Origin of the sequence: Kitasatospora sp. NPDC059327 (genome assembly GCF_042752535.1) — a bacterium.
Lineage (GTDB): Bacteria > Actinomycetota > Actinomycetes > Streptomycetales > Streptomycetaceae > Kitasatospora.
Genome location: NZ_JBHYYB010000005.1, coordinates 94,253 through 136,060 on the forward strand (window position 1 = coordinate 94,253; position 41,808 = coordinate 136,060).

The 41,808-nt window shown below is 73.7% G+C and carries 39 protein-coding genes and 1 pseudogene; 26 read left to right on the top strand and 14 right to left on the bottom strand.

Annotated elements, in window-relative coordinates; all coding sequences use genetic code 11:
* The first annotated feature begins 221 nt into the window (after positions 1-221).
* From ACFXHB_RS05065 to ACFXHB_RS05100, 8 genes are all read left to right on the top strand, one after another.
* Positions 222-1,019, top strand: a complete 798-nt coding sequence (locus ACFXHB_RS05065) for an ABC transporter ATP-binding protein (RefSeq protein WP_380572187.1) — start codon at positions 222-224, stop codon at positions 1,017-1,019.
* Positions 1,016-3,574 (top strand): ABC transporter permease, encoded by a 2,559-nt coding sequence (locus ACFXHB_RS05070; protein ID WP_380572189.1) that lies wholly within the window; start codon positions 1,016-1,018, stop codon positions 3,572-3,574. Before ACFXHB_RS05065 ends, ACFXHB_RS05070 begins: the two co-directional genes overlap by 4 nt.
* A gap of 449 nt (positions 3,575-4,023) precedes the next feature.
* Positions 4,024-4,506 carry a hypothetical protein gene (locus ACFXHB_RS05075; RefSeq protein ID WP_380572191.1) on the top strand — a complete coding sequence of 161 codons (483 nt, stop codon included), beginning with the start codon at positions 4,024-4,026 and terminating at the stop codon, positions 4,504-4,506.
* Entirely contained in the window at positions 4,503-6,122 is a 1,620-nt protein-coding gene (locus ACFXHB_RS05080) for a multicopper oxidase family protein (protein ID WP_380572193.1), read from the top strand. The genes ACFXHB_RS05075 and ACFXHB_RS05080 overlap by 4 nt, the downstream gene beginning before the upstream one ends.
* A gap of 173 nt (positions 6,123-6,295) precedes the next feature.
* A complete protein-coding gene (locus ACFXHB_RS05085; RefSeq protein WP_380572195.1) occupies positions 6,296-7,657 on the top strand; it encodes a DUF2252 domain-containing protein in 1,362 nt (453 codons plus the stop codon).
* Positions 7,658-7,771: 114 nt separating this feature from the next.
* Positions 7,772-8,146: a hypothetical protein gene (locus ACFXHB_RS05090; RefSeq protein WP_380572196.1), complete on the top strand. Its 375-nt coding sequence runs from the start codon at positions 7,772-7,774 to the stop codon at positions 8,144-8,146.
* A complete protein-coding gene (locus ACFXHB_RS05095; protein WP_380572197.1) occupies positions 8,143-8,418 on the top strand; it encodes a hypothetical protein in 276 nt (91 codons plus the stop codon). Before ACFXHB_RS05090 ends, ACFXHB_RS05095 begins: the two co-directional genes overlap by 4 nt.
* Positions 8,419-8,816: 398 nt before the next feature.
* Positions 8,817-10,409 carry a hypothetical protein gene (locus ACFXHB_RS05100; RefSeq protein WP_380572198.1) on the top strand — a complete coding sequence of 531 codons (1,593 nt, stop codon included), beginning with the start codon at positions 8,817-8,819 and terminating at the stop codon, positions 10,407-10,409.
* A 109-nt stretch (positions 10,410-10,518) separates the two neighbouring features.
* Here ACFXHB_RS05100 and ACFXHB_RS05105 read toward each other — a convergent pair whose 3' ends face one another.
* A complete protein-coding gene (locus ACFXHB_RS05105) occupies positions 10,519-10,728 on the bottom strand; it encodes a hypothetical protein (RefSeq protein ID WP_380572199.1) in 210 nt (69 codons plus the stop codon).
* A 248-nt stretch (positions 10,729-10,976) separates the two neighbouring features.
* On the opposite strand from ACFXHB_RS05105, the gene ACFXHB_RS05110 reads away from it, so the two are divergent.
* Together ACFXHB_RS05110 and ACFXHB_RS05115 are read left to right on the top strand one after the other, a co-directional pair.
* A complete protein-coding gene (locus ACFXHB_RS05110) occupies positions 10,977-11,321 on the top strand; it encodes a hypothetical protein (protein WP_380572200.1) in 345 nt (114 codons plus the stop codon).
* Positions 11,322-11,406: 85 nt separating this feature from the next.
* Entirely contained in the window at positions 11,407-11,730 is a 324-nt protein-coding gene (locus ACFXHB_RS05115) for a hypothetical protein (RefSeq protein WP_380572201.1), read from the top strand.
* Between the two features lie 35 nt (positions 11,731-11,765).
* Here the strand turns inward: ACFXHB_RS05115 and ACFXHB_RS05120 are convergent, their stop codons facing one another.
* The 3 genes from ACFXHB_RS05120 to ACFXHB_RS05130 are packed head-to-tail and all read right to left on the bottom strand — an operon-like array spanning position 11,766 to position 15,004.
* On the bottom strand, positions 11,766-13,310 hold the full coding sequence (locus ACFXHB_RS05120; protein WP_380572202.1) for a Clp protease N-terminal domain-containing protein: 1,545 nt from the start codon (positions 13,308-13,310) through the stop codon (positions 11,766-11,768).
* Positions 13,303-14,619, bottom strand: a complete 1,317-nt coding sequence (locus ACFXHB_RS05125) for a tetratricopeptide repeat protein (protein ID WP_380572203.1) — start codon at positions 14,617-14,619, stop codon at positions 13,303-13,305. The genes ACFXHB_RS05120 and ACFXHB_RS05125 overlap by 8 nt, the downstream gene beginning before the upstream one ends.
* Position 14,620: 1 nt before the next feature.
* Complete coding sequence (locus ACFXHB_RS05130; RefSeq protein ID WP_380572204.1) at positions 14,621-15,004, bottom strand: hypothetical protein; 384 nt, start codon at positions 15,002-15,004, stop codon at positions 14,621-14,623.
* Between the two features lie 104 nt (positions 15,005-15,108).
* Here ACFXHB_RS05130 and ACFXHB_RS05135 point away from each other — a divergent pair, with 104 nt between their 5' ends.
* Positions 15,109-15,747 (top strand): HAD family hydrolase, encoded by a 639-nt coding sequence (locus tag ACFXHB_RS05135; protein WP_380572205.1) that lies wholly within the window; start codon positions 15,109-15,111, stop codon positions 15,745-15,747.
* A gap of 13 nt (positions 15,748-15,760) precedes the next feature.
* On the opposite strand, the gene ACFXHB_RS05140 is transcribed toward ACFXHB_RS05135, so the two are convergent.
* Positions 15,761-16,693, bottom strand: a complete 933-nt coding sequence (locus ACFXHB_RS05140) for a diacylglycerol kinase (protein ID WP_380572206.1) — start codon at positions 16,691-16,693, stop codon at positions 15,761-15,763.
* Positions 16,690-18,312, bottom strand: a complete 1,623-nt coding sequence (locus tag ACFXHB_RS05145) for an FAD-binding oxidoreductase (protein WP_380572207.1) — start codon at positions 18,310-18,312, stop codon at positions 16,690-16,692. The genes ACFXHB_RS05140 and ACFXHB_RS05145 overlap by 4 nt, the downstream gene beginning before the upstream one ends.
* A 20-nt stretch (positions 18,313-18,332) precedes the next feature.
* Between ACFXHB_RS05145 and ACFXHB_RS05150 the strand changes: the two genes are divergently transcribed.
* Both ACFXHB_RS05150 and ACFXHB_RS05155 read left to right on the top strand, forming a co-directional pair.
* The gene (locus tag ACFXHB_RS05150) at positions 18,333-18,941 is read left to right on the top strand and encodes a TetR/AcrR family transcriptional regulator (RefSeq protein ID WP_380572208.1); all 609 of its coding nucleotides are present in this window, start codon (positions 18,333-18,335) and stop codon (positions 18,939-18,941) included.
* Between the two features lie 266 nt (positions 18,942-19,207).
* Positions 19,208-20,764, top strand: coding sequence for a glycerol-3-phosphate dehydrogenase/oxidase (locus ACFXHB_RS05155; RefSeq protein WP_380572209.1), 1,557 nt, complete (start codon positions 19,208-19,210; stop codon positions 20,762-20,764).
* 16 nt (positions 20,765-20,780) lie between these two features.
* Here the strand turns inward: ACFXHB_RS05155 and ACFXHB_RS05160 are convergent, their stop codons facing one another.
* Complete coding sequence (locus ACFXHB_RS05160) at positions 20,781-21,074, bottom strand: hypothetical protein (RefSeq protein WP_380572211.1); 294 nt, start codon at positions 21,072-21,074, stop codon at positions 20,781-20,783.
* Positions 21,075-21,264: 190 nt separating this feature from the next.
* Positions 21,265-22,026: an SDR family oxidoreductase gene (locus ACFXHB_RS05165; RefSeq protein ID WP_380572213.1), complete on the bottom strand. Its 762-nt coding sequence runs from the start codon at positions 22,024-22,026 to the stop codon at positions 21,265-21,267.
* A 103-nt stretch (positions 22,027-22,129) separates the two neighbouring features.
* Here ACFXHB_RS05165 and ACFXHB_RS05170 point away from each other — a divergent pair, with 103 nt between their 5' ends.
* Together ACFXHB_RS05170 and ACFXHB_RS05175 are read left to right on the top strand one after the other, a co-directional pair.
* Complete coding sequence (locus ACFXHB_RS05170) at positions 22,130-23,086, top strand: LysR substrate-binding domain-containing protein (protein ID WP_380572215.1); 957 nt, start codon at positions 22,130-22,132, stop codon at positions 23,084-23,086.
* Between the two features lie 129 nt (positions 23,087-23,215).
* Positions 23,216-23,791 (top strand): TerD family protein, encoded by a 576-nt coding sequence (locus ACFXHB_RS05175; RefSeq protein ID WP_380572216.1) that lies wholly within the window; start codon positions 23,216-23,218, stop codon positions 23,789-23,791.
* 153 nt (positions 23,792-23,944) lie between these two features.
* Here ACFXHB_RS05175 and ACFXHB_RS05180 read toward each other — a convergent pair whose 3' ends face one another.
* A complete protein-coding gene (locus tag ACFXHB_RS05180) occupies positions 23,945-25,195 on the bottom strand; it encodes an FAD-dependent monooxygenase (RefSeq protein WP_380572217.1) in 1,251 nt (416 codons plus the stop codon).
* Positions 25,196-25,496: 301 nt separating this feature from the next.
* On the opposite strand from ACFXHB_RS05180, the gene ACFXHB_RS05185 reads away from it, so the two are divergent.
* Complete coding sequence (locus ACFXHB_RS05185) at positions 25,497-27,545, top strand: FAD-dependent oxidoreductase (RefSeq protein ID WP_380572219.1); 2,049 nt, start codon at positions 25,497-25,499, stop codon at positions 27,543-27,545.
* Between the two features lie 26 nt (positions 27,546-27,571).
* On the opposite strand, the gene ACFXHB_RS05190 is transcribed toward ACFXHB_RS05185, so the two are convergent.
* A complete protein-coding gene (locus ACFXHB_RS05190) occupies positions 27,572-28,030 on the bottom strand; it encodes a PPOX class F420-dependent oxidoreductase (protein ID WP_380572220.1) in 459 nt (152 codons plus the stop codon).
* A 160-nt stretch (positions 28,031-28,190) separates the two neighbouring features.
* Here ACFXHB_RS05190 and ACFXHB_RS05195 point away from each other — a divergent pair, with 160 nt between their 5' ends.
* Positions 28,191-28,748, top strand: coding sequence for a PadR family transcriptional regulator (locus tag ACFXHB_RS05195; RefSeq protein WP_380572222.1), 558 nt, complete (start codon positions 28,191-28,193; stop codon positions 28,746-28,748).
* Between the two features lie 107 nt (positions 28,749-28,855).
* Entirely contained in the window at positions 28,856-29,608 is a 753-nt protein-coding gene (locus ACFXHB_RS05200) for a hypothetical protein (protein WP_380572224.1), read from the top strand.
* Between the two features lie 66 nt (positions 29,609-29,674).
* On the opposite strand, the pseudogene ACFXHB_RS05205 reads toward ACFXHB_RS05200, so the two are convergent.
* A pseudogene (locus ACFXHB_RS05205) lies at positions 29,675-29,788 on the bottom strand (RICIN domain-containing protein); the annotation flags it as partial.
* Between the two features lie 77 nt (positions 29,789-29,865).
* Here ACFXHB_RS05205 and ACFXHB_RS05210 point away from each other — a divergent pair.
* The 3 genes from ACFXHB_RS05210 to ACFXHB_RS05220 all read left to right on the top strand — a co-directional run bounded on the left by ACFXHB_RS05210 (position 29,866) and on the right by ACFXHB_RS05220 (position 31,953).
* Positions 29,866-30,231, top strand: coding sequence for a hypothetical protein (locus ACFXHB_RS05210; RefSeq protein WP_380572225.1), 366 nt, complete (start codon positions 29,866-29,868; stop codon positions 30,229-30,231).
* A 367-nt stretch (positions 30,232-30,598) separates the two neighbouring features.
* The gene (locus tag ACFXHB_RS05215) at positions 30,599-30,958 is read left to right on the top strand and encodes a hypothetical protein (RefSeq protein ID WP_380572228.1); all 360 of its coding nucleotides are present in this window, start codon (positions 30,599-30,601) and stop codon (positions 30,956-30,958) included.
* Between the two features lie 635 nt (positions 30,959-31,593).
* Entirely contained in the window at positions 31,594-31,953 is a 360-nt protein-coding gene (locus ACFXHB_RS05220) for a hypothetical protein (RefSeq protein ID WP_380572230.1), read from the top strand.
* 84 nt (positions 31,954-32,037) lie between these two features.
* On the opposite strand, the gene ACFXHB_RS05225 is transcribed toward ACFXHB_RS05220, so the two are convergent.
* Positions 32,038-32,775, bottom strand: coding sequence for a TetR/AcrR family transcriptional regulator (locus ACFXHB_RS05225; protein WP_380572231.1), 738 nt, complete (start codon positions 32,773-32,775; stop codon positions 32,038-32,040).
* Between the two features lie 136 nt (positions 32,776-32,911).
* Between ACFXHB_RS05225 and ACFXHB_RS05230 the strand changes: the two genes are divergently transcribed.
* From ACFXHB_RS05230 to ACFXHB_RS05245, 4 genes are all read left to right on the top strand, one after another.
* A complete protein-coding gene (locus ACFXHB_RS05230) occupies positions 32,912-34,471 on the top strand; it encodes an APC family permease (protein WP_380572233.1) in 1,560 nt (519 codons plus the stop codon).
* A 135-nt stretch (positions 34,472-34,606) separates the two neighbouring features.
* Positions 34,607-36,259 carry an amidohydrolase gene (locus ACFXHB_RS05235; RefSeq protein ID WP_380572235.1) on the top strand — a complete coding sequence of 551 codons (1,653 nt, stop codon included), beginning with the start codon at positions 34,607-34,609 and terminating at the stop codon, positions 36,257-36,259.
* 103 nt (positions 36,260-36,362) lie between these two features.
* Positions 36,363-37,052, top strand: coding sequence for an SDR family NAD(P)-dependent oxidoreductase (locus ACFXHB_RS05240; protein ID WP_380572236.1), 690 nt, complete (start codon positions 36,363-36,365; stop codon positions 37,050-37,052).
* A gap of 262 nt (positions 37,053-37,314) precedes the next feature.
* A complete protein-coding gene (locus ACFXHB_RS05245; RefSeq protein WP_380572238.1) occupies positions 37,315-38,436 on the top strand; it encodes an NADAR family protein in 1,122 nt (373 codons plus the stop codon).
* A 102-nt stretch (positions 38,437-38,538) separates the two neighbouring features.
* Here ACFXHB_RS05245 and ACFXHB_RS05250 read toward each other — a convergent pair whose 3' ends face one another.
* The gene (locus ACFXHB_RS05250) at positions 38,539-39,420 is read right to left on the bottom strand and encodes a carbon-nitrogen hydrolase family protein (RefSeq protein WP_380572240.1); all 882 of its coding nucleotides are present in this window, start codon (positions 39,418-39,420) and stop codon (positions 38,539-38,541) included.
* A gap of 6 nt (positions 39,421-39,426) precedes the next feature.
* A complete protein-coding gene (locus ACFXHB_RS05255; protein ID WP_380572241.1) occupies positions 39,427-40,998 on the bottom strand; it encodes an APC family permease in 1,572 nt (523 codons plus the stop codon).
* A gap of 122 nt (positions 40,999-41,120) precedes the next feature.
* Here ACFXHB_RS05255 and ACFXHB_RS05260 point away from each other — a divergent pair, with 122 nt between their 5' ends.
* Entirely contained in the window at positions 41,121-41,729 is a 609-nt protein-coding gene (locus ACFXHB_RS05260) for a TetR/AcrR family transcriptional regulator (protein WP_380572243.1), read from the top strand.
* Positions 41,730-41,808 lie beyond the last annotated feature (79 nt).

Genomic DNA, 41,808 nt, shown 5'->3' on the forward strand with positions numbered 1-41,808 from the left:
GTTCGCGGGCGCGCGGGTCTGGGGCGCGGCCCGCCCCCCCGAGCGGCATTGAGGTGTGGGGGGGCCCGCCCCCGGCCCCGGGGGCGGGGGGCAGGCCCCCGCCAGAGGGTGGGGATAACCCCCCGGCCGGTCCGCCAGTGACCTCCATGGTTCCCGCGGCCCGCTCTTCCTAGCCTGGAACACGTCGACGACCAGCGACGATTCCCTAAGGAAGGCCCACCATGGCACGCCGCCAGCACCCCCGGACCGAGCCGTACGGGCGGCCCGCCGCCGCCCACGCAGCGATCGAGCTGCGGGCGGTGCGGCGCACCTACGGCCGCGGCGGCGAGGCGGTGCACGCCCTGCGGGGCATCGACCTGTCGCTCGACCGGGGCAGCTTCACCGCGGTCATGGGTCCGTCCGGCTCCGGCAAGAGCACCTTCCTGCAGTGCGCGGCCGGCCTGGACCGCCCCGACGGTGGCGAGGTGTACCTCGGCGGCGAGGAGATCTCCCGGCTCAGCGAGAACCGGCTCACCAAGCTGCGCCGCAGCCGGATCGGCTTCATCTTCCAGTCCTTCAACCTGCTGCCCTCGCTGACCGTCCAGCAGAACGTGCTGCTCCCGCAGCGCCTCGCGGGTGAGCGCCAGGACCGCTCCCGGGCACGGGAGTTGCTGGCCCAGGTCGGCCTCGGCGAGCACGGCGGCCGGCGGCCCGGCCAACTCTCCGGCGGTCAGCAGCAGCGGGTCGCGATCGCCCGCGCGCTGATCACCGCGCCGGACGTGGTCTTCGCCGACGAGCCGACCGGAGCGCTGGACACCCGCACCGCCCACGAGGTGCTCGGCCTGCTGCGCCGCGCCGTGGACACCATGGGCGCGACCGTGGTCATGGTCACCCACGACCCGGTGGCGGCCTCGTTCGCGGACCGCGCGGTCTTCCTGGCCGACGGCGCGCTCGCCGGCGAGCTGTACCACCCGGACCCGAACGCCGTCGCCGAGCGCATGGTCACGCTGGCGGCGCGCCCGGTCGGAGCGGCGGCATGAGCAACGGACTCGCGCGCGCCTCGGTGCGCTTCAGGCCGGCTTCCTTCGTCGGCACCTTCCTCGCCCTGCTGCTCGGCGCGGCCGTGGTGACGGCCTGCGGCACGCTGCTGCAGACCGGCCTCACCGCGAGCGTGCCGCCGATCCGCTACGCCGCCACCCCGGTGCTGGTCGCGCCCGACGCGACCGTCGAGATCACCGTCAAGACGGGTGGGGAGACCGACACCCAGAGCCTGCCCGTCCCCGAGCGGGCCCGGGTGGACGCGGCGCTGGCCGGGCGGATCGCCGCCCAGCCCGGTGTCGCGGCCGCCCGGCCGGACACCGCCTTCCCGGTCCCGGCCGATTCCGCCGCCGGCCTGCCCGGGCTGACCGGCCGGGGCATCGCCGCCCTCGGCATCGCCGGGCCGGGCGAGAAGCTGGTCGAGGGCCGCGCGCCCGGTGCCGGTGAGGTCGTCCTGGACGTGGACACCGCCCGCGCCGCCCACCTCGCGCCGGGCGCCACCGTCGCGCTGACCGCGCCCGGCGGCGCCGGTGGCTACCGGATCTCCGGCCTCGCCGCCACGCCCGCGGCGGGTCCGCGGCAGCCGACCGGTACGGCCTGGTTCGCCGACCCCGTCGCCGACCGGCTCTCCGGTCACCCCGGCCGGGTCGACGCGATCGCCGTGACCCCCCGCGACGGCGTCGACCCCAGGACCCTCGCCGCCCAGGTCCGCCAGGCCGTCGGCGGCGAGGCCGAGGTACTCACCGGCAGCGCCCGGGGCGGCGTCGAACAGCCCGCGCTCGCCGAGAGCCGGACCATGCTCACCGCCCTCGGCGGCTCCTTCGGCGGCATCGCCACCATGACCGCGGTCTTCGTGGTGATGAGCACCGTCGCCCTGGCCACCGGCCAGCGCGCCCGGGAGTTCGCCCTGCTGCGCGCCATCGGCGCCACCCCGCGCCAGATCCGCCGCACCATCGCCACCGAGGCGATGCTGGTGGCACCCGTCGCCGGCGCCCTCGGCATCCTCCCCGGACTGGCCCTGGCCCGGTGGTGGTTCGGCGAGCTGTCGGACCGCGGCGCCGTCCCGGAGGCCCTGTCGCTGGACGTCGGGCCGATCCCGATGCTCGCCGCCGTGGCCACCTGCACGCTGGCCGCGCTGACCGCCGGCTTCTTCGCCTCCCGCCGCCCCTCCCGGCTGCGGCCCAGCCAGGCCCTCGGCGCGGCCGCCGTCGAGCCCGGCCGACCCGGCGTGGTGCGGACCGTCCTCGGGCTGATCTTCGCCGCCGGGGGTGTCACGCTCGCCGCCGTCGCCGCCGGACTCGACGGCTCCAACGCCGCCAACACCGCGCTCGGCGTGGTGATGTGCTTCCTGATGGCCGTCGCGCTGCTCGGCCCCTGGGTGGCCGGGATCGCCGCCGGGGTGTTCGGGGCCCCGCTGCGGGCCGGCGCCGGCGCGCCCGGCTCGCTGGCGGCCGACAACACCCGGGCCAACGCCCGCCGGCTGGCGTCCGCGATCACGCCGATCGTCATGGTCACCGCCTTCTGCGGCACCCTGCTCTTCATGCAGAGCACCATCGCCCACGTCACCGGCGAGCAGGTGCGCACCGGTATCACCGCGGACCACGTGGTCGGCCCGACCGGCCCCGGTCTGCCCGCCGGCACCGCCGACCGCGCGGCACGGGTGCCCGGGGTGGAGGCCGCCGTCGGCGTGCTGCGCACCAGCACCGTCTACCGCGACGGCAGCGTCCTCGGCACCGCCAACGCGCTGGGTGTCAGCGGCGACCCGGCGAAGCTGCCCCGGGTGCTCGACCTCGGGGTGCGGAGCGGCTCGCTGGCCGAGCTCGCCCGCTCGGCCGACACCGTCGCCCTGGACACCGGGCTCGCCGACGCCCTCGGCGTCAAGGTCGGCGACCGCGCCCCGCTCTGGCTCGGCGACGGCACCCCGGTCAAGCCGACGGTGGTCGCCACCTACGCGCGGGGCCTCGGCTTCGGCCAGGTGCTGTTGCCCCGGGCGGCCGTCGCGGAGCACGTCACCGCCGGCTACGACAGCCAGGTGCTGGTCGCGGACGCCCCCGGCGCCGACCGGTCCGCCGTCGCCGCCGGGCTGAGCGGCCTCGCCGGCGCCGGCGCGACCACCGTCACCGACCGGGCCGGCTTCGTCGCCCAGGCCGACAAGGCCCGGGAGATCGGCGCCTGGGCGAACACCGTGATGGCCGGTGTGCTGGGCGGGTTCGCCGCCGTCACCGCCGCCAACACCCTGGCGATGACGGTGCTGGACCGCCGTCGCGAGGTGGCGCTGCTCCGCCTGGCCGGGACGACCCGCCGCCAGGTGCGCGGCATGATGCGCTGGGAGGCGCTGCTGGTCGCCGCGACCGGGCTGGCGGTCGGCGCGGCGATCGCCTGGATCACCCTGCTGCCGATCACCCGGGGCATCGCCGGCTCCGCGCCGCACATCCCGGTCGGCCTCGCCCTGCCGCTGGCCGCCGGAGCCGTGCTGCTCTGCCTCGGCTCGACCGGCCTGCCGGCCCGTCTCCTGCTCCGGGCCCACCCGGTGGCGGCGGGCGGCGGGCGCCAGTAGCGGACGGGGGCGGACGGGACCGCTCGGCAGGACCTCGCAGCAGGACCGCTCGGCCCCGGGTGTCGGCCGAGCGGTCCTGTTCGGGCGTCGGCCGAGCGGTCCTGTGCGGGTGTCCCGGCAGGTCGGGCGGTGCGCGAGGGTGGCGCACCGCCCGTTCGGGTGAGGGGCCGGGGCCCCGGCCGGCGCAACGGAGTGGTGTACGCGGCCGACCCGGTTCGGTGCCGCTGATCGTGATGTCCGATCAGTTACGCTCTCGGCCGCGCCGTCCGGGGCCGGGCCGTCTCCGGAGGCGCTCGCCGTGCCCCGCCCGCGGGCTCCACCCGCGTTCCCGCACCCGTTCCCGTCTCACGGCACCCGTTCGCGAACGCCCGTTCGGGCACGCGGCGGACCCGTTCCCGCCCCACGGCTCCCGTACCCCGCCTCACGGCCGAGCAGAGAGAAGCCCACCCATGAGCAGTCCTCCCGTGGCCCCCGCGCCCCGCCGGCCGCTGATCCTGCTGCGGGCGAGCGCCGGCGCGCTGGCCGCCCTGGCCCTCCTGCAGACGGTGCTGGCCGCCAGCTACCTCAACGGCCACTACGACTCGCTCGCGCCGCACGCGGCCACCGCGACGGCGCTGGCCGCCGCGGCGCTGGGCCAGCTCGCGGCCGGGGCGCTGGTCCGACTGGGCGGCCGTGACCGGCGCGGCCCGCGCGGCCCGCTGCGGCTCGCGGCGCTCGTCACGGCGGCGGTCATCCTGCAGACCGCCCTCGGCTACCAGCACGCGATCGGGCTGCACGTGGTGCTCGGCGTGCTGCTGGTCAGCGCCGTCCTGTTCGGCCTGGTCGACGCCTGGCGGCTGCCGCTGCCGGCCCGCACGGCCGCTGCCGTGCCCGACCCCGACGGCGCCGGCCGGCTTCCCCGGCCGGGCGGACCGGTGGAGGTCGCCCAGTGAACCGCCGCCGGTTCCTGGGCATCGGCGCGGCCGTGGTCGGCACCGGTGCGATCGGGGCCTTCGCCGCCCCCTCGGCCTCCCGGTTGCTGGCCGAGGGCCGTCCGGGCCGGCTGCTGAGCAGCGCGGTGCCGCTGCCCGCGGCGTTCCAGGTGCCGCTCCCGCTGCCGCCCGTCCTGCGGCCGGTCCGCAGCGACGGCACCACCGACTACTACGAGATCACCCAGCGGACCGCGCGGCTGGAGATCCTGCCCGGTCTGCGGACCGAGGCCTGGACCTACGGCGGCAGCTTCCCGGGGCCGACGCTGGCCGTCCGCGCCGGCCGGCAGAGCGCGGTGCGCCACCGCAACGAGCTGCCGGTGCCCTCGGTGGTCCACCTGCACGGCGGCCACACCCCGGCGGACAGCGACGGCTACCCGGTCGACCTGCTGCTGCCGGTCGGGGGCGGTGGTGCCCGGGCCGCCCAGGGGACGGGCGGCACGGCCGGGATGCCGGGGATGCCGGGGATGCCCGGGACGGCCCACCCCGCCGACCCGTCGGCCGTCCTCGTCGGCCGGACCGCCGACGGCGAGCGCACGTACACCTATCCCGGCCGGCAGCGCGCGGCCACGCTCTGGTACCACGACCACCGGATGGGCTTCACCGGCCCCGGCGTGTGGCGGGGCCTGGCCGGCTTCCACCTGGTCCACGACGACGAGGAGGACGCGCTGCCGCTGCCGCGCGGCGAACGCGACGTCCCGCTGATGCTCGCCGACCGCGCTTTCGCCGAGGACGGTTCCTTCAGCTACCCGGCCCTCGATGCCACGCTGGCCGTCCCGGGCGTCACCGACGACTACATGACCGGTGTCCTCGGTGACGTCATCCTGGTCAACGGCGCCCCCTGGCCCCGGCTCACGGTGGACCGCGCCCGCTACCGGCTGCGCCTGCTGAACGCCTCCAACGCCCGCCTCTACCGGCTCGAACTCGACCCGCAGCCCTCCGGCGGCGACGCGCTGGTGCAGATCGGCGGCGACGGCGGCCTGCTGGAGACCCCGCTGGCCCACGACGCGGTGGAGATCGCCCCGGCCGAGCGCTTCGACGTGGTGGTCGACTTCTCCCGCTACGCCCCGGGGACGACCGTCCGCCTGATGAACCGGTTCGGCAGCGACCGGACCGCCGAGGTGATGCTGTTCGAGGTGTCGTCCCGTACCGTCACCGACGACTCGGCCGTCCCGGAGCGGCTCTGCACCCTCGAACGGCTCGACCCGGCCGCCGCCGTCACCACCCGGACCTTCGGCTTCCGCCGCAGCCGGGACAACGTCTGGACGATCAACAACCAGCCCTACGAACCCGGCCGTTCGCTGGCCCGGCCGGCCCTCGGCAGCACCGAGATCTGGCGCTTCTTCACCGATGTCCACCACCCCGTCCACCTGCACCTGAACTCCTTCCAGGTGCTCTCGCGCAACCGCGGTGAACCCGGCCGCTACGACGCCGGCTGGAAGGACACCGTCGACCTGCGGCCGGCCGAGACGATGGAGGTCCTGGTCCGCTTCACGGACTACCCCGGGACGTACATGATGCACTGCCACAACCTGGAGCACGAGGACATGGCGATGATGGCGGACTTCGTCGTGGAGTAGGGCGCGGGCCCGCCCCCGGAGGCTCGGCCCCCCCCCCCACGCCCCCCCCGTCGCGCCCGGCGGGGGGGGGCGCGCCCCCGCCCCCCCCCCGCTTCGACGTGCCGGGCCCCCGCGGTTGACCTAGCGTCGCGAGCAGACACACCAGCCCCGTCGTCCGACCGAGGAGCGAGCGCATGACCAGTCCCGCCGAACGCCGCCGGCGCGGCCGGGCCGCCCGCGAGCGGGTCTCGCGCTCCGCCCACGGCCGCTGGATCCCCGCCGCCGACCGGCCCGACCCGATCGCCGTCCTGGAGCGGCAGGCGGCGGACCGGGTCGTCGAGCTGCTGCCGATCCGCTACGGCCGGATGGCCGACTCCGCCTTCGCCTTCCTGCGCGGCGCGGCCGCCGTGATGGCCGCCGACCTCGCGGCCGTCCCCGACACCGGCCTCACCGTCCAACTCTGCGGTGACGCGCACCTGGTGAACTTCGGCATGTACGCCTCGCCCGAGCGCGCCCTGCTCTTCGGCCTCAACGACTTCGACGAGACCTACCCCGGCCCGTTCGAGTGGGACGTCAAACGGCTCGCCGCCAGCGTCGCCGTGGCGGCGCGGGACAACGGCAACGACGAGGACCAGGCGCACCGGGCCGCGCTCACCGCGACCCAGGGCTACGCCGCCGCGATGCGCCGGCTGGCGGCGATGAGCGAACTCGACGTCTGGTACGCCCGGATCGACACCGAGGACCTCCTCCCGCTGATCGGCAAGGCCAAGCGCCGCAAGCGGGTCGAGGCCGGGATGGCCCACGCCCGGCGCCGCACCAGCCTGCAGGCGTTCGGGAAACTCACCGAGGAGCGGGACGGCACGCGGCGCATCATCAACGAGCCGCCGCTGATCCAGCCGCTGGCGAAGAACGAACTCCGCAGCGTCGGCCAGATCTTCAGCGACTACCGGGCCACCCTCAGCGAGGACCGCCGGGTCCTCCTCGACCGCTTCCAGTTCGTCGACGCGGCGCGCAAGGTGGTCGGCGTCGGCAGCGTCGGTACCCGCTGCTTCATCCTCCTGCTGGAGGGGCGTGACGCCCGCGACCCGCTCTTCCTGCAACTCAAGGAGGCCACCGCCTCCGTCCTGGAGGAGTACCTGCCGGCCGGTGGCCGGGCCGACGCCGAGGTGACCGCCTCCCACGGCGGCCGCCGGGTCGTCGTCGGCCAGCACCTGATGCAGGCCGCCAGCGACATCTTCCTCGGCTGGACCACCGGACCGGCCGGCCGCCACTACTACGGTCGCCAACTGCGCGACATGAAGGGCTCGGTGGAGGTCGCCGACATGACGACCTCCGGCCTGCGCGCCTACGCGGACCTCTGCGGCCGCGCCCTGGCCCGCGCCCACGCCCGCTCCGGCGACCGGCTCGCCATCGCCGGCTACCTGGGCGCGTCCGACTCCTTCGCGGAGGGGATCGCCGACTTCGCGCTCCGCTACACCGAACAGACCGCGGCCGACCACGCCGCCCTGCTGGCCGCCATCGACGACGGGGTGGTCACGGCGGAGCGGGGCATCTGAGCGCGGGCACGCTGCGCGGGGTCCCGGCCCGGCCCGGTCGGGCCCGGTCTGGTCGGGTCGGGTCGGGTCAGGCGCGGTCAGGTCGGGTCGGGTCACGCCGAACTCGCCTCCTACGTGACCGAGGTGGCCCCCGTCGGCACCGACCACCTGGGCTTCGCCGTCCCGCTGCACCTGCGCACCTCGCGCGGCGACCTGCGGTTGATGACCACGGTGACCAGCTTCGCGACCGCCGTCGACGTCACGCTCGCCGAGCTCAAGCTGGGAGCCTTCCTGCCGGCCGACGAGGCCACGGCGGCCGCGCTGCGGGCGGAGGCGCGGGCGGAGGCGCGGAGCCGAGGCGCCGGGGGAGGAGCGGGTGGAGGGGCGGGCTCGGGCCCCGGGGAACATGTAGTCGGTCGTCACCCGGTCCTCCTCGTCGAGCGGCAGCACCTCCAGCCCGCCCCCTCCCGACCGGCTCGCCGCCGCCGACCGGCACCATCTCCCAGGTGAACCTGACGCAGTCGCGGAGCCGGACGGCGGTGTCCCGGGCCCGGAAGGTGAACGCGCCCGGGGCGACGAACTCCCGGTGGCTGCGGGTGACCCGGGTGTCGATCGCCTCGTACCCCGCCGTCTCCACCACGGTGTCGTCGAAGCCCGACGCGGTGGCCCGGTCGCGGATCTGCGCGGGCGGCCGGAGGAGGTGGACGCCACCCGCCGCCCAGACCCGCTCGATCGCCGGGCGGCGCCGCGCCGGGTCGGACTCCGTCCACAGGGCGATGTAGCGGTAGGCGGTCTCCTGTGCGGTGGCGGTGGTCATGGTGTGCTCCTCGCGGTGTGTCGACGGCGTGCCCGGTCGGCGGCCATCCTGCGGGGGACGGGTGAGGGCGACAATTCCCGGCAGGGTACGGCCCGGCCGACCGGCGGGGGTACGGACCCGCCGGTCGGTGGATTGCTGTGACCCGGACACCCGCCGAAGGTCCGGAGCGGTGGTCCGTGCCGCGCACAACTCGGCTCTGAGTGGCCGACGTTGATGGACCCTTACGATTCGTTCACGGTTTGCATGTCTTCGACAAGCTAATTTCCCGTCAGTAACATGGCACGGGAGCGGCCGTTCTGGCCGTCGCTGAAGCCACTGGTCCCGGGCGCCCGCGTGCGCGTCCGCCGCTTCGAAAGAGCTTCGTTGAAGAGTCCCCTCGGCACGGCGATCCGCCCTGCCCTCGTTTCGCTGGTCCTGCTCGGCGTCGCGGCGTGCGGCCCGACCTCGGGCAGCCGGCAGGCCTCCCAGGCCGTTCCCCTCGAAGCCGTCGGCGCGGTCGCTCCGGCGACCGCGTCCCCCACGGCGGGCCCGGCGGCGGTGCGGCCGTCCGGCCCGCCGCAGGCCCGGGCCGCCGGTCCGGCCACCGCCGCGCCGCAGTCCCCCGCCGCCACCGGCGGCGCCGCTGCCACGGCCCCCGCCCAGCGCCCGGCGACCCCCTCGCTGCCGGTCGCGGCCGCCCAGCCGGGCGTCCAGCAGGCGGCCATCGGCGCGCCCGGCAAGGACGGCGCCGCCGTCGCGCCGGAGGCGAAGAATCTCCAGGTCAGCGCCTACGACCCGGCCGCCGGTACGGCCGTGCTGTCGGCGGTGCAGGCCGGTCCGGCGGCCGCCGCGCCCTCGACCGCGGTCGCCGCGACGCCCACCACCGCCCCGACCGGCCCCGCCGAGGCCGTCAAGCCCGGGCAGCTGCTCGCGAGCCCGCCGACCTCGGCCGCTCCGCAGGGCGCGCTGCTCGCGGTGACGGCCGTGAAGTCGGCGGGCGGCGGCAGCGTCACCGTGGCGACCCGCCCGGCGAACCTGTCCGAACTGCTCGGCAGCAGCGAGGCGGACGGCCAGGTCCCGGTGGACCCGAGCGCGATCAAGGTCACGCCGCTGGTCAAGGACGTCAAGGCGACCGTCTCCCGGGAGAACGGCACCACGAAGGCCGACGCCTCCGGCACGCTGGAGGTCGACGTCAACGCGCCGATCCCGCTGCCCGAAGGCCTGAGCGCCGCGGCCTCCGCCTCGCTCCGGCTGCACCCGGCCCTGCGCTTCGCGTACCACGGCGCCGGTGTCGGCAGCCCGCGCACCGCCTCGATCGGCTTCGACCTGGGTGCCCACGCCCGGTGGAAGGTCACCGGCGACCTCGCCCGCGGCACCGGCGCCGCGCCCGTCCGGCTGCCGTTCGCCAAGCTCCAGGCCAGCCCGGTCATCACGGTGGCGGGCCTGCCGGTCGTGGTGAACCTCGGTCTCACCTGCTACCTGGAGATCGGCGCCGACGGCCAGGTCCACCTGGAGGCCGAACAGGAGGTCACCGGTACCTGGGCGGTGCACGCCGACTACACCGGCGGCCGCGGCTGGACGTCGTCCACCGACGCCGCCGACACCAAGGTCTCCCCGGTGCACGTGCGGCTGACCGGCAAGGCCGCCGCCCGCGCCGCCCTGGGTGCCGAGGTGAGCGTCGGCCTGTACGACACGGTCGGCGTCGAGGCCACCGTCGCCCCGTACCTGCGCGCCCAGGTGGACGGCTCGCTCACCGTGGACGTCCCGGGCGGCACCCCCCAACTCCAGGGCAGCTGGGCACTCCTGGGCGGCGTCGACCTGGGCGGCGCGCTCACCGCCCACCTGAAGGTCTTCGGGACCCCGATCATCGAGGGCAAGCTCCCGCTGCCGCCGTTCCACCGTGAGTGGCCGCTGCTGTCGGGCGGACTGCCGTCGGCTGCGGCCTCGGCTGCGGCCCCTGCCTCGCCGAAGAGCTGACCCGGTCCCTGACCACGGTGAACCCCGGGCCGACCTCGTCGGCCCGGGGTTCAGCGCTGTGCGGACCCGGCCCGGCGAGTCGTCCGAGGGATGCGGCCGGGTCCTTGGTTCACGTTCCCGTGCCGGACCCTCCCACCTCCTCCTCGGCGACCGCCGGCGCGACGCCACTGGGGGTGTTCGCCGCCAGCAGGTAGTCGAAGCTGCCCGCGCTGGTGTGCGCGCCGCCGGCGGGACAGGACCCGTTGGTCGGGTTCCCGTTGAACCAGAGGCCGAAGCATTTGTTGCAGTACCGCCAGTTGGACTGGCCGACGATGGCCATGGTGCTTCCTTTCCGGGCGGCTTCCCGGTCCTCGGGAGGGCGCCCTGGGGGGATGCGTTCATGGTTCTGCGCCCGGAGTCCCGGGCACATGAGGCAACGGTCCCAACTGCGGTGCGGCAGAAGCCGTGACGCCCGGTCGGCGAGCGGTGGGCGGCGAGCGGTGAGGTGACGCGGGGTCCGCCGGCCGGGCCGCCTCGGCGGCACGCGGGGGCGGCCGGGGTGTCAGTGGTCCGTGCCAGAGTGAGGGCATGTTGGCGATCGCGGTACGCACGGAGAACGACGAGCGGCACCCCCTGGTGACCGCCGAGGCGTTGGCTTCGCTGATTCGTGGGATCGGCGGGCGGCGCGACCGTTTTGTCGTCATGGAGCGCGTCCCGGACGTTCCGGACTTCTACATCCAGGTGTGGCACGAGGCCGGCGGCACGTACACGCTGGAGCACCGCGCCGGGTCGGCCGAGCACCACTTCCAGGTCCGACTCGACGGCCCGGAGCCGGTGATCGCCGCGATGACGGGTTGGGCCCGACTCCAGGACGGCTGGGACGCGGGGCTGGAGTGGGAGCCGGTGGATCTGGCGGCCGAGTCGGGGAAGTAGTCGACGGGGAGGCCGATCGGCCTGATGACGCCGTTGCCGGGCCGGGCCCGTGGACATCCCGGCGGGCGGCCGGGAGGATCGCCGTATGACTGCTGACGGACCGTTGACCGAGGAAGACCTCAGCGCGATGGAACGACGCGCCGCCGCGGCGGCGCCGGGCCCGTGGGCCGCCTGGTTGGAGGGGCGCCACGGGAGCGGGGGCGACAGCTTCATCCAGGTCCGGCCCGAGGCGGACCTGGACGACGAGATCTACGTCAGCCGCTTCGTCGAAGGCGCCCAACTGCCGGGTCAGGATCCGAGGCTCGACGCCGACATCGACTTCATCGCGGCCGCCCGCCAGGACGTCCCCCGCCTGATCGCCGAGGTGCGCCGTCTGCGGGCGGCGGCGGAGCGCTCACGCGGCTGGTGAACCCCGCGGCCGGGGTACCGCGCGGGGACGGGCGCTCAGCTCATGGCCCAGACGGTGGGGTCGTGGGGGACGGCCGGGCCCGGCGCGGTGGTCCCGGGGCGGGGCATCTGGGTGCTGGCGTGGCCCGGCGGGGTGTGCGAGGGATCGGACTGGAGTGCCAGGGCGTTCACCACGTCGGTCTCGACGACCCGGTGGTCGGCGCTCGCGGCGTCCTGCTTTCGGTGGTCGGCGAACGACCTGACCAGAGTGGCAAGTTGACGATTGTGATGGGCGGTCAGGTCGGCGTCATTGGTGTCAGCCGCAGCATCACGGTGCTTCCGCTGTTCCGCGATGCGCTGCTCGAACTCCTCGGTGAGGGCGAGGGAGAGGGCCTTGGCGCGGGCGCCCCGGCTGCCGGCCTGGGCGCCCGCCTCGTCGAGCAGGTCGATCGCGGAGCCGGGTAGTGCCTGGCCGGGGAGGTGCTCCTGGGCCAGGGTGGCGGCGGTCCAGAGCGCCGCGTCGTCGATCGCCACGCCGTGGTGCTCCTCCAGCCGGGGCCGGACGACGCGCAGGATCTCCAGGACCTCGTCCATCGGGGGTTCGCCGATCTCTACCGGTTGGAGCAGCCGGTAGAGGCCCGAGTCCGGTGTCCATCGGCGGTACTCGGTGGTGGTGCACGCGGCGATGACGTGGACGCCCGGCTTGCCGAGGACGGGCCGCAGGAAGGCGAGTGCCTCGGCCCCGCCGTCCTGGGTGCGCAGCAGGGTGAGGGCGTTGTCGAGGAAGAGGACGAGGTCGGCGCTGCGCCGTACCTCGGTGAGAAGGCTGGTCATGAGTTCGGCGAAGCGACCGTGGTGTCGGGGGTTGGCGAAGACGGCGCCGAGGTCGAGCGAGCGGACGGTTCGACCGGCGAACGCTGCCGGCACGGTGCCGGCGGCGATCGCGCGGGCGAGCCCGGTGATGATGCTGCTCTTTCCGACGCCCGGCGCACCGATGAGCAGGGGGATGTTCCGTTGCCTTCGGGCGAGGACCTGAGTCAGCCTCTCGATCTCCCGGGCTCGGCCGACGACGCGGTCGACGTCAGTCGTGGCTACCTCCCGGCTGAGGTCCAGGGTGAGCAGTTTCAATCGTGGGGTCGGGCGCGGTGTCGGCTTCGAAGCGGGCGCGGCGTCGGTAATGGACCGCATGACCTCCTGGCGTATCCGGTCCAGGTCGGTGATGAGCTTCACCAGAATCTGGGCGGCGACGCCCTCACCCTCGCGGATCAGGCTGAGCAGGAGGTGCTCGGTACCGATGTAGTTGTGGCCGAGCCGCAGGGCCTCCCGGAGCGCCAGTTCCAGCACCCTTTTTGCTCGGGGAGTGAAGGGGATGTGCCCGGACTGGGCCTCCTGGCCATGACCGACGATCTCCTCGACGTGCCACTGAACCCTGACAAGCGAGATTCCGAGGCGCTCCAGCGCTGCGGCGGCGACACCCTCACCCTCGTGGATGAGCCCCAGGAGGAGGTGCTCGGTGCCGATGTAGTTGTGGTCGAGTCGCCGGGCCTGCTCCTGGGCCAGGACTACAGACTTTTGTGCGCCAGGGGTGAATCGCTCAAACACGGCCCTCTCCCCCCTGTGCCGCCGTCAGGTCCGCCCGTGCCCGCCGCGTGTGCGGGTGGTCGTTGCCCAGGAGCCGCTCCCGCTCCGCCACCAGTTGCCGCAGCAGTGCCACCGCCTCGTCACCGTTCCCGCAGAGCGCGAGGTTGCGGGCCAGCATGTGCCGCGTTCTCAGGGTGTGCGCGTTCTCGGTGCCCAGCAGGCGGCTGCGGTCCGCGAGCAGCACCCGCAGCAGGGCGACCGCTTCCCCACGGTGGCCGGCCTCGCCGAGGTTGACGGCGAGGAACTGCCGGGTGCGCAGGGTGTCCTGGTGGTCGGGGCCGAGCAGGCGGGTCTGGTCGGCGAGGAGTTGCCGCAGGGCGCGGGCGGCCTCGGCCGGGTCGCCGGCGGCGCCGAGGCTGTGAGCCTGGGACTGGCGGCCGAGCAGGGTGTCGGCGTCCTCGGGGCCGAGGATCCGGGTCGACTCCTCGACGATGCCCTGCAGCGTCTCCGCCGCCTCCTTCCAGTGGCCGTCCTTGCCCCGTTCGACCGCCGCGACGCGCTGTTCGCGCAGTTCGGGCCCGGCAGTGGCGGCGAAGGCCCGGTTGAGGCCGAGGGCGATCAGGCTGGCGGTCCGGGTGCCCCGGTTGAGGGGGGTCGGCAGGCCCTCGGCGGCCATGATGGTGGTGAGCCGCTGGTAGAGGTCGTCGACGGTGAGGAGTTCGGCGCCGCCGACGACGCCCTCCCGGAGCAGGCGGATCAGACGTCCCGAGAAGGCGGTGTGGTCCTCGCCGGGGAGCGAGAGGGCGACCTGGTCGCGGTGGGCGGAGGTGAGGACGTAGGTGCCGGCGATTTCGAGTCGGCTGAGCTTGTCGTCGTCGGGTGCCATCGAGTCGGTGACGACGCGGCCGGAGAAGCAGCAGTCCAGGACGATGATCTTGGCAGTGGCGGGGCTGTCGAGGACGGCGCCGCGCAGCTTGTCGTACTCCAGCGCGCTGAACTCGGGCGCCACGAAATCGCTGTCGGGCAGGGCGAGATAGAGGTCGTGGCGGCGTCCGGCGACCAGGCCGTGCCCGGTGTAGTAGACCAGCAGGAGGTCCTCGGCCTCCTGCACGGCGGTGCGCAGCCGTTGGCCGACCGTCCGCAGGTCGCCGTCGTCGAGCAGGACGGTGCAGTGCTCCTCGGGGACGAGCCCGTGCGACGGGTCGGTGAGGATCGCCGCGAGGTCGGTGATCGTCCGGGGGACGGCGGGGAGGTCGAGCAGGTGCGGATCGCCGTAGGTGCCGGCGCCGATGAGGACGATCCGGGAGCGCTGAGGGTCCGGAAGGCGCACGTCACTCCTGCTCGGACGCGGTGCCGTCCGGTACCGGTTCGCGGTCCAGCACCTGGCGCAGGACGGTCTCCAGTTCGGCGGCGCTGACCCGCTTGGCATCGAGTTCCACCGACTCGCCGTCCGGGCGGCGGATCTTGAGCCGGACGTCGCTGCGCCGGGGGTGGGCGAACCAGGTGCGCAGCGAGGCGGCCAGCACCGAGAGTCCGCCGCCGGCCCCGACCGCCACCGTCAGGACGTCCAGGGCCGTGCCGAGCTCGCCGGGCCTGGGCGCCGCGCCGGTGAGGCCGACGGTGCCGGCGAGTTCGGGTTCGCCCCGCAGCCAGTCGGTGAGCGATTCCGCGTCCGAGGCGGGCTGCCCGCCCGTTACCGAAAGGTGCAGGTCCACGGCTGTCCCCCGAGATTCACCTGAGAACGAAAGGAGTTGAGGCCAGGAGTGTACTGAAACCGGTGCGGCCCGTACCCGGAAAAGGCGCGAGATAGCCTGAGCGGATGATCATTCAGTTGCCCCCGGGCGAGTTCCGCGCCTACCTGTTCGACTGCGACGGCACCGTCGCCGACTCGATGCCGCTGCACTACCGGGCGTGGAAGCAGACGCTCGACGAGTGGGACTGCGCGTTCTCCGAGGACCTCTTCTACGCCTGGGGCGGCCGGACGGTCGCGGACATCGTCGCCCAACTCAACGCGGACCAGGGGCTGGCGATGCCGGTGGAGGCCGTCGCCCGCCGCGCGGAGCAGCTCTACCGCGCGCTGCTCCCGCGGCTCGCGGCCGTCCCGGGCATCGTGGCGCACATCGAGCACGCCCGGGAGCGGCGGATCCCGAGTGCCGTCGTCTCCGGCAGCACCCGGGAGTCCGTCACGGCGTCGCTGACCGTGCTCGGCCTGCTGGACCGGTTCGACACGCTGGTCTGCGCCGGCGACTACCCGAGGGCGAAGCCCGCCCCCGACGCCTTCCTGCTCGCCGCCGACCGCCTCGGCGTGGCGCCGGGGGACTGTCTGGTGTTCGAGGACTCGGTCCTGGGGATCGAGGCCGCGACCGCTGCCGGGATGGCCTCCGTGCGGGTGTGCGGGGCGGCGGGTGGCTCCGGAGTGGCCTCGGGCGCCCCCTCCGGAGAAGGCTCGCCGCGGTGAGGCGGGTCGGCGGTCAGGCCGGGGTCGGGGCAGGGGCCGGAGTGAGCAGCCGCAGGGCGGCCGGGACGGCTTCGACGTCGATCGGCAGGGCGGCCATGAACTCGCCGTCGGCGTAGGCGGTGATGCCGGGGGAGTCGATCCGCAGCGAGGGCGTGCGGTGGGTGGTGACCTCCCGGCGTTCGACGTGGGTGCCCTTGAAGAGGGTGGGGAAGAAGCGGGCGATGCGGTGGCGGGGCATGGCGTCGACGAGGGTGACGTCGAGCAGGCCGTCGGCGGGGTCGGCGGTGGGGCAGATGAGCATGCCGCCGCCGTAGCTGGTGGTGTTGCCGACGGCGGCGAGGGTGAGGTCGCGGGCGATGACGGTACCGTCGGCGAGGGTGATCCGGAACGGCAGCGGGCGCAGATTGGCGAACTCGACCGCGATCGCCAGGTTGTAGCGCATCCGGCCGTGCGGCCAGCGCAGGCGGTTGGTGCGGTCGCTGACCAGGGAGTCGAAGCCGCTGGCGAGGACGGAGCCGAACCAGCGCCGCGACCCGTCGGCCGCCGTCACCCGGCCGAGGTCCACGGTGCGGGTGTGGCCGGCGGCGACCACCTCGGCCGCCGCCTCCGGCGCTCCGCGCGGCAGCCCGTACGCGCGGGCGTGGTCGTTGCCGGTGCCCGCCGGGACGACGCCGAGCGGGATGTCCGTCCCCGCGGTCGCCTGGAGGCCGAGGTTGATCATGCCGTCCCCGCCGACCACCACCAGTGCGTCGCAGTTGCCGGTGGCGACGGTCGCGCGGGCCAGGGCGAGGGACTCCTCGGCGGACGCGCCCGTCCGGGCGTCGACCTCGACGCCCAGGGCGCGCAGCCGGGCGGTGGCGCGGCGGGCCGCCGGTTCGGCGTGACCGGCGGCCGCCGCCGGGTTGGTGAGGAGAACGACCCGGGTGACGGTTCTCCGGTCGGTCATGGGATCAGCTTGCCGGGGTTGAGGATGCCCGCCGGGTCCAGCTCGGCCTTGACCGCGCGCAGGATGCGGACGCCCAACTCGCCGATCTCCTCGGCCATCCAGGGCCGGTGGTCGGCGCCGACGGCATGGTGGTGGGTGATGGTTCCGCCGTGGGCCAGGATGGCGTCCCCGGCGGCGCGCTTGGCGACGGCCCACCGGGGGAGCGGCTCCTCGCCGAGGGCGGCGACCACGGTGAAGTAGAGCGAGGCGCCGGTCGGGTAGACGTGCGAGATGTGGCAGAGCACGAGGGCGCCGGGCAGCGCGGTCGTCAACGCGGCGGTGACCGCGAAGCGCAGGTCGGCGAGCCGGCGCCAGTCCGTCGCGGTCTCCAGGGTCTCGCAGAGCGCCCCCGCGGTGAGCAGGGAGTCCCGCAGGTAGGGCGCGTTGAACCGGCCGTGCTCCCAGGCCCGGGCCGGTGCCTCGCCCAGCGAGGTGCCGCCGGCCGCCAGCAGGGCGGCCCGGGTCAGCTGGTGACGGGCGGCGACCTGCTCGGCGGAGCCCTCGAACACGGTGACCGCCAGACAGCCGGTGACGGCGGGCTCACCGCCGATCTTCTCCGTCATCGCGAGGTTGACCATGGTCTCGGCCTCGTCGGACAGCCGGATCACCGTCGGCCCGGTGTCCTGCTGTTCCACCGCGCGCAGGGCGGCCGCGCCGGTGGCGAAGTCGGGGAAGGACCAGGCCTCGTAGGCCTTCACCGCGGGCAGCGGGTGGATCCGGACGCGGACGGCGGTGATCACGCCCAGCGCGCCCTCCGAGCCGAGGAAGAGCTCGCGCAGGTCGGGGCCGGCGGCGGAGGCGGGGGCGCGGCCGAGGTCCAGCACGCCCACCGGGGTGATGACGCGCAGGCCGCGCACCATCTCGTCGAAGCGCCCGTACCCGGCGGAGTCCTGGCCGGAGGAGCGGGTGGCCGCGAAGCCGCCGATGGTGGCGAAGCGGAAGCTCTGCGGGTAGTGGCCGAGTTCGAAGCCGTGCTCGGCCAGCAGCGCCTCGGCCGCCGGACCGGTGAGGCCCGCTCCCAGGACGGCCTCGCCGGAGGTCGCGTCGAGGTCGAGCAGCCGGTCGAAGCGGCGCAGGTCGAGCGAGACGACGGCGGTGAAGCCCCCGCGCTCCGGGTCCAGCCCGCCGACCACGCTGGTGCCGCCGCCGAACGGCACCACGGCGATGCGGCGTTCGGCGCAGAGCGCGAGCAGGGCGGCGATCTCGTCCTCGCTGCCGGGCAGCAGGACGGCGTCCGGCGCGTCCTGCGGCTCGCGGCTGCGGCGGCGCAGCAGGTCGGGGGTCGACTTGCCGCCCGCGCGGGGCAGGCGGTCCGCGGCGGCGGCGCTGACGTGCGCCTCGCCGACCACGGCGGCCAGGGCCTTCAGGTCCGCCTCGGCCAGCTGCGAGGGCCGCAGGGTGACCTCCTCGGCGGCGGGCCCGGGGGCCGCGTCGCCGGTGACGCCGAGGGCGGCGGCCAGCAGGGCCTTGATGTCGGCCGACAGCTCCTTGGCGAGCGCCGGGTCGCCCCAGGCGTCCCACTTCATCGGGGGGAGCGGCAGCGCGGCGTGGGCCGGTCCCGCTTGCGTCTCAGGTGCCATGCGTTACAGTTTCACACATCATGTCAAGTAGTAACGCTGGGCCGGTCGGCCCCGAGGCGACCCCCGAGCCCCGCAGCACCGATGACGTCATCCTCGACGCGGCAGCCGAGCTGATCGTCCATCTCGGCGTGCGCCGAACGCAGTTGGCCGAGATCGCCCGGCGCGCCGGGGTCAGCCGGCCGACCGTCTACCGGCGCTGGCCGGACGTCCGGGCGGTGATCGGGGCACTGCTCACCCGAGAGATCCGCGAGACCCAGGCCACCGTCCGACTCACGGGCGAGGACCGGGCCGCCTTCGTCGAGGGCGTCGTCGACGTCGCCGTCCGGCTGCGCGACCACCCGGTGCTCGGCGCGCTGCTGGCCTCGGCCGACTCCGACACGCTCTTCGAGTACGTCGTCGAACGGCTCGGCGCCAGCCAGCGCGGCCTGCTGGAGGCGCTGCGCGCGGGCATCGAACAGGGCCAGGCCCACGGCTCGATCCGGGCCGGCGAGCCCGTCGAGCTGGCCGCCATGGTGCTGCTGATCGCCCAGTCCACCGTCCAGTCGCACCGCATGGTCGCGCACCTGCTGCCCGAGGCGGCCTGGCGGCGCGAACTGGCCAGGGCGCTGAACGGGTACCTCGCGCCGTGAGCGGCCACGCGCGTCGTGACCACCGCGCCGGGGCGGGCTCGCGCCGGTCGGACGCCTCGCGCCCGACGGCCCTGGGGCGGTCGGACGCCTCGCGCCGGACGGGCCCTGGGGCGGTCGGACGCCTCGCGCCGGGCGGGCCCTGGGGCGGTCGGACGCCTCGCGCCGGGCGGGCTCGGGGCACCCGGCGCCTCGCGTCGGACGGCCTGTGCCGAACGGACCCCTCGCGCCATGACCATGCACGCCGTGACGAACGGATACCTCGCGCCATGACGACCAATGCCGGGCCTTTCGCCGGAACCGCCCGACTCACCGCCCGGCGGCGGGAGTTGGAGCTGGACTCGCTCGCCGCCACCCCGTCCGTCGACCTACTGGTGATCGGTGGCGGGGTCACCGGCGCCGGAGTCGCGCTGGACGCGGCCGCGCGCGGCCTCCGGGTCGCCCTCGTGGAGGCTCGCGACCTGGCCTTCGGTACCAGCCGGTGGAGCTCCAAGCTGGTCCACGGCGGCCTGCGCTACCTCGCCTCCGGGCGGATCGGCGTGGCGCGGGAGAGCGCCGTCGAGCGCGGCGTGCTGATGACCCGCACCGCCCCGCACCTGGTCCGACCGCTGCCCCAACTCATCCCTCTGCTACCGGGGTTGCTGCGCCCCGGGCAGGCGTCGCTGGTCCGGGCCGGCTTCCTCGCGGGGGACGCGCTGCGGCTGAGCGCCGGTACGCCGGGCGCGCTGCTGCCCCGGATGCGCCGCATCGACGCCGCCCGGGCCCGCCAACTGGTGCCCGCCGTCCGGTCGGAGGGCCTGACGGGTGCGTTGGTCGCGCACGACGGCCAACTGGTCGACGACGCACGGCTGGTGGTGGCACTCGCCCGGACGGCCGCGCAGTACGGCGCCACCGTGCTCACCCGGGTCCGGGCGGAGGAGGTCACCGGCACCTCGGCCCGACTGGTCGACGGCCTCACCGGGCAGTCCCTGGTGCTCACCGCCGGCGCGGTGGTCAACGCCACCGGCGTGTGGGCCGGCGAGGTGGACCCGTCCATCCGGCTGCGGCCCAGTCGTGGGACCCATCTGCTGGTCGACGCGGCCACGCTCGGTTACCCGGTCGCGGCGCTCACGGTGCCCGTACCGGGCTCCACCAGCCGGTTCGTCTTCGCGCTGCCGCAGCAACTCGGCCGGGTGGCGATCGGGCTGACCGACGAGGACGCTCCCGGGCCGGTCCCGGACGAGCCGCGACCGACCGAGGCCGAGCTCGACTTCCTGCTCGACACCGTCAACGCGGCCCTGACCACCGCGCTGACCAGGGCTGACGTCCGCGGCGCGTACGCCGGGCTGCGGCCGCTGATCGACACCGGTGGCGGCAGTACCGCGGACATCTCCCGGCAGCACGCGGTGCTGGAGTCCCCGTCCGGGGTGATCACGGTCGTCGGCGGCAAGCTCACCACCTACCGGCGGATGGCCGAGGACGCGGTGGACACCGCCGTCCGCCTGCGCGGCCTGCCGGCCCGTGCCTGCTGGACGGCCCGGTTGCCGCTGGTCGGCGCGCCGGGGCACCGGGACAGCCGGCCGGCGCCGGCCGGCGGGGTGCCCGCCTCGCTGGTCGCCCGGCACGGCGGAGCCGCCCGCGAGGTCCTGGCGGCCGGCGGCGCCGAGCCGATCGCCGAGGGCATCGACGTGACCCGCGCCGAGATCGCCTACGCGGTGACGCACGAGGGCGCCCTGGACGCCTCCGACGTGCTCGACCGCCGGACCAGGATCGGCCTGGTGGCACAGGACGCCGACCGGGCCCGTGCGGCGGTGCGGGAGATCGTCGAGGAGTCCTTGACGCGGTAGCGCGGCCTGCCGGCCCTCAGTGGCCGACGCGCTCCGGCGCCGGGTGGACGGTGCCGCCCAGGTCCACCGTGCAGGCGAGCGGGTGTTCCGCCGAACCGGTCCGCTCCAGCCGGACGGAGAGCGGCGGCGCCGGCTCCTCGGGAAGCCGGGCGGTGAGGGTGAGGGGGTAGACGCCGTGCCCGCGCACCCGGTGGAAGGCGTACTCCTTGCCGTCCACCAGCAGCTCGGTCTCGGTGATCCAGCCCGAGCGGACGTTCACCGTGACGGACCGGCCGGCCCGGTCGAGATGGAAGCTGTACCGGCGGCGCATGGCACCTCCCGCGCGGGGGTCCTGGCCCGCGTGACCAGTCTAGATGACCGGGGGCCGGGGAGGGGGAGTCCAAGGTCAGGATGTGACACCGGACTTGGACTCCGCCGCGATCTCCGGCCTCCTGTGGTCGGGAGCTGCACCCGGAACGGCCGGCGCGCCCTGCCCGCTCCCGGTGCCGCTCCCGCCCCGGTCACACCAGCCGGCCGCCGCCGTCCACGTGCAGGACCGTCCCCGTGACGAACGGGCTGGCCATCGAGAAGAGGACGGCGCGGACCAGGTCGTCCGTGCTGCCGACCCGGCGGGCGGGGTTGCGTGCGGCGACCGCGCGCAGGAACGGTTCCTTGTCGGCGCCCATCCGGTCCCAGGAGCCGCTGTCCACGATGCCGGGGGAGACGGCGTTGACCCGGACCGGGGCGACCTCGACGGCGAGAGCCTGGACCAGGAAGGCCAGCGCCCCGTTGGTGGCGGCCATCACCGTGCGGGCGGGGGCCGGGCGCCAGGCGGCGACACCGGAGAAGAAGGTGAACGAGGCGCCGTCGGGGCCGTCGGTCGCGGCCTGGCCGGCCAGGTGCTTCGCGAGCAGCAGCGGTCCGACCACCTTGGCGGCGAACGCGCGCTGCACGTCGGCCAGTTCGAGTTCGGCGAGCGGGCCGTTCGCGGGCATCGCCGCCGTCGAGACCAGGTGGTCGAAGTGACCGGTGGTGGCGGCGAGTGCGGCGATCGAGGCCTCGTCGGTGAGGTCCACCGGGACGACCCGGGCCGGGCCGGCCAGCTCGCCGGCGGTCCATTCCAGCTTGCGCGGGTCGGGGCCGGCCAGGACCAGTTCGGCACCGGCGGCGGAGGCGGCGCGGGCGAGCGCGCGGCCGGTGTTCGAGCCGGCGCCGACGACGACGACGCGGCGGCCTTCGAGGGCGGTGGAGGAGGGGGCGGGTACGGGCGTCTCGGCGGTCATGACGTGGCTCCTGGGGAGGTGGGGTGTCTGCGCCGTCCACCCTCCGCCGAGCTGCGGTGATGCGTCCAAGGCTTCTCTTCTCCCACAGCCATAAACTCTGTGCATGGCCACGCTCCGACAGCTCGAATACCTGGTGACCGTCGTCGACACCGGCTCGTTCACCCGGGCCGCCGCACTGCTGCACGTCACCCAGCCCGCGCTCTCGCACCAGGTGCGGGCGCTGGAGCGGGCCGTCGGCGGCACCCTGCTGGAGCGACTGCCGCGCGCCGTCCGGCTGACGCCGATGGGCCGGGCGGTGCTGCCGCACGCCCGCGCCGCGCTCGCCGACGCCGAGCGCCTGCGCGGCGCGGCCCGGCTCACGGCCGGCCTGGACGGCGGCGAGCTCGAACTCGCCACCGTCTACTCGATCAGCCTCGGCATCCTGCCGCCGGTGCTGCGGGCCTGGCGCCGGCTCCACCCGCGGGTGCGGATCCGGCTGCGCGAGTACGCCCACAACGACGAGCTGCGCGCGGCGATGGCGGCCGGGCAGGCGGACGTCGCGGTCGGGACGCCGCCGCCGGACTGGGAGGGGCCGATCCGGGAGCTGGGCGTCGAGGAGTTCGTGCTGGCACTGCCCGCCGAACCGGACGAGGCGGCGGAGGGCCGGACGGTCCGGCTGGCCGACCTGTCGGGGCGTGACTGGGTGCACTACGCGCCCGGCAACGGCCTCGCCGACCTGCTCGACGAGGCCTGTGCGGAGGCCGGGTTCCGGCCGCGGGCGGCGGTGCGGACCGAGCAGACGGCGGCCGCGCCGCTGCTGGCCGCGGCCGGGCTGGGCCCCGCCCTGGTACCCGCCAACATCGTCCCGCCGGGCTTCGACGGCCTGGTCCGCCGCCCCGAGCCGCCGGTGCGGCGCCCGCTCGCGGCGTACGCCCGGACCCGGCCGGATCCGCTGACGGCGGCCTTCGTCGAGCTGCTGGCCCGGCAGGCCTGTCTGCTGCCGCCGCATGTCGCCGCGCTGCTCGGGGGTGAGCTCCTCGGGGGCGAACCGCTCGGGGGCGAACCGCGCGGGAGCGAGTGAGCCCCGTGGCGCCCGGCGGTGGCGGGCGGTCGCCGGGGGCGCGACGGGGGCGCATCCGGACGGATGGATTCTCGTGATCTCTACAGTGTTGTAGATTCTTCTGGAGGGAGAGCAACCGAGGAGGGCATCGTGGGAGTTTCGCTGGCCAAGGGTGGCAACGTCTCGCTGACCAAGGAGGCGCCGGGTCTGACCGCCGTCATCGTCGGTCTCGGCTGGGACGTGCGGACCACCACCGGGGCCGACTACGACCTGGACGCGAGCGCGCTGCTCTGCAACGCGGTCGGCAAGGTGGTCTCGGACCAGCACTTCGTCTTCTTCAACAACCTGCGCAGCCCGGACGGTTCGGTCGAGCACAGCGGCGACAACCTGACCGGCGGCGGCGACGGCGACGACGAGCAGATCAAGGTCGACCTGGACGCCGTGCCGGCCGGGGTGGCCAAGGTGGTCTTCCCGGTGTCGATCTACGACGCGGACGCCCGACTGCAGAGCTTCGGCCAGGTCCGCAACGCGTTCATCCGGATCGTCAACCAGGCCAACGGCCAGGAGCTGGCGCGCTACGACCTCTCCGAGGACGCCTCGACCGAGACCGCGATGGTCTTCGGCGAGCTGTACCGCAACGGGGCCGAGTGGAAGTTCCGCGCCATCGGCCAGGGGTACGCCTCCGGCCTGCGCGGCATCGCCACCGACTACGGCGTGAACGTCTGAGACCGTCCGTCGCGCCACGCGGCGGCGGTTGAGTCCGCCGCGCAGCCCGGCGGCGTTTGAGGCGATCCGCCGCGCGGCGCGACGTCGCGAGCGTCTGGGACGACCCCTCGGGCCGTCCCAGACGTCGCGGGCCTGGCCGAACGCCCCTTCCAGTCAGTCGGCCTGACGGTGCGTCGGCGGTCGCCCGAGGGCGTGTCCGCCGAACCCGCCCGTCCCGGCGACCTGCTGGCGCCACCAGGCGGTCATCGTGCCGTCGTCCATGGTCGACCAGTCCGGCGCCTCGGTCACCTGGGCCCTCCCGAGCCGCCGGCCGACCTCGACCATCTCCCGCCCCACCGCGCCGCGTTCGCGGTCGTACGCGGGCAGCAGCTCCGCCCAGGAGTCGGCCGCCCGCCAGGCGTCCTCGAAGGCGCAGGCGTCCTGCACCGCCTTCACCGCGCCGCTGGTGTTGTGCGGGCGGACCACGGTGGCCGCGTCCCCGGCGAGCAGCAGGCGCCCGGCGGTCCGGCGCGGAGCCGCCAGGTCGTAGATCGGCTGGATGAAGGTCCGTTCGCGGGGGGAGAGGGTGACCACCCGGGCCCAGTAGGGCGGCAGGTGCCGCTCGGCCAGCTCGGCCAGCTCCTCGAACCGCCCGGTGGTGAGCGCCCCGGCGGGCACGCTGGTCGGGTCACCCGGTCGCAGCCAGGCCGGAGTGGGCGCGTAGAAGACGAAGTTGACCTGGGTGGAGCCCGGGGTCAGACCCGGGATGCGGTACAGCACCACCTGGCCGCCGGGGTAGCAGACCGTGATCACCTCGTGGTCCGGCCAGAGCGCCGCGCCGCCGGGCAGCTCGGCGAGCAGCCGGGCGTCGAAGCTGCCGCGCCAGCAGACGTAGCCGGCGTACTCGGGCCGGGCCTCCGGGCAGACGGCCTCGCGGACCACCGAGCGGTAGCCGTCGGCGCCGATCACCAGGTCGTACCGGTCCGGTCCTCCGTCGGGGCCGGTCAGCCGGGCGTGGTCGCTGTCGCCCGCCACGGCGGTGACCGCCTCGCCCAGCCGGAACTCCACGCTGTCGGGGGTGCGTTCGCGCAGGGCCTGCCAGAGCACTCCCCAGTGGTAGGAGCGGAACGGCATCTCCTGTGCCCAGAGCAGCCGTCCGCGCGGTCCGGACCCGCCGTCGGGGTCGTGGGCCAGCCAGTGCCGCTGGGTCAGCCGGTGCCAGCGGATGCCGTCGTCGAGGTGGCCGGCGCGGGCCAGTTCGGTGTACCGGTCGTGGAGCACGCAGAGGCCGACGCCGCGGTCCTCCAGTCGGCCGGGGCTGCGTTCCAGGACCACCACCCGGTCCGCCCCGCCCCGGGCGGCCGCCCGCGCGAACGCGCACCCCGCGATGCTGCCGCCGACCACGGCTATCGATCCGCCTCGCACTGTCGTCCCCTCCCCGGGGATTCCTCCGAACCCCCCTTCGGGGAACGACCATACGCACACTCCGCTTCGACCTGACGGGTGGTCAGGCATATTGGACGCGGTCGTCGGATGGGGTGCGGTAGGCGGCCGGCCCGCCGTCGGTCCGCCGTCGGTTCGCACTCGGCCCGCGGTCGGTCCGCGATCCGCTCGCGGTCGGCGCCGGTCGGCGGGCCGTGCGGTTATGCAACTAGTTGCACATGCCGCGCCGCGTCCCCTACCGTGTGGTAACGACGAGCCGCCGCATGCCGTACAGGAGACGCCGATGAGCACCGACCCCCAGCGGGCCCGGGAGCCGTACCCGCACCTGCTCAGCCCGCTCGACCTCGGCTTCACCACCCTCCCCAACCGCGTGATCATGGGCTCCATGCACGTCGGCCTGGAGGAGGCGCCGAACGGCTTCGAGCGGATGGCCGCCTTCTACGCCGAGCGCGCCCGCGGCGGCGTCGGCCTGATCGTCACCGGCGGCATCGCCCCCAACGAGGCCGGCCGACCCTGGGGCGGCGGCGCCATGCTCACCACCGAGGCGGAGGCCGACCGCCACCGCGTCGTCACCGACGCCGTGCACGCCGCCGGTGGCCGCATCGCGATGCAGATCCTGCACTTCGGCCGCTACGCCTACCACCCCGACCTGGTCGCCCCCAGCGCCGTCCAGGCCCCGATCAGCCCGTACGTGCCGAACGCGCTCACCGCCGAGCAGGTCGAGCAGACCATCGAGGACTTCGCCCGCTGCGCCGCCCTCGCCCGCCGGGCCGGCTACGACGGCGTCGAGATCATGGGCTCCGAGGGCTACCTGATCAACGAGTTCACCGCCGCCGCCACCAACCACCGCGAGGACGCGTGGGGCGGCGGGTACGAGAACCGGATGCGCTTCCCGGTCGAGATCGTCCGCCGGGTCCGCGAGCGGGTCGGCCCCGACTTCATCCTGATCTACCGGCTCTCCATGCTCGACCTCGTCCCCGGCGGTTCCACCCTCCCCGAGGTCGTCCGACTCGCCCAGGCCGTCGAGGCGGCCGGCGCGACCATCATCAACTCCGGCATCGGCTGGCACGAGGCGCGGATCCCCACCATCGCCACCTCCGTCCCGCGCGGCGCCTACGCCTGGGTCACCAAGAAGGTGATGGGCTCGGTCGGCGTCCCGCTGGTCACCAGCAACCGCATCAACACCCCCGAGATCGCCGAGCGGTTGCTCGCCGACGGCCACGCCGACCTGGTCTCGCTGGCCCGCCCGCTGCTCGCCGACGCCGACTTCGTCGGCAAGGCGCGGGCCGACCGCTCCGAGGCCATCAACACCTGCATCGGCTGCAACCAGGCCTGCCTGGACCACACCTTCAGCGGACAGATCACCTCCTGCCTGGTCAACCCGCGCGCCTGCCACGAGACCGAACTCGTCCTCGCTCCGACCAGGCTGCGCAAGCGGATCGGCGTCGTCGGCGCCGGACCGGCCGGCCTCGCGTTCGCCGTCTCCGCCGCCGAACGCGGCCACGCCGTCACCCTGTTCGACGCCGCCGACACCGTCGGCGGGCAGCTGAACGTGGCCCGGCGCGTCCCCGGCAAGGAGGAGTTCGACGAGACCTTGCGCTACTACCGCACCCGGCTGGCCGAGTTGGCGGTCGAACTGCGGCTCGGCGCGCTGGTCGCGGCGGCGCGGCTCGCCGCCGAGGGCTTCGACGAGATCGTCCTCGCCACCGGCGTCACCCCGCGCCGCCCGGCGGACCTCCCGGGCATCGACCACCCCAGCGTGCTCGGCTACCTGGACGTGCTGCGCGACGGCGCGCCCGTCGGCGAGCGGGTCGCCGTCCTCGGCGCCGGCGGCATCGGCTTCGACGTCGCCGAGTACCTCACCGACCAGGGCGACGCCGCGAGCCTCAATCCGCCGGTGTTCCACCGCAAGTGGGGCATCGACCCGGAGTACCGCGAGCGCGGCGGCCTGACCCGTCCCGACCCGCCGCGGCCCCCGCGCAGCGTCCACCTGCTGCAGCGCAAGACCACCAAGGTCGGTGCCGGCCTCGGCAAGACCACCGGCTGGATCCACCGCACCGAGCTCAAGCACCGCGGCGTCACCATGGTCGCCGGCGCGAGCTACGAACTGATCGACGACGCGGGCCTGCACATCGTGGTGGACGGCGAGCGGCAGCTGCTGCCCGTGGACACCGTCGTCCTCTGCACGGGTCAGGAGCCGCGCCGCGAGCTGGACACCGCCCTGCGCGCGCTCGGCATCACCCCGCACCTGATCGGCGGCGCCGACGTGGCCGCCGAGCTCGACGCCAAGCGGGCCGTCAAGCAGGGCACCGAGCTGGCGGCCGTGATCTGACCGCCCGCCCGCTCGGCGCCGGCGGTTCAGGCGTCGACGTCCAGTGCGGTGCCGTAGAGCCGGTGGACCCGCAGCCTGACCACCAGGCGCCGTTCGGCGACCTGCTCGGCCAGGAACTGCCGCGGGTCCGCCGGCCGGAACTCCGCCGGGAGCATCGCCAGCAGCTCCTGCCCGACCGCGTCACCGGGCTCGGCGGACGCCTCGGAGATCTCCGCCTCGCCCTCCGCGACGGCAAAGGAGAACGGGTCCGGCCCCTGGACGTGCAGCGCCGCCCGGGGATCGCGCCGCAGGTGACGGACCTTGACGCGGTCGGCGGTGGTGGAGAACCGCACCGTCCGCTCCGCTGGGTCCCAGCGGTAGAGCATGGTGGTCAGGTGCGGGTGGCCGCCGGCCTTGACGGAGGCGAGGGTGCCGAACTGCTGGGCGGCGAGCAGGTCCGAGGCGGCCTGGTCGGAGAGTGGGCGCGGGGCCGGTCGTTGAGTCATATCCGGGACAACCGCTCGGCGCGCACAATTGTTCCGTACTGGATTACCCGTATGTGGACGACTTTCCTCGGCGGTCGAGTACGGGGTCCGGAGCCCGTCGTCAGGCCCGCCGTCCGGCCCGCCGTCCGGCCCGCCGTCCGGTCCGGCCTACGATCGGTGCATGTCCCTGCCGCACGCCATCCTCACCGCCCTGCTGGAGAAGCCGTCCTCGGGGCTGGAGCTGACCCGGCGGTTCGACAGGTCGATCGGGTTCTTCTGGTCCGCCACCCACCAGCAGATCTACCGGGAACTGGGCCGGCTGGAGACCGCCGGCCTGATCCGGGCCCTCCCGCAGGACGCCCCGGTGCGCGGCCAGAAGAAGGAGTACGAGGTCCTGCCCGCCGGCCGCGTCGAACTCGAACGGTGGACGGCCGGCGGGGACGAGCCGAAGGCCGTCCGCGAACCCCTGCTGCTGCGGCTGCGCGCGGCGGCGGTGGTCGGCACCACCGGACTGGACGCCGAGCTGGCCCGCCACCTCGCCCTGCGCCGCGCGCAGTTGGCCGACTACCGGGAGATCGAGCGGCGCGACTTCCCGCCGTCCGGCACCCCGGCGGACGACCGGGCGGCCGACGGGGACCGGCTCCGGCACGCCGTGCTGCGGGCCGGCATCGGACTGGAGACCTTCTGGGTCGAGTGGCTCACCGAGACCCGCGCCGCCCTCCCGGCCGATCCCTCCTGACCGTCCCATCGGTCCTGACCTGCGAAGACGTCGCGTGGACGGGCGGGACCGCAGGGCCGGTGGGACACTGAGTGCCTGTCCCTGCCCGACTCCCGATCGGGGGCCGTATGTCGCACCCGAGGCCTCTCCTCGCCCTCACCGCCGCAGCCGTGGTCACCGTGGTCGCCCTCGGGACGGCCGGTCTCACCACCGGCTCCGCCGCCGCCCCACCGGCCGTCTCCCTCGGGGCCGCCGCCCCGGCCGACCGCCTCCCCACGGCCGACCAGCTGAAGGCGGCCCTGCTGAGTACCGCCGAACTCGGCCCGAACTTCACCGAAGTCCCGGTCGGCCAGAGCTCCGCGTCGACGGGCGGCGGCGCCTCCCCGGTCGCCGGCTGCGACGCGCTCCGCTCCCTGCTCAACGGCACCGAAGCCGGTCCGTCGCCACAACTTCCGCACCAGGAAGTCGAATTCGACGGCCCCGACGGCAACCCCATGGTGACCGAATCCCTCACCGCCGAAGACGCCGCCCAGCTGACCAGCGACTTCACCGTCGTCACCGACGCGTTCACCGACTGCCACAGCCTGACCTTCAACGACGGCACCGACGCCTCCGTGACCTTCACCGTCACCCCCGTCACCCTGGGCGACCGCCAGGGCGCCCCCGCCGTCCGCCTCGACGGCACCCTCGCCGGCGTCCCGCTCAACGGCTACATCGCCGTCGAACGCTTCGGCACCGTCGCCCTGTCCTACGGCTTCTTCCAGCGCGACGACGCCTCCTCGCAGCTCGCCTCCCTCTACTACCGCGCCGCCGTCGCCAAGGCCGAACGCACCCTCGGCTCCCCCGCCGGCACCGCCACCGCCCCACCCGCCTCCGTCTGACCCCACCGAGGGCAGCGGCCCCCGCCGAGCAACAGCTCGACGGGGGCCGGACGTACGGTCAGCGGTTCAGCCGGCCTGCGCCTCCAGAAACCAGCGCTGATTGGCCTTCCCGGTGCACTGCCAGACCCCGAGCGCGGCTCCGTTGGTGGTGTTCCACCCGGGCAGTTCCAGGCAGGTGTGGGAGTCCGGGTTGTCCTACGTAGTAGAGGGGACGTGGAAGACGTTCGATTCATCAACCCGATGACGAGGAGAGTGATATGAAGCTTTCGGCCCTTGGTTACTGGAGTTCGCCGGAGGTGCCGAATCTTCCGGATCCTACACGTTTGGTTGATGCTGATTTGGATGAGTCGGAACGTACCTTCGTCTCTGACTACCTGGCTCGTGGGCAGGTGGCTCGACAGTTTATGGGGGTTTCGCGCTGTCGGCTCTGCGGGAATGCCAATGGTAGTATGGAAATGACCGATGGAACTTTCATCTGGCCAGAAGGGCTAGGGCACTATGTGCTTCAGCATTCTGTGAGACTTCCCCGGGATTTCATTGGCCATATCTTCGCTCGCCTTGAAGAGCTGGACGAAGCGAGCGTAGATCACTCGTGGTGGATGGCTCGAGCTTTTGATGTTTGATTGAGCTGGTCCGTAGTAGGGATGCGCCTTGCAGTCTAGTGGGTCATTTTCCATGGACTGCAAGGCGCTCTGCTTTCGGTGATTTGCGCGGCTCTGCCGGAATGGGTTTGGCTGACTGGCATATTCGCCGTGAAGAAGGCAGCTGAGAATGTGTCCAATGGCGTTGGGTTCTTGAATTGGATCAACCGCATTTGTGGAAATAAGGTGATAGTACCCGCAGTTTGGCGCTCTCTTGGTGCTGTTAGGGTCATGAGGAAGATATGAGAGGGATTCAAGAGAGATTCGAGGGGAGTATGGATTCGTTTGCGAGTTCAATCCTGCGGAAAGGCTTCGGGGTTGATTGATGCGAATTTCTAGTGTGCGAGCCGTGGTTGGCCTTCTCGTCACGCTGGCGGTGGCTGCCGTCGCGGTTGTCCTGATTGCCGCTTCTGGTGACACCTGCAAGGTCCCCTCGGCCGACCGTCGAGCCGTTGTGGATGGGCGTGTAGAAATCGCTCATTCGAGCACGACAAATCCGGCAGGGGCAGAAGAGTTTGAAATGTCGTACCTTTTGCTTCCTGCGATTGGAGTGTCGGTCGATTCCATCGCGGTCGAGATGTCCCGCCTGGAGGGCAAGGGCTGGAAGGTCGCGGAGGCTACGGGTGAGGGGGCCTCGGTCCTGAGTCCGACTGGAAAGACCCTGGCGAGAATTGAATACCCTGAGACCTTCCTCCGTGAATGCGGCTGATCATATAAGTCTTAATCCTGTCCTGCAGAAAATAGGGGATAAGCTGCGAGAGAATCCTGGCGCCGTCGTCATCACGCTTGAGCGAATATCGCGTTAGCGCGTTTACCCGGGGTGCAGATGGAGTTGGTCGGGAGTTCTGTCGGTCCAACTGATTGCCGGGGATGAGTTGGTGTCCGCCTGTTAGGGCCTGCGAGTCTTCCGGGAGTGTGGCTGTGGATTTTCTGGTGCTTCTGATTCCCTTGCTTGCGGGAATTGCCATTGTGACGGACTTCCGGGGGGTCAGTAGGTTGTTCATGCAGCCAAGCGAAAGGCCTCCCTCGAAGAAGGGAATGGCCGGCCCCCACCTGCTTGCGGGATGGTTCTTCGTCCTGCTGTCCGCAGTGGGTCTACTGATGGGTTTCATCGAGCTCATAGCGGGTTGATCGGGCATTGCCGCGCGTCTGCGTACGCCGGCACCGGGAAGCGGCGTGCACTCGGTCCCGTTGTGGCCCGAGGTGGATCTGACCTGGGGGTGGGACATGCGTGGCGGGAAGCTGGGGGGCGCGGTGCCGAGGGTGCTGGAGTGGCTGCAACGGCCCTCTCGGAATTGGGCCTTGTGGATCGTGGCGTGCACTGTTCGTTACAGCGTGGCTTTCATGGCCGGCTGGGTGCTGGTCTCCCTGACGGAGCCTCGGATAGCGGACCCGGGTGACCCCGACCCTGGGGCGAGGCTTGGTCTCTGGAGTTCCTTCCAGGGCTACATGGCGGGGTCCCCCGGAATGCTCCTGTTCGTCGGCGCGCCTTCGATGATCTTGTTGGTGCTGATCTCCGGGCGGCGGACGAAGCTTCCGGGTGACGAGTTCAAGGTGCTAGCGGGAGCGCTCCTGCTGCTGCCCGTGGTCCTCCTGGTTCCGGTCGGCAGCTGGATGATGATCATCGTTCAGATTGCCGTCCAGGCCCTCTTCGTCGCTTTCCTCATGCCGGCTGGTCGGTCGGACCGGGAGGCGACCGGGTAGGGCGCTCTGCTGTCGGCGGAGGAAGCTGCGGGCGCACGACGGGGACCCGGTCCCGCGCCCGCATGCTCGGTGGGCGTGAGGGAGTCAGCGTTGCGTGCCGTCCCCCGCCGCGCCCCCGCCCCCCGCCGCGGTCAGGCGCGCCGCCGCGGCCTCCAGGAGGAGGTCGAGGGCGAAGGGGTAGCCGCTGCGGTCCATGTCGGTGATCAGCAGGTCGGCGGTGGCGGCGATGTGGGGGTGGGTGTCGGGGGTGAGGCGGCCGTAGCGGACGCGCCAGACGGCGAGGTCGGCGGCGCGGGCCGGGCCGGGGAGGGCGAGGGTGGCGGCGTCCTGGGCGGCGAAGGCCAGGGCCTGGTCGATGAAGGCGTGGTAGACCCGGACGGCCTCCGGGTCGGGGAAGCCGGCGGTGCGCAGCACGCCGAGGATGGTCTCGACGGCCCGTATCTCGTTGTCCCGCCCGGTGGTGCGGTGGGCGGCGAGCAGGGCGGCCTGGGGGTGGGCCTGGTAGGCGGTGTGGACGCGGGTGCCGATCTCGCGCAGGTCGGCGCGCCAGTCGCCGGTGAGCCGCAGGCCGTGCTGGGCGCGGCCGATGAGCTCGTCGGCGACGGCCAGCATCAGGTCGTCGGTGTTGTGGAAGTACCGGTAGACGGCGCTCGGGTCGGCGCCGAGCGCGGCGCCGAGGCGGCGGACGGTGAGGGCGGCCGCGCCGTGCTGGCCGATCAGCCGCAGGGCGGTGTCCACGATGACCTGCTCGGACAGTACCGTGCCCTGCTTGGTCGGCTTGCGGCGCCGCCGTTGCGGTTCGGGGACCACGCGTTCCGTCATGGCGGGGAGCCTAGGGCATCCGTGCTTATGACAACAGCATTGACGTGAGTGGACGGCCAGGCTTTCATGGCCGCCACGGCTCGGGACAGCTACCGGCCGCCACCCCTTACCCCCCCACGATCAAGGCGGTGATCCGTTGGCAACGACGGTCAAGGACTCCGGCGACGCCCCGAGAGTCGGCGCGCCCACCCCCGCGGGCCCCATGCGCAAGTCCGTCGGCGTGGTCGGCGGGATCGTTCTCGCCGCCTCCAGCACCGCCGCGACCAGCAGTATCGGCATCGGGCTCGGCCTGATGGCGGGCGTCGTCGGCCTGCACCTGCCGGCCATCATGCTGCTGGCCTTCCTCCCGGTGCTCGGCATCGCCGGGGCGTACGGGCGGCTCAACCGGGTCGATCCGGACGCCGGCAGCAGCTACACCTGGGTCGGCCGGGTCCTCAACCCCTGGCTGGGCTTCCTCACCGGCTGGGTGAACACCGTCGGCACCGTGGTGTTCATGGCCTACACCACCACCGTGACCGGCTCCGCACTGATCCAGCTGCTCGGCCAGGCGCACCTGCGCTCGGTGGCCGGGCTGCGGCTGGACGCGGACTCGACCCTCCAGGCCACCCTGCTCGGCATGGTCGTGCTGGTGGCCGCCGCGCTGGTCGCGGTGCGCGGCCTGGAGCTCGCGGCCCGGCTGCAGAAGTACCTGCTGATCTTCGAGTACGCGGTGCTGCTGGCCTTCTGCGGCTACGGGCTGTTCGCCGGTGACCAGCCGTTCTCGCTCGACTGGTACAACCCCTTCGCGATCCCCTCGATGGACGCCCTCGCCCAGGGCATGGTGCTGGCGGTGTTCTGCTACTGGGGCTTCGAGTCGGTCTTCAGCATCGGCGAGGAGGTCCGCGAACCGGGCGACGCCTCCCGGGGCGGCTTCATCGCGCTGGTGGTGATGCTGCTGCTCTTCCTGCTCGCCGGTACCGCCTTCCAGCGCGTGCTGCCGATCGACGAACTGGCCGACAACGGCGCGCACGGGCTGACCTACCTCGGCGAGAAGCTGGCCCGCCAGCCGCTCGCCGCCCTGCCGCTGATCGCGCTCACCTTCTCCGCCGTGGCCTCGCTGCAGGCCTCCGTCATCCCCACCGCCCGGGGCATGTACGCGATGGGCCGCGACGGCACGCTCGGCGCGGTCTGGACCCGGATCCACCCCCGGTACGGCACCCCGGCGGCCGGCACCCTGCTGATCTCGGGCGCCGCCATCGTGCTGGCCGTGCTCTCGCTGGTCATCCCGACCGTGAACGACCTGATCTCGGCGACGGTCAACGCGATCGGCATCGTGGTGGCGCTCTACTACGCGCTGACCGCGCTGGCCGCCGCGGTGCGGTTCCGGCACCTGCTGCGCACCGCGCCGCTGGAGGGGCTGCGCGCGGTCGTGGCGCCGCTGCTCGGCGCGGCGGTGTTGTTGGCCGTCGGTGGGTATCTCTGCTGGATGCTCTACGACTCCGCCGACCACTTCGAGCTCTCGGCCGACAACGGCTGGTTCGGCCTGTCCGTGCCGGTGCTGATGATCGGGTCCGGGCTGGTGGCCGCCGCGTGGTCCCGCTTCCACCGCAAGTCCGCCTACTTCGACCGGCAGGCACCGGCCGATCGGACCGCGCCGATCGACCCGAGCCCCACCGATCCGACCGCCGTCCCCGCTGCCCGAACCCCCACCGCCTGAGCCCCACCGCCTGAGCCCCGCCGCCTGAGCCCCGCCGCCTGAGCCCCGCCGCCTGAACCCCCACCGCCTGAACCCCCACCGCCTCCCCGCACCCCGGCCGCACCCCCGGTCGCCGAACCACCAGGAGCACCACCCATGCCCAAGGCGCCCACGTCCAAGGCCGACCTGGTCTTCACCAACGGACCCGTCCACACCGGCGACCCGGCCCGCACCCGCGCCACCTCGCTGGCCGTCACCGGTGAGCGGATCACCGCAGTCGGCCACGACGAGGTCCGCGAGCTGATCGGCCCCGGTACCGAGGTCGTGGACCTCGAAGGCCGGCTGTTGATCCCCGGTTTCCAGGACGCGCACATCCACGCCGTCTTCGGCGGCGTCGAGCTGGCCGAGTGCGACCTCACCGGGACGGTCGGCGCCGACGAGTACCTGCGCCGGGTGGCCGCGTTCGCCGCCGCCCACCCCGACCGGGAGTGGATCACCGGCGGCGGCTGGTCGATGGAGAGCTTCGAGGGCGGGGTGCCGACCCGCCACCTGCTGGACTCCGTCGTCCCCGACCGCCCGGTCTACCTGGTCAACCGCGACCACCACGGGGCCTGGGCGAACACCCGCGCCCTGGAACTGGCCGGCGTCACCCGGGACACCCCCGACCCGGCGGACGGCCGGATCGAGCGCGAGCCGGACGGCACGCCGAGCGGGACGCTCCAGGAGGGCGCCACCGGCCTGGTCGCCCGGCTCGTCCCGCCGACCGACGCGGCCGGCCGGCTGGCGGGCCTGCACCGCGCGCAGGAGCTGCTGCACTCGCTCGGCATCACCGGCTGGCAGGACGCCCTGCTGGGCATCTTCAACGGCCAGCCGGACCCGTCCGACGCCTACGCGGCCGCCGCCGAGGCCGGGACGCTGACCGCGCGGGTCACCGGGGCGCTCTGGTGGGACCGCAACCGGGGCGCCGAGCAGATCGCCGAACTCGTCGCCCGGCGCGAGCGGTTGACCGGTGGCCGGTTCCGGGCCGGCTCGGTGAAGATCATGCAGGACGGCATCGCCGAGAACTTCACGGCCGCGCTCACCACCCCCTACCTGGACGGCTGCGGCTGCGCCACCGCCAACTCCGGCCTCAGCTTCGTCGACCCCGCCGCGCTGTGCGGCTACGTCACCGCGCTCGACGCGCTGGACTTCCAGGTGCACTTCCACGCGCTCGGGGACCGCGCGGTGCGCGAGGCGCTGGACGCGATCGAGGTCGCGCAGGGCGCCAACGGCCGGCGCGGCAACCGGCACCACCTCGCCCACCTCCAGGTCGTCCACCCGAGCGACCTGCCGCGGTTCGCCCGGCTCGGCGCGATCGCGAACATCCAGCCGCTCTGGGCCGCCCACGAGCCGCAGATGGACGAGCTCACCATTCCGTTCCTCGGCCCCGAACGGGCCGCCTGGCAGTACCCGTTCGCCGGACTGCTGCGGGCCGGTGCCACCCTCGCGGCCGGCAGCGACTGGCCGGTCAGCAGCCCGGACCCGATCGCCGGCCTGCACGTGGCCGTCAACCGGATGGAGCCCGAGGCGACCGACGGCCGGGTGTTCCTGCCCGAGCAGCGGCTGGACCTCACCACCGCCCTCGCCGCCTACACGGCCGGCACCGCCCATGTGAACGGCCACGACGACGCGGGCAGCCTGCGGGCCGGCAACCTCGCGGACCTGGTGGTGCTGGACCGCGACTTCTTCGCCGCCCCGGCCGAGGAGATCGCCGCGACCAAGGTCGAACGGACGTACGTGGGCGGCGCGTTGGTGTACGCGAAGTCCTGAGGCCTCATGCCGCACCGCGCCGCACCGGGTGTTCCGGTGCGGCGCGGTGACCGCCTCGTAAACCGGTGGTCGGCGTCGCCGCCCCGGGGAGAGGCTGTGCCCCATGACGACAACCTTGATCACCGGGGCCAACAAGGGCCTCGGGCACGAGACCGCCCGCCGCCTGATCGCCGCGGGCCACACCGTCTACCTGGGCGCACGCGACACCGAGCGGGGCACCGCGGCCGCGGCCGGGCTCGGCGCCCGGTTCGTGCACCTCGACGTCACCGACGACGCGTCCGTCGCCGCCGCCGTGGCCACCGTCGAGGCGGACGGGGGCGTGGACGTCCTGGTCAACAACGCCGGAATCGAGGTGCGGTCGCCGGAGGGCGAGATCATCGGCGCGGCGGAGCTGACCGCCGACGTGCTGCGCGAGGTGTTCGACACCAATGTGTTCGGCCTGGTCCGGGTGACCCATGCCTTCCTGCCGCTGCTGGAGCGCTCCGCCGCCCCGGTGGTGGTCAACGTCAGCAGCGGCCTCGCCTCGCTGACCCGGGCCGGCCACGGGTACCCGGGGGCCGCCTACCCGGCCTCCAAGACCGCGGTCAACATGCTCACCGTGCAGTTCGCCAAGGCGTTCCCGCTGATGCGGATCAACGCGGTGGAGCCCGGCTACACCGCGACGGACCTGAACCGGCACGCGGGCACGCAGACCGTCGAGCAGGGCGCCGAGATCATCGTCCGGATGGCCCAGGTGGGGCCGGACGGCCCGACCGGCGGCTACTTCGGAGCGGCGGGCCCGCTGCCCTGGTAGCGGCCGGGGGCGGTTGGGGCGGCGGGGACCAGCGCGCCTGACGTGGGAAGTCGGCCGGTCCGACTTCCCACGTCACGTCAAGTGGGGGTGTCGCGGTGATGGTGACCAGCTCACCGGAGTGCGACCGATGGACGGGTGTCTCATCGGCATCTCACCGGCAGGCTCCGTGCGGAACGCCGCAGTCCTGGGCCTTGAGCTCCCGGAGGCCGCCCCGGAGGAATAAGCACGGGCTGCGCGGCGACCGCTGCGGCACAATCCCAGGATGATCGGCAACCGGATCACTCATCGCACGGCGGACGGCGTCCGCATACCCGGCACCTGGCGGCACGCCTTCATCCACAACGGCGACCACTACTTCCTCACGGACCTCTTCATCTACGCCGACGGGCTCATCGACTGCTGGGGCCTGGTCACCGTCGAGGAGTTCGAGGAGAAGCTGCGCACCGGCTGGGTGGCCACCAGCTTTCCGGAGGGTGGCAAGGCCTCCGCCCACGAGCTGGCGGACTGGAGGTTCGGCGAGCCGGAGAGCTGGCTCACGCCCGAGCTGTTGGTCGCCGAAGTCCGCGACACCATCGACCTGCTGAACGGGCGACCCGATTCGACCGGCCGCTGTCTGGCCGCCGTCGACGTCTTCCTCGCCGACCGGACCGAGGAGAACCGGGCCGCGGCCCGCGCCGCGTTCCTGGCCGTTCCGGAGTCGCAGCGCCGCTACGCGCTGGGCGACATGGACAGCAAGGACCGCCCGCTGAGGGTCCTGGTGGCAGGGCCCGGCGGCCGGACGTACCTGTCGTTCGACGGAACGGTCACGCGGGAGGACTACGACAGCGCCCTCGTGTACTTCGAGGAACGGGCACGGTGGAGGGCCGCGCGGGCCACCCGCGTCCCCGCGGACGGACCGGCGACAGCACACGCCCCGGCGGTCCAGCTCTACCACACCTTCCCGACCCGGCCGGTGGACGATCCCGGCAGGCTCGGTCTGCGCCACGACTACCCCGCCCCGATCACGGTCGCGGACACCGACTACCCCTCCGCCGCGCACGCCTACTGGGCCCTGTCGGTCGCCGAACCCGGGACCCGGCACGTGATCGCGGCAGCGGAGAACGCCGCCGTGGCGCGCACGCTCGCCGCCGAGGCCCCTCGCCGCGAGGGCTGGGAGCACGCCCGGACCGCCGTCATGACGCGCCTGCTGCGCGCCAAGTACGACCAGCACCCCGAGTTGGCCGAGGTCCTGCTGGCGACGGACGACGCCACCCTGATCTACGACGACATGAACTCGGCCTTCTGGGGCGACAACGCCGGCCGGGGCCGCAACTGGTCCGGGCGCCTCCTCGAACTCGTCCGCTCCGAACTGCACGCGCGTCGAGCGGGCATACCCGAGCTGTGAGCCGTCGGGTCCGCGATCTCGCCGAGCCGGTCCGACGTCGGCGCGGCCGACCGTAGGTCGACCGGACGGGACAGCGGGGAGCGGGGCGGGGGCCGGGCCGGGCTACGCCTGCTCCTCCCGCAGCCAGTCCGGGGTGCGGAAGGTGCCGCCGTACATGGGGAGTCGGACGGTCTCGCCGTAGCGGGCGAGCTGGGCCCACGGGCGGTTGAGGCCGGCCGAGCCGTAGCGGCGGACGCGGGTGACGGCGTCCAGGTCGAGGACGTCGATCAGGACCTCCTCGCCCGGGCCGGCCTGTTGGCGGACGATGCCCTCCGGGTCCACGACGACGCTGCCGCCGACGCCGGCCGGGTCGGCCGCGTTGACGTTCACCACGTAGAGCTGGTTGGTCCAGGCGTTGGCACGGGCACAGACCAGTTCCATCTCCCGGTCGCGGGTGGTGGTGAGGGTGGGCTGGATGACGATCTCCGCACCCAGCCAGGCGAGTTGGCGATAGGTCTCGGGGAACGAGCCGTCGTAGCAGATGGCCAGGCCCACCCGGCCGATGCCGGGGATCTCGAAGACGGTGAACTCGTTCCCGGGGGCGGCCTGTTCGTACGGCTGCCAGGGGAACACCTTGCGGTAGCGGGCCGCGATCCCGCCCTGCGGGGAGACGGCGATCGCGGTGTTGTAGACGCGCCCGTCCGCCGGGTCCCGCTCGAAGAGGCTGCCCGGGACCAGCCAGAGGCCGGTCTCCACGGCGAGCGCGCGGATCCGGTCGGTGAGCGGACCGGGGACGGTCTCGGCGGCGTGCTCCATCCAGTCGGCGGGCGCCGGCCGCAGGAGCGGACCCTCGGCGGCGAGCAGCAGTTCGGGGACGACGACGAGCTGGACGTGCGGGAAGAGCGCGCGCGTCGTCCGGACCTGGTCGGCGAAGCGCTCCCAACTGGCTTCGAGGTCATGCGGGACGGGCGAGGTCTGCAGGGCGGCGATGGTGAGCGTGCGCATGGTGGTTCAGTCCTCGGTAGGGGCGGTTCGGGGGATCCGGGTGGTCCGGGCGGCCGGGTCGGTGGCCGCGGCCGGGGTCTCGGTGACCGTGAGCCGGGCGACCGTCGCGCGGCCGTCGCGGAAGAAACCGGGCAGGCGGCCGCGCACGACCAGCAGCGCCACCACGCCCACGGCGACGGTCCCGACGCCGAGCAGGAAGACCCCGCCCACGCCGTGGAAGGAGGTGTTGCCGTACGCCGGGTCGACCATGTCGGCCGCGCTGCGGACGAAGGCGGCGAGCATCAGCAGCCCGCCGAGCAGGGGCAGTACGCCGCGCAGCAGCAGGTCGCGCGGGGAGTCGCGCAGCCGGTCGCGGAAGTACCAGACGCAGGCCAGCGCGGTCGTGCCGTAGTAGCCGGCGATCAGCAGGCCGACGCAGAGAATCGCGTCGCCCAGGAAGTGGTCCGACACCAGGCTGAGCAGGACCATCAGGCCGGCCGCCGACGTGCCGAAGAAGACGGTGCCGAAGCCCGGGGTCAGATGGCGGGGGTGGAGCCGTGCGAAGGCGCGCGGCAGGGCGCCGTGCGCGGCCATCGAGAGGGTGCCCCGCGAGGTGCCGACCAGGCAGGTGAGGAGCGCGGACGCGGCCGAGACACAGACGGCCAGCTGCATCACCCGGGCGAGGGTGTCGCCGAGGACGGGCGGGCCGAGGGCGGCGAGCACGTCGGCGGCGTTGGCCGGGTTGCCGAGCCCGAGGCCGTCGGTGCCGGCGCCGGCGAAGGAGAGCGCGGCGAAGGCGGTGAACAGGTACGTCCCCAGCAGGACGAGGGTGGAGATCACGGCGGCCTGGCCGGGGATGCGGCCGCTGTCGCGGGACTCCTCGTTGGTGGTGATCAGCGCGTCCCAGCCCCAGTAGATGTACAGGCAGAGCAGGACGGCCTGGGCGAACGGCCCGAAGCCGTCGAAGCCGGACGGGTTGAGCCAGCTCAGGGACGGGGTGGCGGTGCCGGGCCGGGCGAGGGCGGCGGCGCCGAAGCCGAGCAGCGCGAGCAGTTGGAGCCCGAGCAGCGCGTACTGGACGGCGGCCGCGACGTGCAGGCCCCGGTAGGCGATCGCGGTGATCCCGGCCAGCAGCAGGACGGCCGTGGCGGTGACGGCGGCGGTGCTGTCGGCGAGCGCGTGCAGGCCGAGCAGGGCCAGCAGGTATCCGGCGCTGACCTTGGCGAGGGCGGTCATCGCGATGACGGTGGCGGCCTGCGCGACCCAGCCCCCGGCGAGCCACCCGGCGGCCGGTCCGAAGGCGCGGGTGGTCCAGACGAAGGTGGTGCCGCAGTCCGGCATCTCCCGGTTGAGCTCGCGGAACGCGAAGGCGGTGAGCAGGATCGGCACGAAGCCGAGCAGCAGCGCGGCGGGGGCGTGCTCCCCGGCGACGAGCGTCACGAAGCCGAGGGTGACGGCGATGCTGTAGGCCGGGGCGACGGAGGAGAGGCCGAGCGCGATCGAGGCGGCGAGGCCGACCGAGCCGGCGCGCAGGCCCTTTCCGGAGGGGGCGGGCGGTGGGGCCGGTCTGACGTCGGTGGTGTGGGGGTCGGTCGTCACGGCGGGCTCCTGGGGGCGGAGAGTTGTTAAACGCAGATTTAAGAGACTGCCCGTCGCATCCGTCAAGAGAGGGGGAGGTATCGTTAAATCTGAAGACAATAGAAGCTCGGAGGGAGCAGGGCGTGGCAGGCAGGAAGGGCGGCGGCAAGGAGGCCCGCCGGGTCGAACTGGGCGCGGCGGTGCAGCGCGCCCTGATGGTGCGCGGCCTGGAGGGCCTGCGACTGCGGGACATCGCGGAGCAGGCCGGGGTCACGCCTGCCGCCGTGCTCTACTACGGGGACCTCGACGGCCTGGTCCACGAGACCTACCAGCAGGCCATCGAGCGCTACAGCCAGGACCGCGAGAAGGCGGCGGACGGCTTCACCGACGCCCGCGACAAGCTCAGGGCCTGCATCGACAACGGCGTCGCCACCGGCCCCGAGGACTCGCTCACCAGGCTGCTCTTCGAGTACTGGCCGCGCTGCCTGCGGGACGCCAAGGCCGCCGCGCTGGACAGTGCTCTGACGGAACGTCAGATCGCTGTCTACTCGGGAATCCTGGTCCTCGGAGAGGCGCAGGGCCACTTCGCCCTGCCGGACCCGCCGCGCCTGCTGGCGGCCAACTTCGTGGCGATGGAGGACGGCTACCAGATGGAGGTGCTCGCCGGCCGGCGCACCCGCGCCGAGGTGATCGGCGCGCTCTACTCCTATGCCCGCGCGGTGACCGGCCACGATCCGGGTGCGCGCGCCTGAGCGAACGGGAGTCGGGGGGGGGTGGACGACCGGGGGCGCTACAAAACCCGCAAGCCGGGGGGGGGGGGGTTCAGCCGGC

Excerpts from the sequence above, each read along its gene's own strand:
- ACFXHB_RS05240 (WP_380572236.1), top strand. The coding sequence starts at position 36,363 with ATGACGACAACCTTGATCACCGGGGCCAACAAGGGCCTCGGGCACGAG.
- ACFXHB_RS05065 (WP_380572187.1), top strand. The coding sequence starts at position 222 with ATGGCACGCCGCCAGCACCCCCGGACCGAGCCGTACGGGCGGCCCGCC.
- ACFXHB_RS05140 (WP_380572206.1), bottom strand. The coding sequence starts at position 16,693 with ATGACCGACCGGAGAACCGTCACCCGGGTCGTTCTCCTCACCAACCCG.
- ACFXHB_RS05155 (WP_380572209.1), top strand. The coding sequence starts at position 19,208 with ATGACGACCAATGCCGGGCCTTTCGCCGGAACCGCCCGACTCACCGCC.
- ACFXHB_RS05190 (WP_380572220.1), bottom strand. The coding sequence starts at position 28,030 with ATGACTCAACGACCGGCCCCGCGCCCACTCTCCGACCAGGCCGCCTCG.
- ACFXHB_RS05220 (WP_380572230.1), top strand. The coding sequence starts at position 31,594 with ATGGCCGGCTGGGTGCTGGTCTCCCTGACGGAGCCTCGGATAGCGGAC.
- ACFXHB_RS05085 (WP_380572195.1), top strand. The coding sequence starts at position 6,296 with ATGACCAGTCCCGCCGAACGCCGCCGGCGCGGCCGGGCCGCCCGCGAG.
- ACFXHB_RS05075 (WP_380572191.1), top strand. The coding sequence starts at position 4,024 with ATGAGCAGTCCTCCCGTGGCCCCCGCGCCCCGCCGGCCGCTGATCCTG.
- ACFXHB_RS05250 (WP_380572240.1), bottom strand. The coding sequence starts at position 39,420 with ATGCGCACGCTCACCATCGCCGCCCTGCAGACCTCGCCCGTCCCGCAT.
- ACFXHB_RS05115 (WP_380572201.1), top strand. The coding sequence starts at position 11,407 with ATGACTGCTGACGGACCGTTGACCGAGGAAGACCTCAGCGCGATGGAA.
- ACFXHB_RS05225 (WP_380572231.1), bottom strand. The coding sequence starts at position 32,775 with ATGACGGAACGCGTGGTCCCCGAACCGCAACGGCGGCGCCGCAAGCCG.
- ACFXHB_RS05070 (WP_380572189.1), top strand. The coding sequence starts at position 1,016 with ATGAGCAACGGACTCGCGCGCGCCTCGGTGCGCTTCAGGCCGGCTTCC.
- ACFXHB_RS05200 (WP_380572224.1), top strand. The coding sequence starts at position 28,856 with ATGTCGCACCCGAGGCCTCTCCTCGCCCTCACCGCCGCAGCCGTGGTC.
- ACFXHB_RS05195 (WP_380572222.1), top strand. The coding sequence starts at position 28,191 with ATGTCCCTGCCGCACGCCATCCTCACCGCCCTGCTGGAGAAGCCGTCC.
- ACFXHB_RS05135 (WP_380572205.1), top strand. The coding sequence starts at position 15,109 with ATGATCATTCAGTTGCCCCCGGGCGAGTTCCGCGCCTACCTGTTCGAC.
- ACFXHB_RS05165 (WP_380572213.1), bottom strand. The coding sequence starts at position 22,026 with ATGACCGCCGAGACGCCCGTACCCGCCCCCTCCTCCACCGCCCTCGAA.
- ACFXHB_RS05105 (WP_380572199.1), bottom strand. The coding sequence starts at position 10,728 with ATGGCCATCGTCGGCCAGTCCAACTGGCGGTACTGCAACAAATGCTTC.
- ACFXHB_RS05245 (WP_380572238.1), top strand. The coding sequence starts at position 37,315 with ATGATCGGCAACCGGATCACTCATCGCACGGCGGACGGCGTCCGCATA.
- ACFXHB_RS05150 (WP_380572208.1), top strand. The coding sequence starts at position 18,333 with ATGTCAAGTAGTAACGCTGGGCCGGTCGGCCCCGAGGCGACCCCCGAG.
- ACFXHB_RS05145 (WP_380572207.1), bottom strand. The coding sequence starts at position 18,312 with ATGGCACCTGAGACGCAAGCGGGACCGGCCCACGCCGCGCTGCCGCTC.
- ACFXHB_RS05210 (WP_380572225.1), top strand. The coding sequence starts at position 29,866 with ATGAAGCTTTCGGCCCTTGGTTACTGGAGTTCGCCGGAGGTGCCGAAT.
- ACFXHB_RS05235 (WP_380572235.1), top strand. The coding sequence starts at position 34,607 with ATGCCCAAGGCGCCCACGTCCAAGGCCGACCTGGTCTTCACCAACGGA.
- ACFXHB_RS05160 (WP_380572211.1), bottom strand. The coding sequence starts at position 21,074 with ATGCGCCGCCGGTACAGCTTCCATCTCGACCGGGCCGGCCGGTCCGTC.
- ACFXHB_RS05185 (WP_380572219.1), top strand. The coding sequence starts at position 25,497 with ATGAGCACCGACCCCCAGCGGGCCCGGGAGCCGTACCCGCACCTGCTC.
- ACFXHB_RS05170 (WP_380572215.1), top strand. The coding sequence starts at position 22,130 with ATGGCCACGCTCCGACAGCTCGAATACCTGGTGACCGTCGTCGACACC.
- ACFXHB_RS05110 (WP_380572200.1), top strand. The coding sequence starts at position 10,977 with ATGTTGGCGATCGCGGTACGCACGGAGAACGACGAGCGGCACCCCCTG.